The organism is Variovorax sp. JS1663 (assembly GCF_002157355.1).
Taxonomy (GTDB): Bacteria; Pseudomonadota; Gammaproteobacteria; order Burkholderiales; family Burkholderiaceae_C; genus Variovorax.
Window position 1 is genome coordinate 1 of sequence record NZ_LYMK01000048.1, and the last position, 52,612, is coordinate 52,612.

Annotated in this window: 53 protein-coding genes, 1 pseudogene and 2 riboswitches; of the genes and pseudogenes, 31 read left to right on the plus strand and 23 right to left on the minus strand. The window is 68.6% G+C overall.

The features are described 5' to 3' along the window. Positions 1-2,383 (minus strand): annotated as a pseudogene (locus tag A8M77_RS37305) (hypothetical protein); the annotation flags it as partial. 141 nt (positions 2,384-2,524) lie between these two features. Beyond that, positions 2,525-3,322: a hypothetical protein gene (locus A8M77_RS35620; protein WP_143694793.1), complete on the minus strand. Its 798-nt coding sequence runs from the start codon at positions 3,320-3,322 to the stop codon at positions 2,525-2,527. Positions 3,323-3,728: 406 nt separating this feature from the next. On the opposite strand from A8M77_RS35620, the gene A8M77_RS28675 reads away from it, so the two are divergent. Both A8M77_RS28675 and A8M77_RS28680 read left to right on the plus strand, forming a co-directional pair. Then, the gene (locus tag A8M77_RS28675; protein WP_202820670.1) at positions 3,729-4,361 is read left to right on the plus strand and encodes a helix-turn-helix transcriptional regulator; all 633 of its coding nucleotides are present in this window, start codon (positions 3,729-3,731) and stop codon (positions 4,359-4,361) included. A 75-nt stretch (positions 4,362-4,436) separates the two neighbouring features. After that, positions 4,437-5,789 (plus strand): esterase-like activity of phytase family protein, encoded by a 1,353-nt coding sequence (locus A8M77_RS28680; RefSeq protein WP_086924873.1) that lies wholly within the window; start codon positions 4,437-4,439, stop codon positions 5,787-5,789. 124 nt (positions 5,790-5,913) lie between these two features. Here A8M77_RS28680 and A8M77_RS28685 read toward each other — a convergent pair whose 3' ends face one another. Beyond that, positions 5,914-6,333, minus strand: coding sequence for an FKBP-type peptidyl-prolyl cis-trans isomerase (locus tag A8M77_RS28685; RefSeq protein WP_086924874.1), 420 nt, complete (start codon positions 6,331-6,333; stop codon positions 5,914-5,916). 104 nt (positions 6,334-6,437) lie between these two features. Here A8M77_RS28685 and eat point away from each other — a divergent pair, with 104 nt between their 5' ends. The 4 genes from eat to A8M77_RS28705 all read left to right on the plus strand — a co-directional run bounded on the left by eat (position 6,438) and on the right by A8M77_RS28705 (position 10,644). Beyond that, entirely contained in the window at positions 6,438-7,808 is a 1,371-nt protein-coding gene (gene eat / locus A8M77_RS28690) for an ethanolamine permease (protein WP_086924875.1), read from the plus strand. Positions 7,809-7,824: 16 nt separating this feature from the next. After that, a complete protein-coding gene (locus A8M77_RS28695) occupies positions 7,825-9,216 on the plus strand; it encodes an ethanolamine ammonia-lyase subunit EutB (RefSeq protein ID WP_086924876.1) in 1,392 nt (463 codons plus the stop codon). Further along, positions 9,213-9,995 (plus strand): ethanolamine ammonia-lyase subunit EutC, encoded by a 783-nt coding sequence (gene eutC, locus A8M77_RS28700; RefSeq protein ID WP_086924877.1) that lies wholly within the window; start codon positions 9,213-9,215, stop codon positions 9,993-9,995. Before A8M77_RS28695 ends, eutC begins: the two co-directional genes overlap by 4 nt. A gap of 67 nt (positions 9,996-10,062) precedes the next feature. Further along, positions 10,063-10,644, plus strand: coding sequence for a peroxidase-related enzyme (locus A8M77_RS28705; protein WP_086924878.1), 582 nt, complete (start codon positions 10,063-10,065; stop codon positions 10,642-10,644). On the opposite strand, the gene A8M77_RS28710 is transcribed toward A8M77_RS28705, so the two are convergent. Next, a complete protein-coding gene (locus A8M77_RS28710; RefSeq protein ID WP_086924879.1) occupies positions 10,580-12,394 on the minus strand; it encodes a phosphoethanolamine transferase in 1,815 nt (604 codons plus the stop codon). The two genes, A8M77_RS28705 and A8M77_RS28710, sit on opposite strands and share 65 nt — an antisense overlap. Positions 12,395-12,440: 46 nt before the next feature. Next, positions 12,441-13,148, minus strand: a complete 708-nt coding sequence (locus tag A8M77_RS28715; protein ID WP_086924880.1) for a phosphatase PAP2 family protein — start codon at positions 13,146-13,148, stop codon at positions 12,441-12,443. Between the two features lie 93 nt (positions 13,149-13,241). On the opposite strand from A8M77_RS28715, the gene A8M77_RS28720 reads away from it, so the two are divergent. Continuing rightward, the gene (locus tag A8M77_RS28720) at positions 13,242-13,919 is read left to right on the plus strand and encodes a response regulator (protein ID WP_086924881.1); all 678 of its coding nucleotides are present in this window, start codon (positions 13,242-13,244) and stop codon (positions 13,917-13,919) included. Next, entirely contained in the window at positions 13,916-15,304 is a 1,389-nt protein-coding gene (locus A8M77_RS28725; RefSeq protein WP_086924882.1) for a sensor histidine kinase, read from the plus strand. Before A8M77_RS28720 ends, A8M77_RS28725 begins: the two co-directional genes overlap by 4 nt. Positions 15,305-15,464: 160 nt before the next feature. On the opposite strand, the gene A8M77_RS28730 is transcribed toward A8M77_RS28725, so the two are convergent. The 3 genes from A8M77_RS28730 to A8M77_RS28740 all read right to left on the minus strand — a co-directional run bounded on the left by A8M77_RS28730 (position 15,465) and on the right by A8M77_RS28740 (position 17,580). Continuing rightward, positions 15,465-15,884, minus strand: coding sequence for an acyl-CoA thioesterase (locus A8M77_RS28730; RefSeq protein ID WP_086924883.1), 420 nt, complete (start codon positions 15,882-15,884; stop codon positions 15,465-15,467). Next, on the minus strand, positions 15,881-16,720 hold the full coding sequence (locus A8M77_RS28735) for a DMT family transporter (RefSeq protein WP_443272903.1): 840 nt from the start codon (positions 16,718-16,720) through the stop codon (positions 15,881-15,883). Before A8M77_RS28735 ends, A8M77_RS28730 begins: the two co-directional genes overlap by 4 nt. Positions 16,721-16,797: 77 nt before the next feature. Continuing rightward, positions 16,798-17,580 (minus strand): SDR family oxidoreductase, encoded by a 783-nt coding sequence (locus A8M77_RS28740; protein WP_086924884.1) that lies wholly within the window; start codon positions 17,578-17,580, stop codon positions 16,798-16,800. 120 nt (positions 17,581-17,700) lie between these two features. Between A8M77_RS28740 and A8M77_RS28745 the strand changes: the two genes are divergently transcribed. Then, positions 17,701-19,395 carry an electron transfer flavoprotein-ubiquinone oxidoreductase gene (locus A8M77_RS28745; RefSeq protein WP_086924885.1) on the plus strand — a complete coding sequence of 565 codons (1,695 nt, stop codon included), beginning with the start codon at positions 17,701-17,703 and terminating at the stop codon, positions 19,393-19,395. Between the two features lie 11 nt (positions 19,396-19,406). On the opposite strand, the gene A8M77_RS28750 is transcribed toward A8M77_RS28745, so the two are convergent. Then, the gene (locus A8M77_RS28750; protein WP_086924886.1) at positions 19,407-19,967 is read right to left on the minus strand and encodes a DUF3455 domain-containing protein; all 561 of its coding nucleotides are present in this window, start codon (positions 19,965-19,967) and stop codon (positions 19,407-19,409) included. A gap of 86 nt (positions 19,968-20,053) precedes the next feature. Between A8M77_RS28750 and denD the strand changes: the two genes are divergently transcribed. The 15 genes from denD (at position 20,054) to A8M77_RS28825 (ending at position 34,511) form a co-directional block, all read left to right on the plus strand. Further along, positions 20,054-21,070, plus strand: coding sequence for a D-erythronate dehydrogenase (gene denD, locus A8M77_RS28755; protein ID WP_086924887.1), 1,017 nt, complete (start codon positions 20,054-20,056; stop codon positions 21,068-21,070). A 37-nt stretch (positions 21,071-21,107) separates the two neighbouring features. Further along, positions 21,108-22,082, plus strand: a complete 975-nt coding sequence (locus tag A8M77_RS28760; RefSeq protein ID WP_086924888.1) for a TRAP transporter substrate-binding protein — start codon at positions 21,108-21,110, stop codon at positions 22,080-22,082. Positions 22,083-22,178: 96 nt separating this feature from the next. Further along, positions 22,179-22,691: a TRAP transporter small permease gene (locus tag A8M77_RS28765; protein WP_086924889.1), complete on the plus strand. Its 513-nt coding sequence runs from the start codon at positions 22,179-22,181 to the stop codon at positions 22,689-22,691. Continuing rightward, positions 22,688-23,980 (plus strand): TRAP transporter large permease, encoded by a 1,293-nt coding sequence (locus tag A8M77_RS28770; protein ID WP_086924890.1) that lies wholly within the window; start codon positions 22,688-22,690, stop codon positions 23,978-23,980. Before A8M77_RS28765 ends, A8M77_RS28770 begins: the two co-directional genes overlap by 4 nt. 121 nt (positions 23,981-24,101) lie before the next feature. Beyond that, positions 24,102-24,662, plus strand: coding sequence for a hypothetical protein (locus tag A8M77_RS28775; protein ID WP_086924891.1), 561 nt, complete (start codon positions 24,102-24,104; stop codon positions 24,660-24,662). 231 nt (positions 24,663-24,893) lie between these two features. Continuing rightward, positions 24,894-25,775 (plus strand): hypothetical protein, encoded by an 882-nt coding sequence (locus A8M77_RS28780; protein ID WP_143694794.1) that lies wholly within the window; start codon positions 24,894-24,896, stop codon positions 25,773-25,775. Between the two features lie 17 nt (positions 25,776-25,792). After that, a riboswitch (glycine riboswitch) is annotated at positions 25,793-25,894 on the plus strand. Between the two features lie 13 nt (positions 25,895-25,907). Further along, positions 25,908-26,019: riboswitch (glycine riboswitch) on the plus strand. A 34-nt stretch (positions 26,020-26,053) separates the two neighbouring features. Beyond that, the gene (gene gcvT / locus A8M77_RS28785) at positions 26,054-27,229 is read left to right on the plus strand and encodes a glycine cleavage system aminomethyltransferase GcvT (protein ID WP_086924920.1); all 1,176 of its coding nucleotides are present in this window, start codon (positions 26,054-26,056) and stop codon (positions 27,227-27,229) included. A gap of 32 nt (positions 27,230-27,261) precedes the next feature. Continuing rightward, positions 27,262-27,633 carry a glycine cleavage system protein GcvH gene (gcvH, locus tag A8M77_RS28790; RefSeq protein ID WP_086924893.1) on the plus strand — a complete coding sequence of 124 codons (372 nt, stop codon included), beginning with the start codon at positions 27,262-27,264 and terminating at the stop codon, positions 27,631-27,633. 12 nt (positions 27,634-27,645) lie between these two features. Further along, positions 27,646-30,549, plus strand: coding sequence for an aminomethyl-transferring glycine dehydrogenase (gene gcvP / locus A8M77_RS28795; protein ID WP_086924894.1), 2,904 nt, complete (start codon positions 27,646-27,648; stop codon positions 30,547-30,549). A 184-nt stretch (positions 30,550-30,733) separates the two neighbouring features. Next, on the plus strand, positions 30,734-31,156 hold the full coding sequence (locus A8M77_RS28800) for a YciI family protein (protein ID WP_086924895.1): 423 nt from the start codon (positions 30,734-30,736) through the stop codon (positions 31,154-31,156). Positions 31,157-31,184: 28 nt separating this feature from the next. Beyond that, positions 31,185-31,625, plus strand: coding sequence for a YciI family protein (locus A8M77_RS28805; protein ID WP_086924896.1), 441 nt, complete (start codon positions 31,185-31,187; stop codon positions 31,623-31,625). Positions 31,626-31,635: 10 nt separating this feature from the next. Next, entirely contained in the window at positions 31,636-32,055 is a 420-nt protein-coding gene (locus A8M77_RS28810; protein WP_086924897.1) for a DoxX family protein, read from the plus strand. Between the two features lie 45 nt (positions 32,056-32,100). Beyond that, positions 32,101-32,802, plus strand: coding sequence for a YciI family protein (locus tag A8M77_RS28815; protein WP_086924898.1), 702 nt, complete (start codon positions 32,101-32,103; stop codon positions 32,800-32,802). Then, positions 32,790-33,197, plus strand: a complete 408-nt coding sequence (locus A8M77_RS28820) for a YciI family protein (RefSeq protein ID WP_086924899.1) — start codon at positions 32,790-32,792, stop codon at positions 33,195-33,197. The genes A8M77_RS28815 and A8M77_RS28820 overlap by 13 nt, the downstream gene beginning before the upstream one ends. A 9-nt stretch (positions 33,198-33,206) precedes the next feature. Beyond that, complete coding sequence (locus A8M77_RS28825) at positions 33,207-34,511, plus strand: RNA polymerase sigma factor (RefSeq protein WP_086924900.1); 1,305 nt, start codon at positions 33,207-33,209, stop codon at positions 34,509-34,511. A gap of 6 nt (positions 34,512-34,517) precedes the next feature. On the opposite strand, the gene A8M77_RS28830 is transcribed toward A8M77_RS28825, so the two are convergent. Continuing rightward, positions 34,518-35,399, minus strand: a complete 882-nt coding sequence (locus tag A8M77_RS28830) for a DUF3014 domain-containing protein (RefSeq protein WP_086924901.1) — start codon at positions 35,397-35,399, stop codon at positions 34,518-34,520. 188 nt (positions 35,400-35,587) lie between these two features. Between A8M77_RS28830 and A8M77_RS28835 the strand changes: the two genes are divergently transcribed. Beyond that, a complete protein-coding gene (locus A8M77_RS28835) occupies positions 35,588-35,986 on the plus strand; it encodes a nuclear transport factor 2 family protein (RefSeq protein ID WP_086924902.1) in 399 nt (132 codons plus the stop codon). Between the two features lie 25 nt (positions 35,987-36,011). Here the strand turns inward: A8M77_RS28835 and A8M77_RS28840 are convergent, their stop codons facing one another. Next, positions 36,012-36,605 (minus strand): carboxymuconolactone decarboxylase family protein, encoded by a 594-nt coding sequence (locus A8M77_RS28840; RefSeq protein ID WP_086924903.1) that lies wholly within the window; start codon positions 36,603-36,605, stop codon positions 36,012-36,014. A gap of 36 nt (positions 36,606-36,641) precedes the next feature. Continuing rightward, positions 36,642-37,817, minus strand: a complete 1,176-nt coding sequence (locus A8M77_RS28845) for a YbfB/YjiJ family MFS transporter (protein ID WP_086924904.1) — start codon at positions 37,815-37,817, stop codon at positions 36,642-36,644. Between the two features lie 66 nt (positions 37,818-37,883). Between A8M77_RS28845 and A8M77_RS28850 the strand changes: the two genes are divergently transcribed. From A8M77_RS28850 to A8M77_RS28860, 4 genes are all read left to right on the plus strand, one after another. Then, positions 37,884-38,747, plus strand: a complete 864-nt coding sequence (locus A8M77_RS28850) for a LysR family transcriptional regulator (RefSeq protein ID WP_086924905.1) — start codon at positions 37,884-37,886, stop codon at positions 38,745-38,747. Positions 38,748-38,842: 95 nt separating this feature from the next. Beyond that, complete coding sequence (locus A8M77_RS28855; protein ID WP_086924906.1) at positions 38,843-40,060, plus strand: MFS transporter; 1,218 nt, start codon at positions 38,843-38,845, stop codon at positions 40,058-40,060. Then, the gene (locus A8M77_RS37310) at positions 40,057-40,188 is read left to right on the plus strand and encodes a hypothetical protein (protein ID WP_272947460.1); all 132 of its coding nucleotides are present in this window, start codon (positions 40,057-40,059) and stop codon (positions 40,186-40,188) included. The genes A8M77_RS28855 and A8M77_RS37310 overlap by 4 nt, the downstream gene beginning before the upstream one ends. 55 nt (positions 40,189-40,243) lie before the next feature. Beyond that, positions 40,244-41,152: a LysR substrate-binding domain-containing protein gene (locus A8M77_RS28860; RefSeq protein WP_086924907.1), complete on the plus strand. Its 909-nt coding sequence runs from the start codon at positions 40,244-40,246 to the stop codon at positions 41,150-41,152. Positions 41,153-41,238: 86 nt separating this feature from the next. Here A8M77_RS28860 and A8M77_RS28865 read toward each other — a convergent pair whose 3' ends face one another. From A8M77_RS28865 to A8M77_RS28915, 11 genes are all read right to left on the minus strand, one after another. Next, positions 41,239-41,949, minus strand: coding sequence for a DsbA family oxidoreductase (locus A8M77_RS28865; RefSeq protein ID WP_238137014.1), 711 nt, complete (start codon positions 41,947-41,949; stop codon positions 41,239-41,241). Between the two features lie 65 nt (positions 41,950-42,014). Continuing rightward, positions 42,015-42,779 (minus strand): alpha/beta fold hydrolase, encoded by a 765-nt coding sequence (locus tag A8M77_RS28870; RefSeq protein ID WP_086924908.1) that lies wholly within the window; start codon positions 42,777-42,779, stop codon positions 42,015-42,017. Next, complete coding sequence (locus tag A8M77_RS28875) at positions 42,776-43,216, minus strand: carboxymuconolactone decarboxylase family protein (RefSeq protein WP_086924909.1); 441 nt, start codon at positions 43,214-43,216, stop codon at positions 42,776-42,778. The genes A8M77_RS28870 and A8M77_RS28875 overlap by 4 nt, the downstream gene beginning before the upstream one ends. Continuing rightward, positions 43,213-44,418, minus strand: a complete 1,206-nt coding sequence (gene pcaB, locus A8M77_RS28880; protein ID WP_086924910.1) for a 3-carboxy-cis,cis-muconate cycloisomerase — start codon at positions 44,416-44,418, stop codon at positions 43,213-43,215. Before pcaB ends, A8M77_RS28875 begins: the two co-directional genes overlap by 4 nt. A 10-nt stretch (positions 44,419-44,428) precedes the next feature. After that, on the minus strand, positions 44,429-45,268 hold the full coding sequence (locus A8M77_RS28885) for a shikimate dehydrogenase family protein (protein ID WP_086924911.1): 840 nt from the start codon (positions 45,266-45,268) through the stop codon (positions 44,429-44,431). Then, a complete protein-coding gene (locus tag A8M77_RS28890; protein ID WP_086924912.1) occupies positions 45,265-46,305 on the minus strand; it encodes a Gfo/Idh/MocA family protein in 1,041 nt (346 codons plus the stop codon). The genes A8M77_RS28885 and A8M77_RS28890 overlap by 4 nt, the downstream gene beginning before the upstream one ends. Positions 46,306-46,321: 16 nt before the next feature. Further along, positions 46,322-47,347 (minus strand): TRAP transporter substrate-binding protein, encoded by a 1,026-nt coding sequence (locus tag A8M77_RS28895; protein ID WP_086924913.1) that lies wholly within the window; start codon positions 47,345-47,347, stop codon positions 46,322-46,324. A 44-nt stretch (positions 47,348-47,391) separates the two neighbouring features. Further along, positions 47,392-48,672 (minus strand): TRAP transporter large permease subunit, encoded by a 1,281-nt coding sequence (locus A8M77_RS28900; protein ID WP_086924922.1) that lies wholly within the window; start codon positions 48,670-48,672, stop codon positions 47,392-47,394. Position 48,673: 1 nt separating this feature from the next. Continuing rightward, positions 48,674-49,276 (minus strand): TRAP transporter small permease, encoded by a 603-nt coding sequence (locus A8M77_RS28905; RefSeq protein WP_086924914.1) that lies wholly within the window; start codon positions 49,274-49,276, stop codon positions 48,674-48,676. After that, complete coding sequence (locus A8M77_RS28910) at positions 49,273-50,151, minus strand: sugar phosphate isomerase/epimerase family protein (RefSeq protein WP_158101016.1); 879 nt, start codon at positions 50,149-50,151, stop codon at positions 49,273-49,275. Before A8M77_RS28910 ends, A8M77_RS28905 begins: the two co-directional genes overlap by 4 nt. A 22-nt stretch (positions 50,152-50,173) precedes the next feature. Next, positions 50,174-51,097 carry a shikimate dehydrogenase family protein gene (locus A8M77_RS28915; protein ID WP_086924916.1) on the minus strand — a complete coding sequence of 308 codons (924 nt, stop codon included), beginning with the start codon at positions 51,095-51,097 and terminating at the stop codon, positions 50,174-50,176. A 165-nt stretch (positions 51,098-51,262) separates the two neighbouring features. On the opposite strand from A8M77_RS28915, the gene A8M77_RS28920 reads away from it, so the two are divergent. Continuing rightward, positions 51,263-52,048 (plus strand): IclR family transcriptional regulator domain-containing protein, encoded by a 786-nt coding sequence (locus A8M77_RS28920; RefSeq protein WP_086924917.1) that lies wholly within the window; start codon positions 51,263-51,265, stop codon positions 52,046-52,048. Between the two features lie 157 nt (positions 52,049-52,205). Then, the coding region (locus A8M77_RS28925; protein ID WP_158101017.1) for an ESPR-type extended signal peptide-containing protein at positions 52,206-52,612 on the plus strand (407 nt) is incomplete at its 3' end.

A 52,612-nucleotide genomic window follows, 5' to 3' on the forward strand; every position in this document is an offset into this window, starting at 1 on the left:
CGAAGTCCTTGACGACGACGGTGCTGCCGGCACCGGTGATGGTGAGTTCCTTGGTCTGCGTGTTGAGGCTGTAGCGGATGGGCTGCGCGGCGCTGCTGTCGTCGTGCCAGATGGTGTAGGGCTGGGTGGTGCTGGCGCTGGTGACGAGTTCGCCCGCGCCAGTCAAGGAGCGGCCGGCAAGCTGGATGGTGCCCTGGTCGTCGGCATCGAGGATGATGTCTCGGCCGCTGTCGGGGGCGATGACGTAGGTGTCGGTGCCGGTGCCGCCTTCGAGGTAGTCGTTGCCCTTGCCGCCGTTGAGGGTGTCGTTGCCGGTGCCGCCGTAGAGGCGGTCTTCGCGCCGCCCGCCGACGAGATCGGTGTCACTGCCATCGCTGCCGAAGCGCACGTACCTCGTGCTCTCGGTGATGCTCGTGACCTGGTTGGTGTTGGCGCGCTGGATCTTCAGCCCGCTTTGCCGGTCCTCCCAGACGATGTCTTCGCCGTCGAACTGGGCCGCCTGCTGGCCATGGGCACCGAAGGCAGACCTGTCGTAGCTGGCATCGGCAGTGCCGAGATAGTTCTTGCGCTCCAGGAGCGCCGCGCGGTCGCTCAGCCACTGATCGCTGATGCGAAGCTGGCTCGGCGAAGCGCCGCTCGCCAGTGCCGCCTTGTCGGCCTGCCAGTCGGCGTAGACCGAACCCCATGCAGCGCCGACGATGGCTTCGAGCGCGTCCGGCACGCTGGACGTGAACGCGAAGGAGCTCAAGCCGTACAAGGCAGCGAATGCACCGAAGTCGGTGTGGGCCTTGGAGGCCAGGTCGCCGCCGCTCGCGGCCAGCGCCAGCGAGATCTCTCCCGCGGCAGCCTTCTTGTAGAGATCGCTCTGCCGAATTTGCTGCAGCACGCCGTAGAAGGTGTCGCGTCCGGTATAGCCGCCCTTGTCTTCCGTCAGATGCCAGCTGTTGCCCTCCGGAGAGCCCTTCAGGCGCGGCTGGCTGGTCGGTCCCAGCGCCAGATCGGCCAGCGCATTGACCACGTTCTCCAGCACGTCGCCTTCGGCCTTGCCCTGGCCACCACCGACCGCCGCGTCGCCATCGACCTCGACCAGATTGGAGGCACTGCGCAGGATGCCGTTGAGCGCGTTGACCGCTTGTTCACCGCTGCGCTGGTCGCTGGGCAGCATCTGCAGCAGCGTGTTCTGGACGTTGAGCGAATCCACGATCAGCACGAGGCTGTGGGTGTCGCCAAAATCGCTTCTTGCATAGCCGTCGACCAGCAGTTTGACGTTGGCGTACCTGAACGATTCGGTGATTGCAGCGCGGACCACGTCGCCGCGCAGCAGCGGCTGGTCTTCGATGAAGACTCTCACGTCCTTGCCGATGTGCCACTGCGAGTTCGACACGGCCGAGGGGCTGGTGTCGCCCACGACGTCGAACTGGTTGTCTGGCCTTGTGCCGAGGTAGGCCTTGCCGCCGTAGGTCAGAACGAGGCCTTTGAGCAGGCTGGCGGCGTCGGTGTGCGCGCTGGCCTTGAGCAGGGCCATCTGGTAGTCCAGGCTTTCCTGGGCGATCTGGCTGTCGAGCCATTGCACGGGGGTTTTGCCGTCGCCGCTGCCGACACGGGTGGCCAGGCGATCGACTTCGCCGCGGATGATGTCGATGCGGGTGATGGCAGCGATGACCCAATTGGCCTGCTGCCTGGTCTGGGCATCGACCGTCAGGCCGCTGTCGGGCGGGGGATTGGAAAGGGCTTTGAGCGCGGCCAGATCGCTGTTGGCCACCTCCTGGCCCGCTGCAAGCGCAGTCTTGGCACGCATGTAGATCTGTGCGAGCGCGTCATCCGCAAAGTCCGGGCTGCGGGTGGAGTCGGCGCTGAACTGTTGTACCAATGACTTCAGTCCGATGCTTTCGTCGAAGCCGCCCACGCCGGCGCCGTTGAAGGTGACGACCTGGCCGATGTCGGCCTGATCGGCCACGGGCGCATTGGGGCCATGCAGCAGGTTGAACACGGTGGCCAGATGTCCGCCGAGGCTGTAGCCGGTGACGGCGAAGGTCTGGCCGGGCGGAAGCAGGCCGCGGTCCTTGAGGCTCTGGTACCAGGACTCCATGTCGCGGATCTGGCCCCAGGCGTAGCCGGTGGCTGCGATCTCCAGGGCGTTGGTGGCCTGGTTGTCGCGGGCGGCATCGTCGATGAACTCGGTGCTGCGGAAGGACATGACGAGTTCGCCCGCCTTGGCTCCTGTTGCAGGATCGTCCTGGATGCATCTGAATAGCGTGCCGCTGAAGCCGGTGGAGGTGTTGGCTTGCTGGTCTACGGCTTCCCAGTGCTTCTCGAACTCGGTGGCTCGCTGCCTTGCAAAGACGCTGGCGTGCCCATTTCCTTCGACCAGAGCATCTGTCAACTTCGTTCCGACATAGGATGTCTCGCTCTTTTCCTCTTTGCGTAAAAATGCTTCTGCAGCCATCTGAAGCTCGGCGTACTTGAGGTAGTCAGCGATGGTCAGAGTAGTGTTGATCATTTTTCTCGGTTCCCTTCTTCTGGTTCAGTAAGTTGACGGCTTGAGAACTTTTTCGACAAACCTCAACGTTTGCCCTCTCTGGGCTACGAAGCCATGGCGCGACGCGAATGCCGGACAGGCAGTATCAGCGGCCATTAGCCAGGGGGCACGGCCGCCAACTCGACTTCCCTGCGCCCAGTCCATCATGTAGCCAATGCGCTCTGCGAGCACCTCGTTGGTTTGCAGATCAATGACCTTGAGCGAACTACCGGCGATCCAGTAGTCACGTTCTTCTCCTGTCGAGATATCGTCATACGTCAGACCATATCGAGGCATCAGACCGGTCGCTGGCGCCTTCTCGAGTACGAAGCGCTTGAAGCCCTTGAGATAGGCCTTGTTTGTTTGCCACGGCTCCTCCATCCGACCAGTGAAGCGATAGCGCTTGGCGTCTTTGGGGTCAATTGCTTCAACAAATAGGTACCCGTGGGGCGGTGAAGGAGAGTTTTTTGATGCTGTTGGATCAGCTTGATAGCTCCCTCTCAGGAGGCCCTCGATGTAGCCTTCAGCTGCGGAATCTTTCCCATATGGATCATCGAGAGCGAACTGATCTCCGCGATTGATTTCATCAGGCCGCAACTTGAGTAGATAGATTCCCTCAACGTTTTCCACAGTTTTGTGAATCTTCTCGCCGGCCGTCTTGCAGCGTTCAGCAAACATGGCCTGCGCCTTGACTTGCCGCTCGCTCAGGCGAGGTGTGCCAGAGCCATTGCTGCAGGCACTCACGAGCAGACTTAAGCCAAGCAGCGCTGCGGATAGCCGACGATAGGGAATGCGTGCTTTCATCAAGCTTGACTCCATTGGTTACGACGAAATTGGCACCGGAGAGCGCTACGGACGCGAAAGCGTGGTCCTGTCCGAGGGCAGTAGGCGTTGCTGACGTTGAACGTCTGGGCAACTCCATCGCTGCTACGCTTGCCGGCAGGCAGCATCTGCAGCAGGGTGTTCTGGACGTTGAGCGAATCCAGGCGACGCCAGCATTGGCAGTCAAAGCACCGCCGAAGGCGATGTACTGGAGCAGGTGATCATGATTTCCTCCCCTTTTGGGTTTGTTTTTTTAGTGCGCGCGATCATAGCCACGCTTCCGAAGACGCAACAGCAGGGGAAAGTTCAATCCGAGTTCAAAGCCTGGCTCTCGAATTAAACGCTTCTTACTTCTCAGACATTTCATCCAATGCTGGATACTCAACGCATGCCGACACGCAGGAAGAAGAAGCCCGACCGCCCCATGCTGGCGGAACTCCGGACCATCGCCCAGGGCCTGGCGAAGACCTTCGCTCCTTTCTGCGAGGTGGTGGTGCACGACCTGAGCCACCCGAAGAAGGCCATCTTCGCGATCGAGAACAACCTGAGCGGCCGCCAGGTGGGCCAGCCAGTGACCGAGCTGGGCCTGGCGCGCATCGGCGACCCGGACTACCCCGCCGTCGTCGCCAACTACGCCAACCAGTTCGCCGACGGCCGCAAGGTGAAGAGCACCTCGATCGGCATCAAGGACGAGAGCGGCGAATACGTGGCCGCGCTGTGCCTGAACATCGATCTCACGCTGTTCCAGGGGCTGCAGGCCGCGATCGCGCAGTTCGGCCGGATCGAGTCGAGCGAGATCACCGAGACGCTGGACGCCAGCCACGCCGAACGCATCTGCGGGCGCATCGACGCCTTCGCCGCGGCGCGTGCCACCAGTGCACGCACCCTCAAGCCGGCGGAGCGCAAGCAGCTCCTTCAGGAACTCCGGCAGGCCGGCTTCCTCGACATCCGCCGTGGCATGGAGATCGCGGCTGCGCACATGGGCGTGTCACGCGCGACCGTCTACAGCGACGCGAAATAGCGGTTGCCGGTGTCATGCCGGCGTCACCGGCGCTCGGCATCGTCGGGAGCTTTGTCAACAGCAACGCCCCGAAACATGAAGCGCCTCGCCTCCCTGTCCCTCCTCGCCATCGCCGCCGCACTGGCCTGCGGCCCCGCGTCGGCCCAGACCGCCTACCCCGCCACGCTGGCCGGCCATGCGCTGATGCCGGCCCAGAGCTTCATCCCGGCGCCCAAGGACGCGCCGGCTGACCTGCAGGTCAGCGGCAAGTTCACCACCGGCAAGCGCGTCGAGCAGATCGGCAGTGTCGAGGGCCAGTCGGGCGGCCGCGGCACCGGCGTCTCGCTGCCCTTCAAGGGCCAGCCGATCCAGGGCCAGTCGGGCATCAAGAAGATGGAGGACGGCAGCTTCTGGATCCTCACCGACAACGGCGCCGGCGCCAAGGCCAATTCGCCGGACTTCATGCTCTACCTGAACCACTACAAGGTGGACTTCAAGAGCGGCCGGTTCAACCGCCTGGGCACCGTGTTCCTGCACGATCCGGACAGGAAGGTGCCCTTCCGCATCGTCCACGAGGGCACGAAGCAGCGCTACCTCACGGGCTCCGACTTCGATCCCGAGAGCTTCCAGTTCGCCGGCGGCGCGTTGTGGATCGGCGAGGAGTTCGGCCCCTACCTGATCAAGGCCGACCTCAAGGGCAAGGTGCTGGCGTTATTCGAGACCCAGGTCGACGGCAAGGCCGTGCGCTCGCCCGACCACCCGGCCGTGACCACCCCGGGCGCGCCCGGCGGGCCGGTGGACTTCCAGGTCAAGCGCTCCAAGGGGTTCGAGGGCATGGCGGCCTCGAAGGACGGCAGCAAGCTCTACGCGCTGCTCGAAGGCCCTGTGTGGAATGCCGAGGCCAAGGACTACGAGCGCATCGACGGCAAGGAGGCGCTGCGCGTGCTGGAGTTCGACGTCGCCAGCGAGAAATGGACCGGCCGCCACTGGAAGTATCCGCTGGAGGCGAACGGCCATGCCATCGGCGACTTCAACATGATCGACGCCACCACCGGCCTGGTGATCGAGCGCGACAACGGCGAAGGCACGCCGGACAAGGCATGCCCCGAAGGCCAGAAGCGCGCCGACTGCTTCCACGACCTTGCGAAGTTCAAGCGCGTCTACAAGATCGAGATGAGCGACGCCAACGTGGGCCAGCCGGTGCGCAAGATCGGCTACATCGACCTGCTGCAGATCGCCGACCCGAACCGGCTCGCGCGCAAGCCCACGGTGGAAGGCGTGCTGGGCTTCCCCTTCTTCACCATCGAGAACGTGGACGTGGTGGATGCCACGCACATCGTGGTGGGCAACGACAACAACCTGCCCTTCTCCAGCAGCCGCGAGCCGAACAAGGCGGACGACAACGAGCTGGTGCTGCTGGAGGTGGGCGAGTTCCTGCGGGCGAAATAGGCACGCGGCGGCGCCGGCCCTCGGGCCGGCCGTCCGACAGCAGCTTCGTCAACGGCATCGAGCTCTTCGTCGACGGCGGCTCGGCCCAGATCTGACAAGCGGCGAGCCGGCCCCCCCCCCGGCTTCAGCGCTTGCCGATCGAGATCAGCTCGACCTCGAAGTTGAGCGTGGCATTGGGCGGAATCACCCCGCCCGCGCCGCGCGTGCCGTAGGCGATGGCCGGCGGGCAGGTCAGCTTGGCCTTGCCGCCGACCTTCATCTTCTGCACGCCCTCGGTCCAGCAGGGGATCACGCCGTTGAGCGGGAACTCGGTGGGCTCGTTGCGCTTGTAGGAGCTGTCGAATTCCTTGCCACTGTCGGGGAAGGTGCCGCGGTAGTGCACCTTCACCACGTCGGTGGCGGCGGGCGAGGCGCCGGTGCCTTCCTTGAGCGACTGGTAGATCAGCCCGCTGGGGGTGGTGACGGGCGCGCCCTGCGCCAGTGCGGCGGGCACCAGGCAGAAGGCAGCGAGGGCAGCGGCTGTAGAACGAAAGAAGGAACGCACGTGGGGGTCTCCCGGGTTGGTTGAAAACGGTCCATTATTGCGGTGCGTGCCACCATGGCATCGCTCTTGCTGAAGGACCATCCCTCGACCCAAGGAGTGCGCGCATGTCCACAGGCCTGAAGAAAGTGCTCGGCCCCGTCCAGCTCTGGGGCATCGCCGTCGGGCTGGTGATCTCGGGCGAGTACTTCGGCTGGAGCTACGGCTGGAACAGCGCCGGCACGCTGGGCTTCCTGGTCGCCACCGTGCTGGTCGCGGCCATGTACACCACCTTCATCTTCAGCTTCACCGAGCTGTCCACCGCCATTCCGCATGCCGGCGGCCCCTTCGCCTATGCGCGGCGTGCCTTCGGGCCCAACGGCGGCTTCATCGCCGGCTTCGCGACGTTGGTGGAGTTCGTGTTCGCGCCGCCGGCGATCGCGCTGGCCATCGGGGCGTACCTGAACGTGCAGTTCCCCGGCATCAATCCGAAGTGGTTCGCGCTCGGCGCCTACTTCGTCTTCATCGGGCTGAACTGGATCGGCGTCGGGATCGCCGCGGCCTTCGAGCTCTTCGTGACGGTGCTGGCGATCTTCGAGCTGCTGGTGTTCATGGGCGTGGTCGCGCCGGGCTGGTCGCTGGCGAACTTCGTCGCCAACGGCTGGTCGGGCAGCAGCCAGTTCAGCAGCGCGGCCATCCCGGGCATCTTCGCGTCCATCCCCTTCGCGATCTGGTTCTTCCTGGCCATCGAGGGCGCGGCCATGGCGGCGGAGGAGGCGCGCGATCCGCAGCGCACCATCCCGCTGGCCTACATCACGGGCATCCTCACGCTGGTGGTGCTGGCCTTCGGCGTGATGATCTTCGCCGGCGGCGTGGGCGACTGGCGCCAGCTCGCCAACATCAACGACCCGCTGCCCCAGGCGATGAAGGCGGTGGTGGGCAACGACAGCGGCTGGCTGCACATGCTGGTGTGGATCGGCCTGTTCGGGCTGATCGCCTCCTTCCACGGAATCATCATGGGCTATTCGCGCCAGATCTTCGCGCTGGCGCGCGCCGGCTACCTGCCGGCCACCTTCGCGGCGCTGAGCCCGCGCTTCGACACGCCGCACCGGGCGCTGGTGGCCGGCGGCGTGATCGGCATCGTCGCCATCTTCAGCGACGAGTGGGTGCAGTTCGGCGGGCAGACGCTCACCGCCAACATCGTCACCATGTCGGTGCTGGGCGCGATCACGATGTACCTCATCTCCATGGCGGCGCTCTTCAAGCTGCGCCGCAGCGAGCCCGGCCTGCCGCGGCCCTACCGGGCGCCCTTCTACCCGGTCTTCCCAGCCATCGCCTTCGGGCTCGGGCTGGTGTGCCTGGGCGCGATGGTCTGGTTCAACGGCAGGCTGACGCTGCTGTTCCTCGTGCTGATGGCCTTGGCCTACGGCTACTTCAGGCTCACGGCGGCACAGCGCGCTGCGGCGGTGCCCGACAAGATGCTGTCCACCCTGGGCTGAGCAGTTCCCCACCGCGATGCGCTACCGCACCACCCTCGATTCACAGGTCTTCGATTTCAAGGACCTGCGCCAGGTCATGGCCGTCGCCAGCCCCGCGCGCTCGGGCGACGAACTGGCCGGCATCGCCGCGGTCAGCGCGCAGCAGCGCATGGCGGCGCGTCATGTGCTGGCGCAGACGCCGCTCAAGCAGTTCCTGCAGGAGGCGCTGATTCCCTACGAGGAAGACGACATCACGCGCCTGATCATCGACGGCCACGATGCCGCCGCCTTCGCGCCCGTGGCCCACCTGACCGTGGGCGACTTCCGCAACTGGCTGCTGTCGGCGCAGGCGGATGCGGACACCCTGGCCGCCCTCGCGCCGGGCCTCACGCCCGAGATGGTCGCCGCCGCCTCCAAGCTGATGCGCAACCAGGACCTGGTCGCGGTCGCGCGCAAGTGCCGCGTGCTGACGCGCTTTCGCGACACCATCGGCCTGCCCGGCCATCTCGCGGTGCGGCTGCAGCCCAACCACCCGACCGACGATCCGCGCGGCATTGCGGCTTCCATGCTCGACGGACTGCTGATGGGCGCAGGCGATGCGGTGATCGGCATCAACCCCGTCTCCGACAGCCTGCAGCACCTGGGCGACCTGCTGCGCATGCTCGACGAGTTGATCCAGCGCTTCGAAGTGCCGACCCAGAGCTGCGTGCTGACCCACGTCACCCACACGCTGAAGCTGATCGGGTCCGGCGTGCCGGTGGACCTGGTGTTCCAGTCCATCGCCGGCACCGAAAAGGCCAACCGCTCCTTCGGCATCACACCCGAGCTGCTGGACGAGGCCCACGCGGCGGCGCAGTCGCTCGCGCGCGGCACGCTGGGCCGCAATGTCATGTACTTCGAGACCGGCCAGGGATCGGCCCTGTCGGCCGATGCGAACTTCGGTGTCGACCAGCAGACCTGCGAGGCCCGCGCCTATGCGCTGGCGCGGCGCTACCAGCCATTCCTGATCAACACCGTGGTCGGCTTCATCGGGCCGGAGTACCTCTACGACGGCAAGCAGATCATCCGCGCGGGACTGGAGGATCATTTCTGCGGCAAGCTCATGGGCCTGCCACTGGGTTGCGACGTCTGCTACACCAACCATGCCGAGGCCGACCAGGACGACATGGACACGCTGCTGGTGCTGCTGGGCACCGCCGGCATCAGCTTCATCATGGGCGTACCGGGCGCGGACGACGTGATGCTCAACTACCAGAGCACCTCCTTCCACGATGCCCTCTTCCTGCGCGAGACCCTGGGCCTGAAGCGCGCGCCCGAGTTCGAGGCCTGGCTGCAGCGCATGCGCATCACCGACGGCAGCGGCCGCCTGCTGCCGCCCGGCGCCAACCGGCTGCTGGCGGACATGCGTTCACTCAAGGCACTGGCATGAGCAGCGAAGACATCGTCACGCCGAGCCCCTGGGCCGAATGGCGCCAAGCGACGCCGGCGCGCCTGGCACTGGGACGCGCGGGCGCCGGTATGCCAACCGACGAGGTGCTGCGCTTCGGCTGGGCGCATGCGATGGCGAGGGATGCGGTTCATGCGGTCCTCGATGTGCAGGCGCTTGAAAACACACTGCGCCTCGCGGGCTGGGAGGTGCAGCAGGCACGCAGCCGCGCGCCCGACCGCGCCAGCTACCTGCGCCGCCCCGACCTCGGCCGCCGGCTCGATGACGAGGACGCCGCGCGGCTGCGCGCCGCTGCGAAGGGGCCTTGCGACCTGTGCCTCGTGATCGGCGACGGTCTGTCCGCCCTGGCAGCGGGCCGGCACCCCGTGCCCTTGCTGGCCGCGCTGCAGCCGCTGCTGCCCGATTCCCTGACGCTCGCGCCGATCGTGATCGCGACGCAGGCCCGCGTCGCTCTCGCCGACGAGATCGGCGAAGCGCTCGGCGCCCGGCTCGCCGTGATGCTGATCGGCGAGCGACCGGGTCTGAGCTCACCCGACAGCCTGGGCATCTACCTCACCCACGATCCGCGGCGCGGCCGCAACGACGCGGAGCGCAACTGCATCTCCAACGTGCGGCCCGAGGGTCTGCCCTGCGATGTTGCGGCCTTCCGGCTGGCCTGGTTCATCCGCGAATCGCTGCGCCGAGGCCTCACCGGCGTGGCGCTCAAGGACGAGAGCGCGCAGGCGGTCCTGGACGCAGGCGGCGCGACGGCCCGGTCCTAGGCGAGGGGCGCCCTGCGCGTTCCCTGCCTATCATGGGCAGCCGAAGAACACAGCCAACGGAGACAGCATGACCCCCGCACGCTACCCGCTCACCGAGCTCGACAACCTGCCCGAGGACATCCGCGCCAAGGTACTGGAAGTGCAGGAGAAATCCGGCTTCGTCCCCAACGTCTTCCTCGCCCTCGCCCGCCGGCCGGCCGAGTGGCGCGCCTTCTTCGCGTATCACGACGCGCTGATGCTGAAGGAGGAAGGCTCCCTCACCAAGGGCGATCGCGAGATGATCGTCACCGCCACCAGCGCAGTGAACCGCTGCCTCTATTGCGTGGTCGCACACGGCGCGCTGCTTCGCATCTACGAGAAGAAGCCGCTGGTGGCGGACCAGGTGGCGGTCAACTGGCGCAAGGCGGACATCACGCCGCGGCAGTACGCGATGCTGGAATTCGCGATGAAGGTCTGCGAGCGGTCGCACGAGATCGACGAGAGCGACTTCCCGCCGCTGCACGCGCACGGGTTCAGCGACGAGGACATCTGGGACATCGCGGCCATCACCGCCTTCTTCGGGCTGTCCAACCGGATGGCGAGCTTCAGCGGGATGCAGCCGAATGCAGAGTTCTATCTGCTGGGGCGAGTGCCCAGGGCGAAGAAGTAGATTCGCGGCAGGAGGCCAGCGCATCGAGGCGGCCCTTGTAGCTCGAGGTCTTCACATCCATCAGCCCCAGGACCGTGTGGTACAGGTTGTCGTGCGTCAGCGGCTTGTCCAGCCCCGCCTCCATGCATGCCTGCGACAGACCTGCACGCTCGCGCGTGTGCGGCCCGAACCACATCACCATCGGGATGTGCTTCTGCACCTCCGGCGCAAAGCCATAGGGCACGCCATGCAGGAACAACCCGTATTCGCCCAGCGACTCGCCATGATCGCTCAGGTAGAGCAAGGCCGGGTCGTAGCGCCCTGACTGCGCCTGCAGCCAATCGATGGCCTGGCCCAGGAAGCGGTCGGTGTAGGCGATCGAGTTGTCGAAGGCGTTGACCAGCTCCGCATGGCTGCACTCCGCCAGTGCGTTGGTCTTGCACTCGGGCAGGAAGCGCTTGGCATCCGGCGATGAGCGCTTGTAGTAGGCCGGGCCATGGCTGCCCATCTGGTGCATCACCAGCACCACGCCCCTGGCGCGACGCTCGGCCGGCAGCGCGGCCAGGCGCTGGTCCAGGCCCTTGAGCATCGCGTCGTCCAGGCATTCGTCGCCATCGCACAGCGCGCTCTTCATGGCCGGTTCGAGCTGGTCGGCGGCAAAGGCATGCGGGACGCGGTCGCACACGCCCTTGCAGCCGCCGGGTTGGTTGTCGAGCCAGAAGACGGCCAGGCCGGCGGCCTGCAGCACGTCCATCAGGTTCTCGTAGTCGTCCTTGCGGCCCTCGAAGGCCGTCTTGCCCAGGGGCGAGAACATGCAGGGCACCGAGGCCAGCGTGTTGGTGCCGCAGGAATGGACGTCATGCCAGGACAGCACCCGGCGCGCCGCCAGCGCCGGCGTGGTGCCGCGCGCATAGCCGTTGAGGCCGAAATGGTCGGCCCGCGCGGTCTCGCCCACCACCAACAGGAACAGCGGCGGCCGGGCCTGGGCGGCATAGCTGGCCCCGAGGACCGCGCCGCCGGCCACGGGGATCAGCTTCCTGCTGCGCGCGAACAGGGGCCTGAGGGCCACGGCACTCGCCGAGTAGATGCTGGCCAGGGGGTTGATCATGTAGCGCAGAGTCACGTTGTTGCGCATCAGCGGGGCGAGCTGCCGGTTCATCGCCAGCGCAGCACCGGCGGCCAGCGCGACTGCCGCCAGCAGCAGCAGCGCGTTGCGCCAAGCCTGCGACAGCAGGCCCATGGGCGGGATACGCATGCGCCACAGCACCCAGGCAGGCGCGGCCGTGACCAGCAGCACCCGCAGCAGCAGGCGCCAGCTCATCAGGTCTCGCGCTTCGTGCAGGTCGGTCTGCATCGCGTTGGCCAGCATGGTCGGGTCCATGACCGCGTGGTAGCTCAGCATGAAATGCTCCGCCACCGCCGCCACCACCACCACCGCCAGCCAGAGCGGCTTCATCCAGTGCGTCCACGCGCTGAGCGCCAGCAGCGCAACGGTGCCGCAGACGGTGAGCAGCGCCATCAGCGCGATCGAGGGCAGGTACACGCTGGGTGCGCCGCCGAGGCGGGCCAGCTCGTTCCAGAGGGGCCAGTTGGCGACCAGCGCCAGGTAGACGCTCAGCCAGACCACCACGCTGCGCGCCGAGCGAGGCTGCGTCAGCCAGGCATCGACGCGCCGCCACAAGGGAATGGCGGATTCCGCTGGCGCCAGCGGAGGGGAGACAAGGACAGCGGGCTCGTGAAAGGCGGAAGACCGGGCATTCGAGAAAGGCATCGCCCGAGTCTGGAAAACGGGACTGAAAACTCGCTGAATGGCCCGCTCAGCTTTCGTTCAGCTTGGGATGGAGCGCTGCGGCTGCCCGGCGAACTCGCGAGCGATGCATCAGCAGGTCGAGGAGCAGCCCGGCCATCCAGCACAGCCAGGCGGTCCACAGCGTATGGCTCACGTAGTGCGCGCCGCGCAGTTGTTGCCCCAGCCCGAGCACCAGCCCGGCCACCAAGGCGCAGGCCAGCCATGCGCCAGCCACCGAATGCGACCTGCGCCGAAGCACGAACCAGCCGCTCACGAAGGCGAAGCCCGCCGACGCATGGCCGGCCGGAAAGCAGCCGCCGGGGCCGCCGTCCCGCAGGCCCCAGGCCCAGTGCGACACGTGCTGCGCGACCCCGCCGAAGACCTTCAGGTCCCATGGACAGCTCGTCGCGCTCGCCTGCTTCACGAGCGACACGAGCAGCACGCTGGCCAGCACGCCGAGCGTCAGTTGAATGCGCTCGCGCACCGGCAGGCGCCGCAGGAAGCCGAAGGGCCAGCGGATCGCGAGCGCCAATGCGATCAGGAGCAGCCAGCTCAGCGCCCTTGCGCCCTCGTGCACGACATGCACGAGAAACCAGTTGTCCCGCCAGGGGAAGCCCATCGGCGTTCCCGCCAGGCGGGCCAGCGGAAGATCGAGGCCGCTCGCATCCCAGGCCAGGATCAGCAGGAGCGAAAGGAAGGTCCAGGTGACGGGACGGGCAATCGAGACACGGAACATGAAGCGTCGAAGGCTAGAGCCGTGGCATGAACGCAGCCTGAAGCGCCATCAAGGCGCACTAGACTCGGGTGCTTTGACGAGAGGACAGCCAAGGTGCGCATATTGCTGGTCGAGGACGATGCTGCGCTGGCCGGCGCCGTCTGCAGCTACCTCGAGGCCAAGGCCTTCGTGGTGGACGTGGCGCCGAGCCTGGCGCAGGCGCGCGCCGCGCTGGCGGCGGTGCAGTACGCGTCCGTGCTGCTCGACCTGCACCTGCCTGATGGCGACGGCCTCTCGCTGCTGCCGGACGTGCGTGCGCTGCGCGACCGGCCGATCGTGATCGTGCTGACCGCGCGCGACCAGGTCACCGACCGCATCCGCGGCCTGGACGCCGGCGCCGACGACTACCTGATCAAGCCCTACGACCCCGCCGAACTGCTGGCGCGCCTGCGCGCGGTCGAGCGCCGCCGCAGCAGCGCCAGCACGCCGGTGCTGCAGTTCGGCGCGCTCGAGATCGACCTGGCGCGCGACCTGGTGCGCAAGAACGGCCTGCCGGTCACGCTCACCCAGAAGGAATGGGCGCTGCTGCGGGTGATGGCCACGCGGCCCGAGCGCATCCACACGCGCGACAACCTGGCCGACGCGCTCTACGGCTTCGGCGACGAGGCCGACAGCAACACGCTGGAGGTGTTCATCAGCCGCCTGCGCCGCAAGCTCGGGCGCAACCACATCCAGACGCTGCGCGGCCTGGGCTACCGGCTCTCGTTCTCGCCCGAGGAAGAAGACGAATGAAGCTCGGTCTCCTGCCGCCGGCCGCGGCCGAGGCCGGTGCGCGAGAATCGCTGGCCGGCCGGCTGACGCGCACGCTGATCGTGTGGGTGGGCGGCGTCTGGCTGCTGTGCGTGCTGGGCGTGGTCTGGTACGTGGACCGCGAGATCAACCACAACTTCGACAACGAACTGGCGGAAGTCGCTCACCGCATGTTCGACACCGCGGTGCACGAGCTCGGCACGCTGCGCACCGAGCGCGCCCAGCGGGGAGAAGGCGCGGACCCGGCCCGGCCGCTGATCGCGCTGCCGCAGCTCTTCCCGACCGATGCGGTGCTGTACCAGGTGGTGGACCTGCACGAGCGCGTGCTGCTGCGCTCGTCCGAGGCGCCTGCCAACGCCTTCGACGTGCCGCTGGCCCCTGGCTTCGCCGACAGCGAGGCCTGGCGCATCTTCACCGTGCGCCATCCCACGCTCGACCTGTACTTCCAGGTGGCCGACCCGCTGGACGAGCGCCGCACGGCGCTCAACCGCACGCTGCTGGGCCTGATCATCCCGCTGATGGCGGTGCTGCCCCTGCTGGCGCTGGTGCTGCGCAACGTGGCGCGCACGGAGCTGCGCGGCCTGCAGTCGCTGGCTAGCGAGATCGCCCAGCGCAACGGCTCTGACCTGCGGCCAATCCTGCTCCTCGGCCTGCCGCGCGAGCTGCACTCGGTGGGCGAGGACGTCAACCGGCTGCTGCAGCGGCTGTCGCACGCGCTCGACGTCGAGCGGGCCCTGGCAGCCAACGCGGCCCATGAGCTGCGCTCCCCGCTCGCAGCCGCCCGGCTGCGGCTGCAGACCGCGCTGGAGCACGAGCTGCGGCGCAACGACGTCGAGGCCGCGCTGGATGCGCTGCACACGCTCGGCCACCGCGCCGAGAAGCTGCTGCAGCTGTCGCGGGCCGAGTCCGGCGCCTCGCTGACGCGCACCCGGGTCAACCTGGTGCAGCTGGCCGGCGCGGTGGCGGAGGAGTTCTGGAAGGGCACGAGCGCCAACGAGCGGCTGTCGCTGAAACTGCCCGAGAGCGAGTCGCCCGTGGCCGTGCTCGGCGACGTCGACGCCCTGGCCATCGCGCTGCGCAACCTGGTGGAGAACGCCCTGCGCTACGGCCGGGGGCGCGTGGTGATCGAAGTGATGTCGCCCGGCACCCTGGCGGTGCGCGACTTCGGGCCCGGAGTCGGGCAGGAACAGCTTCACACCCTGCAGCAGCGCCACGTGCGCCACAGCTCGGACAAGGCGGGCTACGGGCTGGGGCTGTCGATCGTGAACACCATCGTCGAGAAGCACGGGTCCCGGCTCGAGCTGTACTCGCCGCCCCCTGGGGCGGCCACCGGTTTCGAGGCGCGGATCGTGCTGAACGCGGCCTGAAGGCCTCGCCCAGGCCGCCGGCCTGCGCATCGAAGGTGGCCCAGCTGAGCCGGTCGATAACGGTGACCATGCTCTGTTTCACCGACACCGCCGATCTGGACCACGAAGCGGTGCTGCAGTGAAGCGGCCCGAGGGCGTCGGCGCCCTCCCACGCATCCGCTCAGCTCACGATAGCCCGCAGCCAGTCCGGCAGCGGCAGCGCCTTCTGCTTGACGACGTCCACCCAGATCGTGGTCGCCCCACCCGCCGCGCAGATCACGTCGGGCGCATCCGTGCGGGCCATGGTGGCCCAGCTCTCGAAGGTGGTGCGGCCGGGGTCGCTGACGTACATCCTGATCAGCACGTCGCCCGGGTACTCGAGCTGCCGGTAGAAGTTGCAGAAGGCGTTCACGATCACCATGCCCTCGCCCTCGGGCCTGGGTACGGTGCCGAGCGAATGGAACCAGTCGATGCGCGCCGTCTCCAGGAACCGGAAGTAACTGGCGTTGTTGAGATGGCCCATCGCGTCCATGTCGCCCCAGCGGATGGGGATGGTCATTTCGTAGACCCGCTTCTTGGCTTCGGGGATGTCGATTCTCATCGGTGTGCCTTGATGGATGCGAGGATGCCCAGGACGAAGAGCAGCGCCGCCGCGAGCTCGCTCGCGTGCGGCCAGCGCCCGTCCCAGAGGAAGGAATAGAGCAAGGCGAACAGGGTCTCGCTCACGATCAGCTGCCCGCACAGGCTGGCCGACAGGCGCTGGCTGGCGACACTCCAGAGCACCGTGGCCAGCCAGGAGGAGCCCAGGCCGCCGGCCAGCGCCAGCAGCACGAACAGCCCTCCATCCGGCTGCGCGCGCAGGGTGGCGAGGTCCGAGCCGGCCACCAGCCACAGCACCAGGGCGCCCAGGCCGGTGGCGATGCCCAGCCAGTTGGTCCAGTCGGCGGCATGCACCTCTGGATGCCGCTTCAGCCAGGCGGCATTGAGCAGGCCGAAGGCAGTCCAGCTCGCCATCGCGAGCACGGCCAGCGCCAGGCCCCATCCGAAATGCGGGCGCGCCGCGCCGCCGATGCCGTCCAGCGCGTCCTGGGGCCAGGCGGACCAGACCATCAGGCCGATGCCGGCGGCGGTCAGCACCAGCCCGGGCAGCAACGCGCCCAGGCGCAGGCCCGCGGGCCGGCCCAGCAGCATCATCCAGACCGGGATGGTGCCGATGATCAGGCTCGGCACCTCCGTGCCCGCCTGGACGATCGCGAAGGCCAGCAGCAGGTAGTAGCCGCTGAAGCCCAGCCCGCTCAGGCCCAGCACCGTGAGCGCCTGGCGCGCGTCGGGCCAGCGCCGCTCGGGCGGTCGCCATCCGAGCGCCAGGCCCGAGACCACGCCGAAGACGATGAAGCGCGCGGCCGTGATGTCCACCATGCCGAAATGGCCCACCATGCGCGGCGCCACGAACACCAGGCCCCAGAGCGCGCCCGCGGCCAGCCCCGCCGCGAGGCCGATGACGGCGCCCGGGCTCAGAGCGCGTACCCGTCGTCGGCCGCGATCACCGCGCCGTTGACGAAATGGCTCTGGCCGCTGGCCAGCAGCACGATCAGCCCGTCGAGGTCTTCCGGCCGGCCCAGGCGCTTGCGCGGCAGGCCGCCGACCAGCTTCTGTCCATCGTCGGAGCTCCAGTGCTCCTCGTTGATGTCGGTCGTGATGTAGCCGGGGCACAGCACGTTGACGTTGATGCCGAAGCGCCCCCATTCGAGCGCCATCGCCTTGGTCATCTGCACCACCGCGGCCTTGCTCATGCAATAGACGCCGATCTTGGGAATGACCTTCAGCGCCGCCGCCGAGGCGATGTTGATGATGCGCCCGCCGACGTAGGTGCCGGGCGCCGCGCCCCGGGCGCGGGCCAGCATGCGCTTGCCGACTTCCTGGGCGACGAAGAAGGCCGCCTTGACGTTGGCGTCGAAGATGAAGTCGTAGTCCTCGGGCTTGACCTCTTCCAGGCGCTGGGTGGTGCTGACGCCCGCGTGGTTGACCAGCACGTCGATCGGCCCGACCTCGGTCTCGGCGCGCGCCACCGCGGCCTTGATGCTGCCGATGTCGCCGGCGTCCAACTCCACTACGTGGGCATCGCCGCCCTCGCCCTCGATGCGCGCGCGCAATTCCTTGAGCCGGTCGGTATGGCGGCTGGCCAGCACCACCGCCGCGCCGGCGCGGGCCAGGGTCTTGGCGAACTGCGCGCCGAGCCCGCTGGATGCGCCGGTGACGAAGGCAACGCGGCCCGAAAGATCGATGCTGTATGACATGGAAACCGCCCCCGTGGCGTAGTAAGCGACATTCCGGACAGGCATAAGGCGCCGCATAAAATGGCCCGGCCCTATTGCGGCGCCTCGCCCTCCCAAAATCATTATCGACGAGACCCCCAGATGACCCACGACGAAATCCTCGCCCAGTACGGTCCCCGCGAAGCCATGGAATACGACGTGGTCGTGGTCGGGGCAGGGCCGGGTGGCCTGGCCACCGCCATCCACCTCAAGCAGCTGGCCGCCTCGCACGGCAAGGACATCTCGGTGGTGGTGCTCGAGAAGGGCTCGGAGCCCGGCGCCCACATCCTCTCCGGCGCCATCATGGACCCGCGCGCGCTGTACGAGTTGTTGCCCGACTGGGAAGAGCAAGGCGCCCCGCTCAACCAGCCGGTCACGCAGGACACCTTCCTGATCCTCAGCGAGACCAGTGCCTACCGCACCCCCAACTTCCTCCTGCCCAAGAACTTCCACAACGAGGGCAACTACATCGTCAGCCTGGGCAACGTGGTCAAGTGGCTCGCCCAGCAGGCCGAGGCCCTCGGCGTGGAGATCTTCGCCGGCTTCCCCGCCGCCGAGATCCTCTACACCGACGACGGCAAGGTGCGTGGCGTGGCGACCGGCAACATGGGCATCGGCAAGGACGGGCAGCCCACCGACAGCTTCCAGCTCGGCATGGAGCTGCACGCCAAGTACACCATCTTCGCCGAGGGATGCCGCGGCCACCTGGGCCGCCAGCTGATCGCGAAGTACAAGCTGGATGCCGGCAAGGATCCGCAGAGCTACGGCATCGGCATCAAGGAGCTGTGGGAAATCGACCCCGCCCGCCACGAGCCCGGCCTGGCCGTGCATACCGCCGGCTGGCCGCTGCCGCCCGACACCTATGGCGGCTCTTTCCTGTACCACGCCGAGAACAACCAGGTCATCGTCGGCTTCGTGGTGGGCCTGGACTACCAGAACCCGCACATGAGCCCCTTCGAGGAGTTCCAGCGCTTCAAGACCCACCCCAACATCCGCTGGTACTTCGAGGGCCAGGACAAGGGCCTGAAGCCGGCCAAGCGCATCTCCTACGGCGCGCGCGCCATCACCGCGGGCGGCCTGCTCTCGCTGCCCAAGACCGTCTTTCCCGGCGGCGCGCTGGTGGGCGACGACGCCGGCTACCTGAATGCGAGCCGCATCAAGGGCAGCCATGCCGCCATCAAGACCGGCATGCAGGCTGCCGAGGCGGCCTACGACGCCGTGATGGCCGGCCGCCAGCACGACGAGCTCGCGGCCTATCCGGCCGCCTTCCAGAAGAGCTGGCTGCACAAGGAGCTTCACCGCGCGCGCAACTTCAAGCAGTGGTTCAAGAAGGGCCTGACGGTGGGCACCCTGATGACCGGCATCGAGCAGTACGTGCTGCGCGGCCACATCCCCTGGACCATCCACCGGAACCAGCCCGACAACGAGCGGCTGAAGAAGGCCGCGGCCTGCAAGAAGATTGCCTACCCGAAGCCGGACGGCAAGCTCACCTTCGATCGCCTCTCCTCGGTGTTCATCAGCAACACCAACCACGAGGAAAACCAGCCGGCGCACCTGACGCTGAAGAACGCAGCCGTGCCCACGCAGATCAACCTGCCCGAGTACGCGGGGCCGGAGAGCCGCTACTGCCCGGCCGGCGTCTACGAGTTCGTCGATGGCGAAGGCGGCAAGCCGCGGCTGCAGATCAACGCGCAGAACTGCGTGCACTGCAAGACCTGCGACATCAAGGACCCGACGCAGAACATCGTGTGGGTCACGCCCGAGGGGGGCGGTGGGCCGAACTACGTGGGCATGTAAGGCCGAAGGGCCTAGCGCGCCACCAGGAACACGTAGTCGGCGCTGTAGCGCTCCATCGCGCGCTTGCCCTGATCGGCCTGCGTCGCACAGCCCTGGGCCGGCGCGATGCCGCCGACGGTGTTGATGCGCTGCACGCTCGTCACGCTGTCCATCCGTCCGGCGATGCCGGCCGACTTCGCGGACAGGAGCAGCCAGGGGATATCGGCCGGGCGCTTCGCGTCGGCGCGCCCCTTCACGGTCCCGACGGTGCGGCTGCCGTCGAGCGCGGTCCAGTGCGGCCCGGCGCCGTGCGTGCCCACCTTCTGGCCGCCCGCGCCGAAAAGATCGGCCTCCGGCGCCACGAACTGCCAGGCCCAGCCACCCTGCCCGGCGGCACGGCATTCGTAGATCTGCGTTCCGGTGGCCTGCCAGGTGAAGGCCACGCGCTCGCCCGCGGGTGCCTGGATGGCCGCCGGCAGCGCAGCCATCGCTGCACTGGGGCTGCCCGGTTCGGACATGGAAGAGCAAGCGCCAAGCGCGGCGGCGGCCAGCAGGGCTGCAGCGAGACGAGGCATGTCGGGTTGGGATCTCATTGCATCTCCGTGATCGAGCGCGGACGCCAGCATTCTGAACCGACCATTGCACCACGGCGATAGACTGCCCATCTCAAGGAGACACCATGCACATCGTCATCACCGGCGGCGCCGGCTTCCTCGGCGCGCGCCTCGCCCGCACCCTGCTTGCCAAGGACACCCTCTCGCTGGCCGGCGCAGCGCCACAACGGATCGACCGCATCACGCTGGTCGACCGCGCAGCGCCCCCTGCGGACCTGGCCGCCGAGACCCGCATCACCGCTGCAGTCGGCGATCTCAACGACCAGTTGGCCGATCCCGAAGCCACCTATTGGTCCAGAGCCGACGCCGTCTTCCACCTCGCCGCCGCCGTCAGCGGCGAATGCGAGGCCGACTTCGACCTCGGCATGCGCAGCAACTTCGGCGCGACGAACGCCCTGCTCGAACGCCTGCGCGGCCTCGGCACGAAGCCGGTGCTGGTGTTCTCCAGCTCGCTCGCGGTCTTCGGCCATTCGCCCGAGCAGCCGCTGCCCGAGCTCATCGGCGACGACACGCTGCCCACGCCCCAGTCCAGCTACGGCATCCAGAAGTTCATCGGCGAGCAGTTGGTGGCGGACTACACCCGCAAGGGCTTCATCCGCGGCCGCAGCGTGCGGCTGATGACGGTGAGCGTGCGCCCGGGCCGGCCCAACGGTGCGGCCTCGAGCTTCTTCAGCGGCATGATCCGCGAGCCGCTGGCCGGCGTGCGCGCGGCCTGCCCGGTGCCCGATGAGACGCTGGTGGCGCTGGCCTCCCCGGCACGCACCATCGAGGGCATCATCCGCGCGGCCGAAGCCAACGACACCGAATGGGGCCCGCGCACCGCGCTCAACCTGCCCTCGATCAGCCTCACCGTCGGCGAAATGGCGGCGGCGCTGGAGCGCGTGGCCGGCCCGGCCGCCACCGCCCTGCTCGACCGCACGCCCGACCCGGCGATCCAGCGCATCGTCAAGACCTGGCCGGGCCGCATCCAGGCCCGCCGTGCGGCCGGCCTGGGCCTTTCGCCCGATGCGAGCTTCGAGCAGGTGATCCGCGACTACGTCCGTGAAAATCCCGACGCTGTGAAGCTGCCGACCAATGCATAGTCATACGTTTGGAAAAACGTCCACAGGAGACTCCCTCATGAAGTTGAACCGACTGGCCGCCGGCCTGTCCCTCGGCCTCGGTCTGGCCTGCGCCGCCTACGCGCAGACCACCACCCTCAAGATCGGCTACGCGACCACCAAGGAGTCGCACTACGGCGTCGGCTCCACCGTGTTCTGCGACGAGATCGAGAAGGGCACCCAGGGGCGCTACAAGTGCCAGCACTTCCCCAACTCGGCCCTGGGCGGCGAGCGCGAGCAGATCGAGGCGGTTCAGCTGGGCACGCAGGACCTCGTCAACACCTCGACCGGCCCGGTCGGCAACTTCGTGCCCGAGGTCAAGATCGTCGACATCCCCTTCCTGTTCCGCGACTACGACCATGCGCGCAAGGTGATGGACGGCCCCATCGGCCAGGACATCCTGGCCAAGTTCCCGAGCAAGGGCATCATCGCCCTGGCCTGGACCGAGAACGGCTTCCGCCACATGACCAACAGCAAGCGCGACATCGTGAAGCCGTCGGACGCCGCGGGCCTGAAGATGCGGACCATGGAGAACAAGGTGCACATGGACGGCTACCGCACCTTCGGCATCCTGCCCACGCCGATGGCCTTCCCCGAGCTCTTCGGCGCGCTGCAGCAAGGCACGGTGGACGGGCAGGAGAACCCGATCCCCGTCATCCTGTCCTCGAAGTTCGCCCAGGTGCAGAAGCACCTGTCGCTGACCGGCCACGTCTACTCGCCCGCGCTGCTGCTGATGTCGCCCCGGGTCTGGAACAAGCTGTCGGACGCCGACAAGAAGGTGTTCGTCGAAGCGGCCCGCAAGGGCGGCGCGGCCCAGCGCAAGAAGGTCAATGACGACGAGAACAACGGCATCGCCCAGCTCGAGAAGGACGGCATGAAGGTCATCCGCACCGTCGACGGCGCCGCCTTCCGCGAGGCGCTGAAGCCGGCCTATGCGAACTACGCCAAGGAGTTCGGCGCCGACAACATCAAGAAGATCACCGACGTCCAGTAAGCGACAGGCGGCCGAATCGGCCCCTCCCGCCCGGTGAACCCAGCGTGGCACCGGGCGTTCTTGTTTCATAAAAGCCAAAACAACACCGCAACAGCCGTGAAGACCTTCGAACGCTATTTTCTTGCCGCCAACCGCTGGGTGCTGATCCTGCTTCTGGCCGCGATGTCGGTGATCATCTTCGTCAACGTGGGGATGCGCTACCTCACCAGCAACTCGCTCGAATGGGCCGAGGAGGTCTCGCGCCACATGATGATCTGGCTCACCTTCCTCGGCGCCGGGCCGGTGCTGCGCTACGGCGGCCACATCGCGGTCGAGAACCTGCAGGACGCGCTGCCGCCCAAGGGCGGCATCGCGATGCGCGCGGTGGTCGCGGCCCTGCTCTTCGCCTTCTTCGGCTTCATGGTCTGGTACGGCTGGCTCTACATGGAGCGCACCATGTTCCAGCTCACCGCGGTCACGCAGATTCCGTTCGCCTACATCTACAGCGCAATGCTCTTCGGCGGGGTGCTGCTGATCGTCCACTGGCTGCTGATCGTGCGCGGCTACGTGCTGCGGCGCGAGTTCGCCACTGACGCGCATTTCGATGCGGCCGCGAGCGCCTCGCTATGAACGCCAGCATCATCCTCATCGCTTCGGCCTGCCTGTTCCTCGCGATCGGCGTGCCTGTGGCCTTCGCGCTGGGGCTTGCCACGGCGGCCACCTTGATCCTGGCCGAGCAGTACCCGCTGATGGTGCTGCTGAAGGAGACCTTCACCGGCATCGACAGCTTCCCGCTGATGGCCGTGCCCTTCTTCATCCTGGCGGCCGAGCTGATGAGCGGCGGCTCGCTGACCGAGGTGCTGCTGCGCTTCGCTGGCCAGTTCGTCGGCCACCGGCGCGGCGGGCTGGGCTACACCAACGTGGTCTCGCTGACCTTCTTCTCGGGCATCTCGGGCTCGGCCCTGGCCGATGCGGCGGGGCCGGGCTCGATGCTCATCAAGATGATGGACAAGGCGGGCTACGACCGCTCCTATGCGGCCGCCCTCACCGCCTCGACCGCCATCGTGGGGCCGATCATCCCGCCCTCGATCATCATGATCATCTACGCGCTGCAGGACGACAACGTGTCGGTGGGCAGCCTGTTCGTGGCCGGCCTGCTGCCCGGCGTGCTGATCGCGGTCGCGATGTGCCTGGTGAACTTCCACGTCTCGAAGAAGCGCAACTACCGTGGCGACGGCGGCATGCCGCCCTGGCGCGAGGTCCTGCTGACCACCTGGAAGGCACTGCCCGCCATCCTGCTGCCGGTGGTGATCCTCGGCGGCATGCGTGCCGGCTGGTTCACGCCCACCGAGGCCTCGGTGGTGGCGGTGTTCTACGCGCTGGTGTGCGGCAAGTTCGTCTACCGCACGCTGGAGTGGAAGGCGCTGCCGGACATTCTGTCGCGCTCGGCGCTGCTGTCGGCCTCGGTGCTGATCATCATCGGCCTGTCGGCCTCCTTCGCCTGGATCCTCACGATCGAGGGCATCCCGCAGCAGATGGCCGAGTGGCTGGTCGGCATGAACCTGTCGCCGTGGATGTTCCTGATCATGGTGAACATCTTCCTGCTGCTCTTCGGCATCTTCATCGAGCCGCTGCCCGGCGTGATGGTGCTGGCGCCGATCCTGGCGCCGGTGGCGGTCAAGCTGGGCGTCGACCCGACGCACTTCGCGATGATCGTGATCTTCAACCTCACGCTCGGCATGATCACGCCGCCGGTGGGCGGGCTGCTGTTCGTCACCTGCAACGTCTCGAAGGTGCCGATGTCGCAGCTGGTGCGCGAGCTCGCGCCCTTCCTCTGGGCGCATGGCGCGGTGCTGGTGCTGCTGACCTTCGTGCCGGCGCTGAGCACCTGGCTCCCGCATCTGTGGGGCTTCAAGTAGGGCGAAGACCGGCCCGAATGCGATCCGTGCGAACTAGTTCACGCGCACGGACCCGGTTTCACTTCCATGTCATGCGCATGGCCGATGCTGCGGCGCTCGATCCCGACCGCCAACGCATCCCATGTTCCTCATCAAGACCGAGAAAGCACGCCAGGAGCTCCAGCCGGGCCGACGCACTCTGGGCCAGCGCGAGCGTGCCCTGCTGCTGATGGCCGACGGTCGGCGCTCGGTCACCGACTTCGGCGAGCTCTTCGGCAGCCGCGACGAGGCGGGCCGCGTGGCGCTGCACCTGGTGCAGGAAGGCTATCTGCTGGACTCGCAGATCCTGCGCACCGCCGCGCCAGCGCCGGCGGCCGTGCCGGCGCCGGTGGCGCCACCGCCGGAAGCGCACCCGGCGATGCCCCCGCCGTCCGTGTCGGCCGATGCCTTCGACGGCAAGCGATCACTGGCCACCACGCGCATGTTCCTGTTCGACCTCTGCGAGCGCATGTTCGTGCGCCGCGACCCGCTGCTGGCCGGCCAGTTCCGCGAGACGCTGCGCGAGGCGCGCGACCGTGGATCGATGCTGTCGGTGGCCGAGGCCATGGTGGGCGAGATCGAGAAGCTGGCCGGCGCGGAGCGCGCCGCCTCGATCCGGGAGCGCATCCTGCGCCTGCTGCCGGTCGAGGAGACCGTGCACTGAGCGAGCCAACAGGCCGTTACAGGCTCGCCGGCATACGGCGTGTTGGCCGACATGGGAAGCTATCCGTTGCAGGAATAGTCGTTATCGTTAGGATGGCGGCACGCGCCATGCGTGCCGGCGTTGCCGCTTCCGCTTGCCGGAACGTCGCCATCGGCAAGAAGCGCATGGGATGAACCCCGCCGCTTTTCTTTCTTCCCCTGCAAGGACATGACGAGCTACGGATTTGTTCATTTGGAATACGGTGATCGGCATCGCGACCGATCCCTGCAAGTACTGGAGGCACTGCGAAACCGGTTGGGGCAGAGCGGCGACCGCTTCTCGCTGGTGGTCGCAGACAACGCCGGGGCGGCCGGCGAGTTGCGCCGCCCGGCCTTCGACCAGGCCTGGGTGGTCCCCGGCGACAACAGCAACCGCGAATTTTCCGGCTGGGACAGCGGTGTCGAGGCCTTGCTCGCGCGCGGCGAGGCGCCCGAGGTCTGGGTCTTCTCGAACGACACCGTGGCCCTGAATCATGGCTGGAGCGAGCGCCGGCTGCAGCACTTCGGCGGCGAGATCCATAAGCTTGCCCTGCATTCCGGCCCCTGGCTGTTCGGCGAGATCAACGACTTCCCGCGCTCCACCATGACGCCGATGGGCCCGCTGCTCGAATGGGTGGCGACCTACTGCTTCGCGATGAACGACACCCTGCGCCGCAAGCTGGTCACGCTTTCGCCGGGCAATGCGCTGCTCGACTCGCTGGTGAACGAGCGCTACGAGGCCGGCCAGGGTCTGTTCCGCGACCACGTGGACGCGGCGTATGTCGATTTCGTGTCCGCCTGGCTGATCAGCGACGACGGCGAAGGCCAGGACAAGAAGCGCCGCTTCAAGTGGGATCACGAGTGGCACAAGGCCAGCCCCCTCGGCACTGACAACTTCGATGATCTGCGGATGAAGGCGCGCTGCTGCCTGTCGGAGAGCATGCTCAGCGTGCGCGCCCGGCAGCTGGGTGCCGACATCCGCTCGCCCTACGACGCACGCAATGCGCGCGAACACGTGCGGCGCTCCATGCAGTTCCTGTCGGACAAGCTGTGGGAGAAATTCCTGCTGCGCCGCATGCGGCTGGAGCGCTCCTGAGGCGGGTATCCCTTACACTCGGCCGGTCAGGAGAGAGCCTCGCAACGCGGGGCCGCCGAAGGCGCAGGTCCCCGAAGTCAAGGGCCCGAACGCTCAGGCAAAAGGACTGACGAGGCGCCCGCTGACCCCGGGCGTTTCCTTGCTGGAGAGAGGCGGCACTGCGTTCGCGCACGGGCCGTCCACCGAAGGAGCAAACCCCGATCGTGGGGCGAATCTCTCAGGTAAAGCGGACAGCAGGGGTGGCCCATGGCTTCACGGCCATGGATCCGGACTGCCCCATGGAGAGTGCCTTGGCCTCCGCTTCCGACGACGATCTGCAAAAGACCCCGCTTCACGCCCTGCACCTGGAACTGGGCGCCCGCATGGTGCCCTTCGCCGGCTATGCGATGCCGGTCCAGTACCCCGCCGGCCTGATGGCCGAGCACCGGCACACGCGCACGGCCGCCGGCCTCTTCGACATCTCGCACATGGGCCAGCTGCGCCTGTCCGGGCCCGACGCCGCCGCCGCCTTCGAGACCCTGATGCCCCAGGACGTGATCGGCCTGGCACCCGGCAAGCAGCGCTACGGCCTGCTGCTGGACGACGAGGGCGGCATCCTCGACGACCTGATGTTCTTCAACGAGGGCGGCGACTCGATCTTCGTGATCGTCAACGGCGCCTGCAAGGCGAGCGACATCGCCCACATCCAGGCCCGGATCGGCCAGCGCTGCCAGGTGCAGCCTTTGCCTGACCATGCCCTGCTGGCGCTGCAAGGGCCCCAGGCGGCTGCCGTGATGGCGCGGCTTTCGCCCGGCAGCGAGAAATACGTCTTCATGACCGGCGGTCCGCTGCAGATCGGCGGCATCGCCGCCTTCGCCACCCGCAGCGGCTACACGGGTGAAGACGGCTTCGAGATCTCCGTCGCCGCGCGGGACGCGGAAGCCCTCGCCCGCCTGCTGCTGGCGCAGCCCGAGGTCCAGCCCATCGGCCTGGGCGCCCGCAATTCGCTGCGGCTGGAAGCGGGCCTGTGCCTCTACGGCAACGACATCGACACCACCACCACGCCGGTCGAGGCGGCGCTGACCTGGTCGATCCAGAAGGTACGCCGCAGCGGCGGCGCGCGCGAAGGCGGCTTCCCGGGTGCGGCCAAGGTGCTGGCGCAGCTCACCGCGGCCGACGGCGCCGCCGGCCATCTCGACCACGACACCCTCAAACGCAAGCGCGTCGGCCTGGTGGCCCTGGAGCGCGTGCCGGTGCGCGACGGCACGCCCCTGCAATCCTTCGAAGGCCACGCCATCGGCCAGGTGACCAGCGGCCTGCTCGGCCCCACGGTGGACCGCCCGGTCGCGATGGGCTACGTGGCCCTGGCCTATGCCGAGCCCGGCACCCGCATCCAGGCCATCGTGCGCGGCAAGCCCGTGCCGATGGAAGTGAGCACCATGCCTTTCGTGCCCGCGCGCTATTTCCGAGGCTAGTTTTTTTCTTCTTCTCCCCAAGGAGCCATTCCATGACCATCAAGTACACCAAGGACCACGAGTGGGTCAAAGCCGAAGGCGACACCGCCACCGTCGGCATCACGCTGCATGCGCAGGACGCCCTGGGCGACGTGGTCTTCGTCGACCTGCCGCAGGTCGGCCAGGGCTACGCGCAGGGCGAGGTCGCCGGCGTGGTCGAGTCGGTCAAGGCCGCGGCCGACGTGTTCATGCCGGTTGCCGGCGAGATCACCGAGGTCAACGAGGCGCTGCGCGCCGACCCCTCGCTCGCCAACAGCGCGCCCGAGGGCGAGGGCTGGTTCTTCAAGATGAAGATCACCGACGCCTCGCAGCTCGACGCCCTGCTCGACAAGACCGACTACGACAAGTTCGCCGACGAAGCCTGAAGCCCTGATTCCATGCCGAAGTCCTCCCTGCCTTCCCTGCCCACCTTTGCCGAGCTCGAGAACGCCGGCGAATTCATCGCACGCCACATCGGCATCGAGGCCGAGGACGAAGCCCGCATGCTCGCGGCCGTCGGCTCGAAGACCCGCGCCGAGCTGATCGACGGCATCGTGCCGCCGGCAATCCGCCGCAGCCACCCGATGCAGCTGCCGGCGCCCACGACCGAAGCCGACGCGCTGGCCGAGCTGCGGGCCATCGCCGCGAAGAACAAGGTGGCGAGGAACTTCATCGGCCAGGGCTACTACGGCACCCACACGCCCGGCGTGATCCTGCGCAACGTGCTGGAGAACCCGGCCTGGTACACCGCCTACACGCCCTACCAGGCCGAGATCTCGCAGGGCCGCATGGAGGCGCTGGTCAACTTCCAGACCATGGTGTGCGACCTCACCGGCATGGCCATCGCCAATGCCTCCATGCTGGACGAGGCCACCGCCGCGGCCGAGGCGATGACGCTGGCGCGCCGCAGCGTCAAGAGCAAGAGCAACGTGTTCCTGGTCTCGGGCGACTGCCATCCGCAGACCATCGAGGTGATCAGGACCCGCGCCGCGCCGCTGGGGATCGAGGTCAAGGTCAGCACCGTCTCCGAGACCCTGCCGCACCTGATGGCCAGCGGCGGCTTCTTCGGCGTGCTGGCGCAGTACCCCTCCACCACCGGCCACGTGCATGACCTGCGCCCGCTGGCCGGCCACGCGCACCAGTGCGAGGCGGCCTTCTGCGTGGCTGCCGACCTGCTGGCGCTCACCCTGCTGGCACCGCCCGGCGAGTGGGACGCCGACATCGTCTGCGGCACCACCCAGCGCTTCGGCATGCCCCTGTGCAACGGCGGCCCGCACGCGGCCTACCTGGCCTGCCGCGACGAATTCAAGCGCTCGCTGCCCGGCCGGCTGGTCGGCGTCAGCGTCGACACGCAGGGCCGCCCGGCCTACCGGCTGGCGCTGCAGACGCGCGAGCAGCACATCCGGCGCGAGAAGGCCACCTCCAACATCTGCACCGCGCAGGTGCTGCCGGCGGTGGTCGCGAGCATGTACGCCGTCTACCACGGGCCGGAGGGGCTCGCGCGCATCGCCCAGCGCGTGGCCGCGCTCACCGCCATCCTCGCCGACGGCCTCCAGCAGATGGGCCGCGAGATCATCAACGGCACCGCCTTCGACACCCTCACCGTGCTGACCGGCGAGGACACGCCGAAGATCCTCGAGCATGCCCAGGCCGCCGGCGTCAACCTGCGCCAGGGCCTGCAGCAGCACCTGGGCATCTCGCTGGACGAGACCACCACGCGCGCCGACATCGAAACCCTGTGGGCGCTGTTCGTGCCGGCCGGCACGCCGATGCCTCGCTTCGAGGAGCTGTCGGGCACGGTCGGCTCGCGCATCCCGCTGGACCTGCGGCGCACCAGCGACTTCCTCACTCACCCGGTCTTCAACACGCACAAGAGCGAAACCGCGATGCTGCGCTACATCCGCAGCCTGTCGGACAAGGACCTCGCACTGGACCGCAGCATGATCCCGCTGGGCAGCTGCACCATGAAGCTCAACGCGACCAGCGAGATGATCCCCGTCACCTGGCCCGAGTTCGCGAACGTGCACCCCTTCGCGCCGGCCGAGCAGCTGCAGGGCTATGCCGAGCTGGACGCCCAGCTGCGCGCCTGGCTGTGCGAGGCCACCGGCTACGCCGGCATCAGCCTGCAGCCCAACGCCGGCTCGCAGGGCGAATACGCCGGCCTGCTGGCGATCAAGGCCTTCCACGAGGCGAAGGGCCAGGGCCACCGCAACGTCTGCCTGATCCCCTCCTCCGCCCACGGCACCAACCCGGCGAGCGCGCAGATGGTGGGCATGAAGGTGGTGGTGACGGCCTGCGACGCGCAGGGCAACGTCGACATGGACGATCTGCAGCGCGCCTGCGAGCAGCACCGCGACGACCTGGCCGCGGTGATGATCACCTACCCCAGCACCCACGGCGTGTTCGAGACGCGCGTGAAGGAGCTGTGCGAGATCGTGCATGCCCACGGCGGCCGGGTGTACGTGGACGGCGCCAACATGAATGCGCTGGTCGGCGTGGCCGCCCCGGGCGAGTTCGGCGGCGACGTGAGCCACCTCAACCTGCACAAGACCTTCTGCATCCCGCACGGCGGCGGCGGCCCCGGCGTGGGCCCGGTGTGCGTCGTCGAGGACCTGGTGCCCTACCTGCCCGGCCACGTGAGCGGCGGCATCCCCGGCGGCGGCGTGGGCGCGGTCTCCGCCGCCCCGCTGGGCAATGCCGCAGTGCTGCCGATCAGCTGGATGTATTGCCGCATGATGGGGGCATGGGGCCTGCAGGCCGCGACCGAGGTCGCCATCCTCAGCGCCAACTACATCAGCGCGCGGCTCAAGGAGCACTACCCGACGCTCTACGCCAGCCCCAACGGCCACGTGGCGCACGAGTGCATCCTGGACCTGCGTCCGCTCAAGGACACCAGCGGCGTCACGGCCGAGGACGTGGCCAAGCGCCTGATCGACTACGGCTTCCACGCGCCGACGCTGAGCTTCCCGGTGCCCGGCACGCTGATGGTCGAGCCCACCGAAAGCGAGCCCCTGGCCGAGCTGGACCGCTTCGTCGACGCCATGATCGCCATCCGCGGCGAGATCCGCCGCATCGAGGAAGGCATCTGGCCGCGCGAGGACAACCCGCTGAAGAACGCGCCCCACACGGCCGACAGCCTGCTGGCCACCGAATGGACGCGGCCCTACTCGCGCGAGCTCGGCGCCTTCCCCGTCGACGCGGTCAGGCTGGCCAAGTACTGGCCGCCGGTCGGACGCATCGACAACGTGTATGGCGACCGCAACCTGTTCTGCAGCTGCGTGCCGGTGAGCGACTACGCCTGAAAGGGCGGCCCGGCAAAGCCGGTTCCGCGGTGTTCCCGGCTCCAGCGAGGCCGCGCCACTCTCTTTTGGTATCAAATTTTTACAAGTCGGCCAGGTCGATCCTGTCGATCCGGCGCGCCCTGCTTCGACGTCCCTGTAGAGCCGCAACGGCGCGGCTCCCTCAAACCCAACACAGGAGTACGACATGCGATTCATGGTGCTTGTGAAAGCCAGCCCGGACAGCGAAGCCGGCGTGATGCCCACCGAACAGCTGCTCACCGAGATGGGCAAGTACAACGAGGAGCTGGTCAAGGCCGGCGTCATGCTGGCCGGCGAAGGGCTCCACCCCAGTTCCAAGGGCGCCCGGGTGCGCTTCGACGGCAAGAAGCGGACCGTGATCGACGGCCCCTTCAGCGAGACCAAGGAACTGGTCGCCGGCTACTGGCTGTGGCAGGTGCGCTCCCGCGAAGAGGCCATCGAATGGCTGAAGCGCGCGCCCTTCGACGGCGGCGCGGAAGTCGAGCTGCGCCAGGTCTTCGAGATGGAGGATTTCGGCGCGGAATTCACGCCCGAGCTGCGCGAGCAGGAAAAGCGCCTGCTGGCCGAGATCGAGTCCCGCAAGGCCTGACCGCCTCCAGCCCGACGGAGATACGACGATGAAATTCGTGGTCATTCGCAAGGCCGACCCGGACACCGAAGCCGGCGTCATGCCCACCGAGCAGCTGGTCACCGACATGCTCCGGTACAACGAGGAGATGATCAAGGCCGGCGTGATGCTGGACGGCATGGGCCTGCAGCCCAGCGTCAAGGGCGCGCGGGTCAGGTTCAACGGCGGCCGGCCGACGGTGATCGACGGCCCCTTCACCGAGGCCAAGGAGCTGGTGGCCGGCTTCAGCATCATCCAGGTGAAGTCCAGGGAAGAGGCGATCGAGTGGGTCAAGCGCTGGCCGCCGATCGACGGCGGGGGCAACGTCGAGATCGAGATCCGCCAGGTCTACGAGGCCGAGGACTTCGGTGCCGAGTTCACGCCCGAGATGCGCAAGCACGAACAGTGGCTGCGCGACGCAGCCGAGCAGCGTGCCGCGGGCAAGGATTGAGGAGCGCACGATGCATGCCACCGCCACCCTCCCCGCCGCGCCCGCGTCCCGCATCGGTGCCGCCCGCTGGACCGGCCGCGTGCTCAGCACGCTGGTCGTGCTCTTCCTGCTGTTCGACGGCCTGATCAAGGTGGTCGAGCTGGACGTCGTGCGCGAGACCATGGTGCAGCTCGGCTACCCGCCGAACCTCGGCTTCGGCCTGGGCGTGCTGACCCTCGCGATCGCCCTGCTCTATGCGCTGCCGCGCACCGCCCTGCTGGGCGCCGTTCTGCTGACCGGGCTGCTCGGCGGCGCCATCGCGACACATCTGCGCGTGGGCAGCCCGCTTTTCAGCCATCTGCTGTTCGGCGTCTACGTCGGGCTCATGGCCTGGGGCGGGCTCTGGCTGCGCGACGACAAGCTGCGCGCGCTGCTGCCGATCCGGCGCTGATCGCGCGATATCCTTGCGGCTCCCCCAGCACAAGGACCGCAGCGGATGAGATTCGTGATCCTGCACGGCGCCGGCCCGCATGGCGCGGCCGGGCTTCTTCCCACCCCCGGCACGCCGCCGCGCGCGGCCATCCATGAAAGCATCGCGCTGCAGCCCGCCGAGACCGGCGTGCGCATGGCGCGCGCAGGCGGCGAGATGCAGGTGGTCGATGCGCCCGTCACCGTTCCCCTCGCCGGCCTCAGCATCGTCGAGGCCGAATCCCGACAGACCGCGGCCGAATGGCTCGGCGAGGCGACCGTCCACGGCGGCGATGCCACCTTCGAGATCCGCGAGACCGGCTGCGCCGGTGGCCTGGCCGGCGTGGACCCGAACGGGACGGCCACCGGGCCGCGCTTTCTCGTCCTGGTCAAGGCCGATCCCGATACCGAGGCCGAGTCCCCCAGCGATCCCGATCGCCTCGCCGCCATGGCTCGGCGCAACGACGAGGCCGTGCAGTCCGGCATGCTGCTCGCCGCCGACGGGCTGCGTTCCACGGCGCGCGCCACGCGCGTGCGCGCGGGTGGCGGGCGCGCCATCCTGCTGGACGGCCCCTTCGCGGAAACCAAGGAACTGGTGGCCGGCTTCTGGCTGATCCAGGCCAGCTCGATGGACGAGGCCATGGACTGGGTGCGGCGCTATCCCTTCGCCCAGGACCTGCCGGAAGTCGAAATCCGGCCCGTCCAAGGAGCAACGACATGCGATTCATGATGCTGATGATCCCCAAGGGCTACGAGAGCGCCGCGCCCGGCACCATGCCCGATGCCAAGGCCGTCGAGGCCATGATGAAGTACAACCAGGCGCTCAAGGACGCGGGCGTGCTGATCACGCTCGACGGCCTGCGTCCGCCCTCGGAAGGCGTGCGCGTGAGCTTCGCCGGCGGCAAGCCCAAGGTCACGGACGGCCCCTTCGCCGAGGCCAAGGAAGTGCTGGGCGGCTACTGGATGATCGACGTGAAGTCGCAGGAAGAGGCCATTGCCTGGGCCTCGCGCTGCCCCGGCTCGGACAACGAGGTCATCGAGGTCCGCCGCGTGCAGGAGATGGAGGACTTCCCGCCCGACGTGCAGAAGGCCGCCGAAGGCTTCGACAAGCTGCAGAAACGCTGAGCGCGTTCGATGAGCGCGAGCGACATCCACCGCACCGTCAACGCCGTCTGGCGCATCGAGTCGGCCAAGATCATCGGCGCGCTCGCGCGCATGGTGCGCGACGTCGGTGTCGCCGAGGAACTGGCGCAGGATGCGCTGGTCGCCGCGCTCGAGCAATGGCCGGACCAGGGCGTGCCCGACAACCCGGCCGCCTGGCTGATGCAGGCCGCCAAGCACCGCGCGCTGGACCTGCTGCGCCGGCGCAAGCTGCATGCGAGCAAGGAGGAGGAGATCGGCTACGAGCTCGACACGCAGCACGCGATCACGCAGTCGGATTTCGCCGAGGCGGTCGACGCCGCGCTCGATGACGACGTGGGCGACGACCTGCTGCGCCTGGTCTTCACCGCCTGCCATCCGGTGCTCTCACCCGAGGCCCGGGTGGCGCTCACGCTGCGCCTGCTGGGCGGACTGACCACCGACGAGATCGCGCGCTCCTTCCTGGTGCCCGAGCCCACCATCGCCCAGCGCATCGTGCGCGCCAAGCGCACCCTGGCCGGGGCGCGCGTGCCCTTCGAGGCGCCGCGCGCCGCCGAGCTCGGGGCGCGCCTGGCCTCGGTGCTGGAGGTGATCTACCTGGTCTTCAACGAGGGCTACTCCGCCACCGCCGGTGACGACTGGATGCGCCCCGCGCTGTGCGAGGAAGCGCTGCGCCTGGGCCGCATCCTGGCCGGCCTGATGCCGAACGAGCCGGAGGTGCACGGCTTGGTCGCGCTGATGGAGATCCAGGCCTCGCGCTCGGCCGCGCGCGTGGATGCGCAGGGCGAGCCGGTGCTGCTGCTGGAACAGAACCGCGCGCGCTGGGACCCGATGCTGATCCGCCGCGGCCTGGCGGCGCTGGAACGCGCCGAATCGCTGGGCGGTGCGCTGGGCCCCTACGCGCTGCAGGCCGCCATCGCGGCATGCCATGCCCGTGCGCGTACCGCACAGGCGACGGACTGGACGCGCATCGCCGCACTGTACGAGGCGCTGGCGCAGCTCGCGCCCTCACCCATCGTGGAGCTCAACCGCGCGGTCGCGCTGTCGATGGCCTTCGGCCCGGCGGCGGGACTGGAACTGGTCGATGCGCTGCGCGACGAGCCGCAGCTCAAGGGCTATCACCTGCTGCCCAGCGTGCGCGGCGACCTGCTCGCGAAGCTGGGCCGCAAGGCGGAGGCCTGCGCGGAGTTCCAGCATGCGGCCTCGCTCACGCGCAATGCGCGCGAGCGCAAGCTGCTGCTGATGCGCGCGCTGGCCTGCTCGGGCAGTCCGATGCCGCCGGAGGCTGCGGCGACCTGACGGTTCTCAGGACTTCTTCTTCGCCAGCGCCCCGCCGGCGATCTGGCCGCGGAGTTCCCTGAGCTTCGCCTTGAGCCGCCGCTCGTTCACCAGGCCCACGCGCACCATCATCTTCTGGCCGGCCGACAGCGACTGCAGTTGCGGATCGACGAACTCGTAATGCACCCAGGGCCGCTCCGAGGGCACCTCGCCCTTGATCTCGACCAGCTTCACCTTCGGCGGCGCGGCCGGCTCGGGCGCCTGCAGCAGGTGGTCGATCACCGCCACCAGCCTGTCGTTGAAATGGCGGCCGGGGTAGCCCAGCTCCTCGTAGGCCTGCTGGAACAGCGGGTAGAGCTTCTGGTAGAGCGCCGCCGCCTTCTGCGGGTTCACCGATTCGGCGAACAGCACGAAGGGCGTGTAGCGCGCGCCGTTGTCCAGGCTGATGGCTTGCGCGTCGCCCTTGCCGCCGGCCTCGAAGCGCCCCGGCATGCGCTGCACGGGCCGCACGCGCACCGCCGCCTGCTCGCGCGGCAGGTTGTCCACCGTGGCGACGAAGCGGCGCACGAAGCCGTCGGTTTGCAGGAAGTTGCCGACCGCCTTCGCGCCGAGCAGTTCTGCCAGCGCCGCGCGCACCTGGGCATCGGCATCGTCGAGCTTGGGCAGTGCATCGGCGGTGGCGTCGACCGGGTTCTGCGGCTCCGTGGGTATGGCCACGGCCGGTGCAGGTGCGGGCGCCTCGGGCGCGGGCGCGCTGGCGGCCGGGGGTGCGTCGACGGCCGCCGGCTGCCGGTGCGTCCACCGCCACCAGACGGCGCCCGCGGCAAGCGCCAGCACCACCAGCACGACGATGATCCACAGCGAGGACTCGCGCGCCGGCCGGAAGTCGTCGAACTCGCGCTCGGGCATGGGGCATCTCTCCTTTCGTGTGCGCTCAACTCTCTCGACATTGGACGCCAAATCCGCCGGTGCGGAAGCCGCGGTGCTGGTAACGGCCTGTGACGGCGGCGATGCGGGCGAAGGCCGTCGAACCAGGCGTTGTAAATCGAAAGTGCGCGACTAGACTTTCAAGTCTCCGGTTTGCAAGGAGACTCATCATGGGTACACCGACCGACGTCGTCCAGCAGGCGTATGCCGCCTTCGGGCGCCGGGACATCGCGGGCATCCTCGCGTTGCTGAGCGATGACGTGGACTGGCGCTTCCAGGCGGGCGATGCCGCGGGCATTCCCTACGCCGGCAAGTTCACCGGCAAGCAGCAGGTGCAGGGCTGGTTCGGCATGCTGGCGGAGTCCGACGACATCCAGGCCTTCGAGCCGCGCGAGTTCCTCGAAGGCGCGGACCACGTGACCGTGCTCGGCTGGGAACGCGTCAAGCCTTTGCCCAAAGGCAGCGTGTTCGAGTCCGAGTGGGTGCACGTCTTCAACGTGAAGAACGGCAAGATCACGCGCTGGGTCGGCACGGCGGACACGGCCGCGAGGTTGGCCGCCGCGAAGTGAGGCCAGAGGGCGAGCGCCCTCGGACCTAGAGGGGGAAGGCGTCCAGGCCCTGCTGCCCTTCGGCAGGCTTGCCCGGCGTGTGCGCCACGTTCATCACCCAGCACACCATCGCGAAATAGCCCACCAGCGCGCTGAGATCGACCAGTTGCTGCCGGCCGAAGCGTGCCTCGGTGGCGGCGTAGGTGGGTTCGCTCACGCCGTTGTTCTGCAACAGCTCCTGCGCGAAGTCGAGCGCGAGCTGCTCGTCCTCGGCCAGCGGCGCGGCGCGGCGGCCCAGGCGCAGCGCCTCGATCGCGTCCGCGCTCACGCCCGCCTTGATGGCCGCCTGCGCATGCAGCAGCCACTCGAACTGGTTGCCCACGTGACGCGACACGACGCAGATCACCAACTCGCGCACGCGGGCGTCGAGCCCGCTGTCGAAGCGCAGGTACTCGCCCACGCTGCCGATGCGCTCCATCAGCGCCGGGCTCTGCAGCAGTGGCAGGAAGGGCCCGAAGACGCCCTTGCGCGGACCGTCGATCAGCGCCTGCGCGGCCTTGCGCTGGGCCTCGTTCATGCCGTCGGCCTGGGGCATCGGCAGGCGCTCGGCCCAGGGACGGGTATGGCCTTGTTCGATCATGCTGGATTTCCTTTCAACGAAGACAGACGCACGGGATCATCGCGCACGCCACAGCCAGGCGGCGCTGCCGGCCAGGGCCAGCGCACCGGCCACCAGGGCGATGAAGAGGCCGCCGAAGCCCTGCGACCGGCCGCTCAATGCCGAGGACAGCATCGGCCCCGCCATCTGGCCGATGGCGAAGGCCGCCGTCATGCGGCCCAGCGCACGGGTCGGGTCGCCGGCGCTGCGCGCCCTCGCCTCCTGCATGCCGGCCATGGTCGCGACCATGAAGGTGCCGCCCACCAGCAGCGCCGCCAGCAGCACGGTGAGCGCCGACAGGTGCACCACCGGCAGCAGGCAGCCCAGCGCCATCAGCGCATGGCTGCCGGCCAGCACCTGGCGCCTTTCCATCCGCGGGAAAAACAGGCTCGCCAGCAGCGTGGACACCGCGGCCGCCGCGCCGAACACCGGCCACGCGGCGCCGAACACGGCCGGGTCGTCCACCACCGCGCGGGCCAGCACCGGCAGGAAGGTGGCGGGCAGGATGTAGCCGAAGCCGAGCAGGCCGTAGCTGATCACCAGGCCCCAGGACACACCGCCCGGCGCCGCTGCGGCCGCAGCCGTGGCGCCAACGGGCGCATCGGGCATGCCGCGCGGCATCAGCACGGCCACCAGCACCAGCCCGACCAGCGCCAGCGCACCCAGCTGCAGCCACAGTGCTTCGGGTGCCGTGTTCGCCGCGCCGGCCTGCCAGCAGTACAGGCCGGCCAGCGCGATGCCCGTGCCGACACCGGCGTAGAGCAGGCCCGGGCCGGCGGCCCGGTCGTGGCGCGCCAGCCAGGCCAGGCACCACACGCTGGTGCTGACCAGGACCCAGGCGCTCGCCACCCCGGCGACGAAGCGCCACAGCAGCCAGGCCGCGAGCGAATCCGTCCAGCCCATGGCGGCGGTGGAGGCCGCGACCAGGCCCAGCGCCACCAGACCCGTGCGCTGCGGCGCGAACCCCAGGCGGGCGGTGCTGAGTGCGCCCAGCAGATAGCCAGCGTAGTTGGCGGCCGCCAGCCATCCGCCCGCGGCCACGTCCGCGCTGCCGGCGCGGATCATCAGCGGCAGCATCGGCGTGAAGGCGAAGCGCCCGATGCCCATCGCCACCGCGAGCGCCACCAGGCCCGCCACCCAGAGGGCAGTGAAGGAAGGCCGCGGCAGGCTGAGGGAAGGAGAAGGGTTCGACATGAGACGTCATTAGACGCAGAATGACGAAGCGGCACAAATGAATTATCGAGAACGAATATTCCCACTATGAGAACGATCGACCTGGACTCGCTCGAGATCTTCCGCACGGTGGTCAGCGAAGGCGGCGTGATCCGCGCCGCCGGCCGGCTCAACCGCGTGCAATCCAACGTCACGACCCGCATCCGCCAGCTCGAGGAGCGGCTGGGCCAGAAGCTCTTCCTGCGCCACGGCCGCTCGCTGGCGCTCGCACCGGCGGGACGCAAGCTGCTGCCCTACGCCGACCGCCTGCTGCGCCTGGCCGAGGAGGCCGAGAGCGAGCTGCGCAGCGAGCAGCCGCTCGGCACCTTCAGGCTGGGTTCGCTCGAGAGCACGGCAGGCAGCCGGCTGCCGCCCGTTTTCTCGCGCTTCCACAAGCTCTACCCGGGCGTGGTGGTGGAGCTGGTGAGCGGCACCACCGGCGCGCTCATCAAGCGCGTGGAGTCCTTCGACATCGAGGCTGCTTTCGTCTCGCAACCCTTCCCTGCCGCCGGCCTGGAGACGCTGCCGGTGTTCGAGGAAGAGTTGGTGCTGATCACCGCCCACAGCGTGGAATCGGTCTCGCGTCCCGGGGATCTGGCCGGCAGCACGCTGATCGCCTTCGCGCAAGGCTGCTCCTATCGCCGGCTGCTCGAGCAATGGCTGGGCAAGGGCGGCGTGGTGCCGGCGCGCTCGCTGGAGTTCTCCTCCTACCAGGCCATGATCGCCTGCGTGGCGGCAGGCACCGGCTTCGCGGTGGTCCCGCTGTCGGTGCTCAAGGCGCTGCGGGCCACGGCCGACGTGCGCCAGCACGCGCTGCCCGAGCGCATCCGCCGCAACCGCACGCACCTGGTGTGGCGCGGCGCGCCGTCGGTGGCGCTGATGCGGCTGATCGAGATGTTCGGCAAGGCCTGACATTCCTGGCGCGCATGGCTGGCGTGCAAAGACGTCAGCCCGCCCTGCCCCCGCTTCCCGTCCAATCGCACGCAGGACAACCGGGAAAGCAAACGATGGGTCAGGCAGGCGAACGCAAGGCGGTGCTGTGGGCGGTGATCTGCGGCGGGGCAATCATGGGCCTGGCGCTCGGCATCCGGCATGTGCAGGGCCTGTTCCTGCTGCCGATGACGCTGGACCGCGGCTGGTCGCGCGAGGCCTTTGCCTTCGCGATCGCGGTGCAGAACCTGGTGTGGGGCATCGCGCAGCCCTTCACCGGCATGGTGGCGGACCGTTTCGGCGCCGCCCGCGTGCTGGTCGCCGGCACGCTGCTGTACGCGGCCGGGCTGGTGCTGATGTCGCTGTCGCTCACGCCCCTGCACCTGGCGCTCAGCGCGGGCGTGCTGATCGGCATCGCGCTGGCCTGCACCGCCTTCGGCACGGTCTACGGCGCGATCAGCCGGTTGGTGGATCCGGCCCACCGCGGCTGGGCACTGGGCCTCACGGGCGCAATCGGCGGCATCGGCCAGTTCGTCCTGGTGCCGGCGGCCCAGGGCCTGCAGCAATGGCTGGGCTGGGTGCTCGCGCTGGCCGTGCTGGGCGGCGCAATCGCGGCGCTCGCGCCCTCGGCTGCCGCGCTGCGAGAGAAGCGGCCGGCCGAGCGACCGGCCGCCCCCGCCCAATCGATGGGCCAGGCCATTCGCGAAGCCTTCGGCCACCGCGGCTTCTGGCTGCTGAACGCCGGCTTCCTGGCCTGCGGCTTCCAGCTCGCCTTCATCGCCTCGCACCTGCCGGCCTACCTGCAGGGCAAGGGCCTGCGCCCTTCGGTGGCCGTGGCCGGCCTGGCGATCATCGCGCTGACCAACATCGCCGGCACCTACGCCTGCGGCCGGCTGGGCGACCTGTATCGCCGCAAGTACCTGCTCTCGGGCCTCTACCTGGCACGCTCGGCCGCGATGGCGCTGTTCGTGCTGCTGCCGATCAGCCCGCTCACGGTGTACCTTTTCTCCGCGGCCATGGGCCTGCTGTGGCTGGGCACCGTGCCGCTGACCAACGGGCTGATCTCGCAGGTCTTCGGCGTGCGCTACATCGCGACCCTGTTCGGCTTCGTCTTCTTCGGCCACCAGTTGGGCTCCTTTCTGGGCGTGTGGCTGGGCGGCTACGTGTTCGACCTGACGAAGTCCTATGAGCTGGTGTGGCTGGGTGCGATCGGGCTGGGCCTGCTGGCGGCCACGCTGCACTGGCCGATCGATGACCGGGAGATCGCCCGTGCCGGCCGGCTGGCGGTGGCATGAATGCACGCATGCTTCGCCGCGCCACGGCGTACGCACTGGGCGTTGGGTTGACCGGCGCCGTGCTGCTCGCCTACCTGCAGCCTTCGGGCGTCGCCGCGCTGATGCAACTGGCGGCCTTCTGCCGATGAGCGATCGTCCTGTGCTCCAATCGGCTGTCGCCATCCCCCGCCATTCGCCATGGGAATGTCCCTGCCGCTGGTGCGGCTCTCATCGCTCGACCTGCTCAAGGGCTTCGTCGCCGTGGGGCGCCGCATGAGCATCACCCAGGCCGCCGAGGACCTGAGCCTCACGCAGTCGGCGGTGAGCCGGCAGGTCCATGCGCTCGAAGAGCAGCTCGGCGTGCGCCTGCTGGTGCGCAAGCCGCGCGGCGTGCAGTTCACTCCCGAGGGCGAGCGCCTGTTCCGCAGCGCCGACGGCGCGCTCCAGCAGTTGCAGGACGTGCTCGGCGAGATCCGGCGCGGCGCCACGCGGCAGGCGGTGACGGTCACCGCCAGCATGGGCGTCGCGGGGCTGTGGCTGCTGCCGCGCCTGGGCAGGCTGCAGCAGGCGCACCCGGACATCGAGCTGCGCCTGGCCGCCAGCAACGCGGTGATCGACCTGCGCGATGGCGAGCACGACCTGGCCATCCGCTACTGCGCGCGCAGCGCGGCGCCGGCCGATGCGGTGCGGCTCTTCGGCGAGCGCTTGGTGCCGGTCGCGCATCCGACCCTCGGTATCCGCACGCTGGACGATCCCGCGGCGCTGCGCGGGGTGCATCTCCTGGAGTTCGACGACTCGCGCCCCTGGCTGCAATGGCGCAGCTGGCTGCGCGAGCGCGGCTGGCGCCAGGCCCGCCCGCGCGGCATGCTGCGCTTCAACCAGTACGACCAGGTCATTCATGCCGCCCTGGCGGCGCAGGGGATCGCCCTGGCCCGGCTGGAGCTGATCCTGCCGCTGGTGGAGAACGGGCAGCTCCTCATCGTGCAGGCGCCGCCCGGCAAGACTGAGAGCCCGAACGCCTACTGGCTGATCCAGGCGCAGGCCCATCCGCGCGACGAGGTGCAACGCGTGGCAGCGTGGATCCGGGCCGAAGCGGCCGCAGTGGATTGGTAGCGATGAGCCCCCGCCCGGCCGTTCCGAAAGGGGCTCGTACCGCAGCCGAAGGCGGAGGTACGTGCAACGGATGATTGCGGCGGCGCTCAGGCCAGCGCGGTCGTGGCCGGTGCCGCGCCGGCGATCTGCCGCAGCGCGCGCTCGAACACCTCCACCGGCTGGCCGCCGGAGATCAGGTGCTGGTTGTCGATGACGATCGCCGGCACCGAGTGGATGCCCGCGTGGGTGTAGAAGCGCTCGCGTGCCCGGGTCTCGGCCGCGAACTCGTTGCCGGCCAGGATGGCGCGGGCCCGCTGCGGGTCGAGCCCGGCCTCGCCGGCCAGCCGCACCAGGACTTCATGGTCGGAGGGGTTCTCGTTGTCGGTGTGGACCGCTTTCAGCATCGCCTTCTTCAGCGCGACCTGCTTGGCGGCATCTTCGAGCGCCGCCCAGTGGAGCAGGCGATGGGCGTCGAAAGTGTTGTAGAGGCGGGAACGGCCCGCCTCGCGAAACTCGAAGCCCACCGAAGCACCGCGGGCCCGGATGGCCTCGCGGTTGGCGGCCTGCTGTTCGCGCGTGCTGCCGTACTTCTGATTCAGGTGCTCATAGGCATCCTGGCCTTCGGGCGGCATGTCGGGGTTGAGCTCGAAAGGCTGGAAATGCAGCTCGGCCGTGATGTCGGGGGCGGTCCGTTTCAGCGCAGCCTCGAGGGCGCCGAGACCGACGGCGCACCAGGGGCAGGAGATGTCGGAGACGAAATCGATGCGGAGATGGGAGGGCATGAAGCGCAGATGGCGGCTGTGAAAAGCCGCCATCATGCAAGGCAATCCGGTCCCGCGCCGGGCGTGGCCTCATGGCCCTGCCGCCGGTGCAGTCTGCAGCGTCAGAGACTGCGCCAGAAATCGATCAGCAACTGCGTGAACTCCACCGGCCGCTCCACCGCACTGAGGTGCGCGGCATCGATGCGGGCCAGCTTCGCGCCGGGGATCGCCTCGGCCATGGCCTCGGACATGGCGGGCGGGGTCGCCTCGTCCTGGTTGCCGGCGACGACCAGGGTGGGCGTGCGGATCGCGCGGTTGCTCTCGCGGAAGTCGATCGCCGCCACCGCCTCGCAGCTGGCGATGTAGCCGGCCGCGTCGGTGCCGACTAGGGTGTCGTGCAGGCGGCGCGCCGTCTCGGCGCCCTCGGGCGTGCTGGCGTAGGCCGGCGTGAGCCAGCGCGCCACCGCGCCGGGCGCGATGGCCGCGATGCCCTGGGCCTGCACCGTCTCGACACGGGTGCGCCAGGGCGCGCGGTCGGGGTAATGGGCGGAGGAGTTCGCGATCACCACGCTGCGCAGCAGGCCGGGATGCTTCGGCGCCAGCGCCTGCGCCGTCATGCCGCCCATCGAGAGGCCGACGAAATGCACCGGCTCGCCATCGGTCTCGCGTGCGATGAACTCGGCGGCGTCGTCGGCCAGATCCTGAATGCTCATCGGCCCGGACACCAGCTCCGAGCCGCCATGGTTGCGGTGGTCGTAGCGCAGCACCGTGTGGGCGCGGGCCAGCACCTCGGCCACGCCGTCCCACATGTGCAGGTCGCAGCCCAGCGCATGGCTGAGCACGACGAACGGGCCTTCGCCCTCGCGCAGCACCTTCAGTCGCGTCATGGTTGAGCCTCCTTGTTGTCGAGTGTCTCGAGCAATCCCTTCTCGCGCAGGATGCCAGCCGCGATACCGAAGGCATGGTTGGCGACCGGCACGCCGCAGTAGATCGCGGCCATGAGGATCACTTCCTTGATCTCGTCGGGGGTGAGGCGCGATTCGGGCGGGCCGTCGAGCGCGGCGCGCACGTGCATCGCGAATTCCTCGTAGGCATGGATGCCCAGCATCATCGACAGCACCATGAAGCGGCGCGTCTTGTCGCCCAGGGCGGGCCGGCCCCAGATGTCGTTCCAGGCATGGCGGGTGATCAGCGCCTGGAACTCGCTGTTGAAGGCAGTGCGGTTGGCCAGGGACTTGTCGACCCAGGCATCGCCGAGGATGCGGCGGCGGTTGACGAGGCCGGCTTCGTAGTCGTCGGCCGGCGGGGTGGTGGAGGCAGTCATCGAGCGGTGTTTCCCAGTTGATCCTGCAGGTCCTGGACCTGCGCGTGGACGATGGTAGCGGCGTGCGTGGCAAGGGCCGGGTCGAACCATTCGTCGGCCGCCTCGCGCGGCAGCTCGGCCCGCAGGCGCTCGATGTTGGCGAGCATGCGTGCGGCATCGACCTGCAGGCCCGGCAAGGCGGTGGCCAGCGCACGCACGCTGCCGTGCGCGCTCATCAGCAACTGCGGCCACTCGGCCAGTTCGGCCTGCCAGGGGCCGAGGGCGCGCTCGTGCTCCTGCGGCATGGCGGCCAGCAGGGCCGCGACGCGCTGCGGCGCGCGGCCGGCGGCGGCCAGCGCCACCATCGAGGCGACCGGGTTGCGCTTGTGCGGCATGGCGGAGGAGCCGCCGCGGCCGGGCTCGCTGGGCTCGGCCACTTCCGCCACCTCGTACTGGCCCATGAGGGCGATGTCCTTGGCGATCTTGCCCAGGCTTCCGGCCATGAGGCCGAGCTCGCAGCCGAGCGCGATCCACTCGTCGCGCTGGGTGTGCCAGGTCTGGCCGGGATCGCCCAGGCCCAGCTCCTGCGCCATGCGCCGGCGCACCGCGGGGCCCTGCCCTTTCATCTGCGCGAGCGTGCCCACGGCGCCGCCGAGCTGCACCTTCAGCGCGTGGCGCGCGGCCTCGGCCAGGCGTGCACGGCTGCGCACCAGTGGCGCGGCCCAGCCGGCGCACTTCAGGCCGAAGCTGGTGACCGAGGCCGGCTGCATGAGCGTGCGCGCGAGCATGGGCGTGGCGGCGTGCCGCTTCGCATGCGCCAGCAGCGCGTGCGCGGCCTTGGCCAGGTCGGTTGCCACCAGCGCCACGGCCTCGCGCGTGACCAGGGACATCGCGCTGTCGATCACGTCCTGGCTGGTGCTGCCGAAATGCACGAAGGGCACGGCATCGGCATTGAAGAGCCCGACCGACTCCTTGAGGCTCTTGACCAGCGGGATCGCCACGCTGCCGGCGCGCCCGCTGTCGCGCACGATCTTGGCGACGTCGAACAGCTCGACCTTGCAGCTGCCGACGATGGAGCGCGCGGCCGATTCGGGGATCAGGCCCTCGGCCGCCTGCGCGCCCGCCAGCGCGGCCTCGAAGCGCAGCATGGCGGCGACGAAGTTGTGGTCGCTGAACGCGGCCAGGGTCTCGGAGGTGGAGAGGAAGCCCTCGAAGATGCTCATGGGTAAGGCGTCAGTAGGCGATCCGCGCCACCGCGCGCAGCTCGTCCGGCGTGGCGGTGCCGTAGCCGAAGAACTCCAGGTAGGCGGGGATCATTTCGAACAGCATGTCGGTGCCGACCTGCACGCCACAGCCCTTGTCGCGGGCCGCGCGCAGGAGCGGCGTGAATTCGGATTTCATCACGACCTCGCCGACGAAGGTCGAGGGCGCGATGCGGTCGATGTCGAAGGGTAGCGGATCGTCCTTGTTCATGCCGAGCGGGGTGGCATTGACCACCAGTTCGAAGCCGGCAGGATCACTGGAGCCGGTGCGCACCACGAGCTTCGGGTAGTGCGCCTTCAGCCGCCCGGCCAGCGCCTCGGCCGATTCGGCGCGCGCATCGAAGAGCGAGAGCTCCGCCACCCCGGCCGCCGCGAGCGACGCCGCGATGGCCGAGCCCACGCCGCCGCTGCCCGAGACCAGCACGCGCGCGCCGTCGAGCTTGCAGCCCTTGCGCTGCACGCCGCGCACGAAGCCGGCGCCGTCGAACTGGTCGCCGACCAGGCGGCCATCGGCCTCCTTGCGCACCGCGTTGCAGGCGCCGGCGATCTTCGCGGCCGGCGTGAGCTCGTCCACCAGCGACATGGTGGTGACCTTGTGCGGCATGGTCACCAGCGCGCCGCGGATGTTGCTCATGCGGAACAGCAGGGGAAAGAAGGCCTCGTAGTTCTCCGGCTTCACGCCCATGGGCACGACGACCGCGTCGATGTCGCGCGCCTCGAACCAGGGGTTGTAGATCATGGGCGCCTTGAAGCTCTCGGTCGGAAAGCCGATGTGGGCGATGAGGGTGGTCTTGCCTGAGATGTCGGTCATGATGTGATGGGGACCCGAAGGCCCGTTCGTGCCGCCTCGTCGATGGCGAGCGTCACCGCGAGCGTGCGGATGGCGTCGCGCACCGTGACACGGGGCGGCACTTCGCGCCGGACGACGGCGCAGAAATGATCGAGCTGGCGCACCAGCGGGTCGATCTCGCGGATCTCGACCTGGCTCTTCACCAGGGGGTTCCACCAGGAGGCCGCGCCGAGGTATTCGTAGACGCGCAGCGTGGGCACCTGCAGCGAGCCGCGGGTGCCGGCGATCACGTAGCAGTCCTGGTCGGGATGGTGGTCGAAGTCATGGTTCTCGCCCGAGCTCTGCTCCCAGCTGCGCGGGCTGGCGGCGGCATCGGAGAGCATGAAGGTGCCGAGGGCGCCGTTGGCGAAGCGCAGGGTGATCGCCACCGTGTCCTCCACCTCGAAGCCGCGGATGGCGTTGGAGCCCGTGGCCTGCACCTCGACGATGTCGCCCACCAGGGCGCGCAGGTTGTCGATCTCGTGCACCAGGTTGAGCAGGATGGGGCCGCCGCCCTTCTGCCGGCGCCAGGCAGCGTCGAAGTACTCGTCGGGCTTGTGGAAGGTGGCGCTGGCCGTCACCGCCACCAGCCGGCCGAGGCGGCCGCTGGCGATGGTCTCGCGCGCGGCCTCGAGGATGGCGCTGTGCCGGCGGTGATGGCCCACCAGCACCGGCACGCCGGCCGCCTCGACCGCATCGGCCAGCCGGATGGCCTCCTCCATCGTATCGGCCACCGGCTTTTCCAGCAGCACCGGCACGCCCGCCTCGATGCAGGCCAGCGCACCCGGCACGTGCAGCAGGTTGGGCGTGGCCAGCACCACCCCGTCGAGGCGCTGCGCCGCGAGCATCGCCTCGAGCGAGGGGTACAGCGGCACGCCGGCCTCGTCGGCCAGCATGGCTGCGCTGGGGTAGGGATCGGCGAAGGCGGCGAGTTCGCATTCGCCGCTCGCGAGCATGCGTTTCCAGTGCGCCCGGCCGATCAGGCCGGCACCGGCGATCGCGAGACGCAGCTTGGACATGACCGGCCCCGCGTGCCTACTTGCGGACCTTGGCCACTTCGGCCTGCAGTTCCTTGACGGTGGCCTCGCCCACCGTCGCCGAGTACTTGTCGATCACCGGCTTGACCTTGTCGCGCAGCTTGGCCAACTCGGCCGGCGGCAGCTCGGTGACGGTCATGCCCGCCTTCTTGAGCTGGTCGAGCGCGCCGTCGGCGGCGGCGCGCGAGACCTCGCGCTGGAACTTGGTCGCCTCGGCGGCCGAGTCCTCGATGATCTTCTTCTCCTCGGCGCTCATGCCGTCCCAGGTCTTCTTGCTGATGATCAGCGCCTGCGGGTTGTAGATGTGGCGCGTCTGCGTGATGTACTTCTGTACCTCGGCGAACTTGGACGAGGCGATCACCGTGTTCGGGTTCTCCTGGCCATCGACCGCTTTCTGGTCCAGCGCCGAATACAGCTCCGGGAAAGGCATCGGCGTGGCGTTGGCGCCGAGGGTGTTGAACAGGTCGATGTAGATCGGCGACTGGATCACGCGGATCTTGAGGCCCGCGATGTCCTCGGCCTTGGCCACCGCCCGCTTGCTGTTGGTGAGGTTGCGGAAGCCCAGGTCCCAGTAGCCCAGGCCGTGCAGATTCTTCTCGTCGAGCTTGGCGAGCAGCTTCTTGCCGAAGGCGCCATCGGTCACCGCATCGGCCTCCTGCGGGGTGTTGAACAGGAAGGGCAGATCGTAGGCCGCGAACTCCTTGACCTGCGAGCCCAGGATGCCGGCGTTGAGCACCGTCACCTCGACCGTGCCGCCTTGCAGCGCCGAGACGGTCTGCAGGTCGCCGCCCAGCGTGCCGCCGGGGAAGAGCTTGACGCTGATCTTCTTGCCGGACTTCTCGGAGACCAGGTCGGCGAACTTCTGCGCGCCCTGCGCCTGCGGGTGGCCGGTCTGGTTCTGGAAGGCGAACTTGAGCGTGCGCTCCTTGACCTGTGCGGCAGCGCCGCCGGCAAACGTCAGGGTGGCCACGGCAGCCAGGGCGACCAGCGAGGTACGGAAAACGGGACGGAAGAGTTGGTTCATGGTGAAAGTCTCCTTGGTTGAAATTTCGAATTGCGTGAACGTGCTCAGCCCGAGAGCAGCCGCGCCGGCCAGATGACGAGCTGCGGGAACAGGACCATCAGGAACATCATGGTGAACTCGGCAATGGCGAACGGCAGCACGCCGCGCGTGACCTCGTCCATCTTCATGCGCGCCACCCCCGCCACCACGTTGAGCACCGTGCCCACCGGCGGCGTGATGAGGCCGATCGAGTTGTTGATGATGAAGAGCACGCCGAAGTAGATCGGGTCGATGCCCGCGGCCTTGATCACCGGCATCAGCACCGGCGTGAGGATCAGGATGGTGGGCGTCATGTCCATGGCGGTGCCCACCGCCATCACCAGCACCATGATGACCAGCATCAGCAGCATCGGCTTGTCGATCAGCGGCTGCAGCAGCGCCACCAGCTTCGACGGCAGGTCGGCCACCGTGATCAGCCAGGCCGAGACCATCGCCGCCGCGACCAGGAACATCACGATCGCGCTGGTCTTGGCCGCCGAGACGAACATGCCGTAGAACTGCGAGGGCTTGAGCTCCCGGTAGACCACCGTGGCCACGAAGATCGCGTAGACCGCGGCGACGACCGCCGCCTCCGTGGGCGTGAAGATGCCGAAGCGCAAGCCCACCAGGATGATCAGCGGCAGCATCAGCGCCCAGGTCGATTCGCGCAGCGCCTTCCACATTTCGCCGGCCGACTTGCGCGGCGGCGGCAGCACCTTTTCCTTGCGCACCAGCCACCACCACGTGAACCACAGCGAGGCGCCGATCAGGATGCCGGGGAAGATGCCGGCCAGGAACAGCTTGGAGATCGACACATTGGCCGCCACGCCGAAGATCACGAAGCCGATCGAGGGCGGGATGATCGGACCGATCACGCCCGAGGCCGCGATCAGCCCGCCGGAGCGCGCCTTGTCGTGGCCGGCGGCCACCATCATGGGGATCAGCAGCGCGGAGAGCGCGGCCGCGTCGGCTACCGCCGAGCCCGACAGCGCCGACAGGATGCAGGCGGCCACGATGGCGACGTAGCCCAGCCCGCCGCGCACGTGGCCCACCACCGCCAGCGCCAGGTTGACGATGCGGCGAGACAGCCCGCCCTGGTTCATCGCCTCGCCGGCCAGCATGAAGAAGGGCACGGCCAGCAGCGGAAAACTGTCTGCGCCGTTGATCACGTTCTGCGCCAGGATCTGCGCGTCGAACAGGTCGAGGTGCCACATCAGCGCGACGCCGCACAGCAGCAGCGAATAGGCGATCGGTACGCCGATGGCCATGGCGCCCAGCAGGGCGCCCAGGAAGATGGCGATCGTCATCTCAGCGACCACCCGTGTTGTTGCCCGAGCGGCGGCGCTGCGCGGCCTCCTCGGCATCGCGGCGCGCCAGCTCCGCGTTGATCTTGTCGATGTCGCCCTGCTCCTCCGACTCGTGCACCATCACCAGCTCGGCATCGCTGAGCTGGCCGCTCACGGCGCGCCACAGGTCGTAGAGCAGGAACACGATGGCCGAGACGCCGAACACCACGCCGACGAAGTAGAAGATCGCAACCGAGGCGCCGGTGGTGGGCGCGCTCACGTCCCAGTTGATCAGCGTCTGCTGCCAGCTGCCCGTGAGCAGCAGGTACGAGGCGTAGAGCATCAGCAGGTGCGCGACCACCAGGCACAGCTTCTTGCCCCAGGTGGGCAGCTTGGCGATGAGCATGTCGGTGCCCAGGTGGCCGTGCTCGCGCACCGCGACGATGGCGCCGAGGAAGGTCATCCACACGAAGAGCCAGCGCGAGACCTCTTCCGACACCGTGATGCCGGAGTTGAAGCCGTAGCGCAGCACCACGTTGCCGAACACCATGATCACCATGATGGCCAGCATCAGGGCCATCAGCCCCTCCAGCCCCCTGCAGTACCACGAGAAGATTCTTGTCATTGCCTGTCTCCGGTTGAAGTTGTTCTGCTGAGCACCGCCTCGCTGATCCAGCGCGCGCTCTTCATGCCGCGCTGGCCGACCACCATCGGGTCGGAATTCACGTAGTCGTCGTTGAACACCTCGAAGGTGTAGTGGCCGCGGTAGCCCTTGTCCTCCAGCAGCTGCACCATGTCGCGCACGTCGTGCAGGCCTTCGCCGGGGAAGAGGCGCTGGTGGCGGGCGAGCTCGATCATGTCGGACTGGCGGTCGCTGTATTCGAAGAAGTAGTCGGCCAGCTGCACCAGGAAGATCTTCTCGATGGGGACCTCGGCCAGCTGGGCCAGCGTCTCGGGCGTGTCGTCGCCGTGCACCGACATGTGGAAGCTGTCGAGGTTCAGGCCCACGTTCTGGCGGTTGCAGCGCTTCACGATGTCCCAGGCCTGGTGCCAGCGGTTGACGTGCCGGCCCCAGGACAGCGCCTCGTAGCAGATGCGGATGCCCAGCGGCGTGGCGAGGGTCGCCAGGGTGCGCAGGTCCTCGGCCGCGCGCTCGGGATCATTGATGGCGAGGGGCGAGGTGGTGGAACACACGAGCAGCAGATCCGCGCCCACCAGCGCCATCTGGCGCAGTTGCTCACGGGCCATTTCCAGTCGGTGCGGACGCATCGCGTCGGGCGCGCATTCGAAGTCGCGCAGCGGCTGGAAGTCGGTCACCTTCAGGCCGCTGCCCTTCACCAGGTCTGCCGCCTTCTCCACTCCCGCCGGATGCGCGATCAGGTCGCGCGCCCACAGCTCCACGCCGGCGAAGCCCGCCGCCTTCATGCACTCGAGCTTGTGGCCGAGGTCGCCCCCCATGGTGACGGTGTTGAAGCCGAAGCGGTCGAGCGAGATGGCCATGGTGTGTGATTTGCGCGCCGGATCAGGCGACGCTGTCGGAGTGGTATCGCAGGGGGGCGTCGATCTCATCCGCCATCGCGGCGGGGTAGATCAGCTCGCGCAGGAACCGCGCGTCGTCGCGCACCGCGTGCGCCGCGGCCTGGTGGCCGAAAAAGTCCAGGTAGTACGGCATCTGCTGGATCAGCATCTCGAAGCCGGCCTGGGCATTGAGCCCGCGCGCGCGGGCGGCCCGCACCAGCGGCGTGGGCTGGTTGCGCAGCAGGATGTCGAACAGCGCCGCGTGCGGCTCCATGCGCGACACCTCCACCGGCAAAGGGTCGCCGTCCTTCAGGCCGAGCTGCGTGGCGTTGACGACCAGGTCGTAGCCGGCCGGGTCGCTGCCCTCGGCCGCGACCACGGTCGCGTCGAAGAAGGCATCGAGCTTGGCGGCGACGCCGGCCGCCTTGCCGGCCGAGATGTCGTGGAAGGCGATGTGCTCGGCGCCGTTGACCGTGCCGCCCTCGGCCAGCGCCACGCCCGCGGCCGCCGCGCTGACGCCGGCGCCCAGGATCAGCACGCGCTTGCCGCGGAAGGGAATGTTGTAGTGGTCCAGCGCGCCCAGCAGGCCTTCGCCGTCGAACAGGTCGCCTTCGAGTTCGCCGTTGGGGATGCGCTTGACCACGTTGACCGAGCCGGCCACGCGGCCGAAGAGGCCGGCGCCGTCGAGCAGGTCCACCGCAAGCGGCTTGTGCGGCGGCGCGATCACCATGCCGCGCACGTTGCGCGCAAGGAAGGCGGCCTTGACGAAGACGGCGAAGTCGCGCTTCGACACGTGCACCGGCGCCATCACGGCGTCGATGCCGTGGCGCTCGAAGACGGCATTGAACATGCGCGGCAACCGCACGTTGGTGACCGGATCGCCGGGGATCAGGTAGAGGTCGGTGCTGCCTGCGATTGAAGGAAACATGGTGCGGTGTCTCTCTCTGGCGGTTTGTTCGTCTATCGCGCAAAAGGCCGGGAGCGGGGCTTAATGTAGGCGGCCGGCTTGCGCAACCCAAGGGAAAGGTTCCAGAATAGCTCGCTGATCGTGCCATAGCGATCGATAATCGAACGAATCCAGGGTTTGTCCTCAATGACCAGCGATCTCTCCCCTGCCCCGCCCGGCCTGGACAAGCGCGACTGGATCGCCGGCCTGGAGCGCGGCGTGTCCATCATCGAAGCCTTCGACGACGCCCACCCCCGCATGACCGCGAGCGAGGCGGGCCAGCGCACCGGCATGACGCGCACCGCCGCCCGGCGCTACCTCCTGACGCTGCAGCACATGGGCTACGTGGCGGGGGACGGCAAGCTGTTCTGGCTGACGCCGCGCGTGCTGCGCCTGGGCCAGTCGTACCTGGAATCGGCGCGGCTGCCGCGCATCGTGCAGCCCTTCCTGCAGCGGGTGGCGGCCGGCACGCACGAGATCGCCTACCTGAGCGTGATGGACGGGGACGAGGTGGTCTACATCGCGCGCAACGGCCCCAATCGGAGCATGAGCACCGGCTACGTGCTCGGGGCGCGGGTGCCGGCGCAGGTGACGGCCTCGGGCATGCTGATGCTGGCCATGCGCAGCGACGAGGAGCGCGGCCACTGGCTGGCGACGCACGAGCTCACCGTCTTCACCTCACACACCATCTCGAGCAAGGAGCGCATGAAGCTGGAGCTGGCGCGCATCCGCGCGCAGGGCTGGGCGCTGTCGGAGCAGCAGCTGGATCTGAACTCGCGCGGCATCGCGGTGCCGCTGCGCGACCGGCATGGCGAGCTCGTGGGTGCACTCAACATCACCATGCCGATGGGCCATGAAAGCAGCGAGGACGCGGTCGCCCGCGTCCTCCCTGTGCTGCGCGAGACCGCGCAGGCGATGCGGAACATGATCTGAGTGGCGGGCTCGGAATCCAGCCGATCGATCTACGACAAAGAACGAGATTTGATCTGATCCAAACGCCCTCAGAATCGCGCCTCGCAACGGGAGCGAGGCAGCCACGACGCTGAAGCCATGCGCTTGGTCTCCCCGGATGCACAGGGAGATCAAGAACTTGAACAGGCACCTTCACCGTCTCGTCTTCAACGCCGCGCGCGGCATGCGCATGGTGGTCCACGAAGCCGCCATGAGCGCGGGCAAGGCCAGCGGGGCGACCTCGGTCGTGCTCGCGACGGCGCTGCTGGCCGCGGCACCCGGGGCCGCGCAGATCGTCGGAGCGCCCGGCGCCCCCCCGAACCTACGGCCCACGGTGCTGGTAACACCCAACGGTGTGCCGCTGGTGAACATCCAGACGCCCAGCGCCGCCGGCGTCTCGCGCAACCTCTACAACCAGTTCGACGTCCAGCCCAGGGGCGTCATCCTCAACAACTCGCGCACGAACGTGCAGTCGGGCATCGGCGGCTGGATAACCGCAAACCCCTATCTCGCGACAGGCCCGGCGCGTGTCATCGTCAACGTGTC

Coding starts and splice junctions, on each gene's coding strand:
- A8M77_RS28810 (WP_086924897.1), top strand. CDS start 31,636: ATGCATGCCACCGCCACCCTCCCCGCCGCGCCCGCGTCCCGCATCGGT.
- pcaB (WP_086924910.1), bottom strand. CDS start 44,418: ATGAGCATCTTCGAGGGCTTCCTCTCCACCTCCGAGACCCTGGCCGCG.
- A8M77_RS28750 (WP_086924886.1), bottom strand. CDS start 19,967: ATGAGATCCCAACCCGACATGCCTCGTCTCGCTGCAGCCCTGCTGGCC.
- A8M77_RS28745 (WP_086924885.1), top strand. CDS start 17,701: ATGACCCACGACGAAATCCTCGCCCAGTACGGTCCCCGCGAAGCCATG.
- A8M77_RS28840 (WP_086924903.1), bottom strand. CDS start 36,605: ATGATCGAACAAGGCCATACCCGTCCCTGGGCCGAGCGCCTGCCGATG.
- A8M77_RS28770 (WP_086924890.1), top strand. CDS start 22,688: ATGAACGCCAGCATCATCCTCATCGCTTCGGCCTGCCTGTTCCTCGCG.
- A8M77_RS28895 (WP_086924913.1), bottom strand. CDS start 47,347: ATGAACCAACTCTTCCGTCCCGTTTTCCGTACCTCGCTGGTCGCCCTG.
- A8M77_RS28875 (WP_086924909.1), bottom strand. CDS start 43,216: ATGACTGCCTCCACCACCCCGCCGGCCGACGACTACGAAGCCGGCCTC.
- A8M77_RS28865 (WP_238137014.1), bottom strand. CDS start 41,949: ATGATGGCGGCTTTTCACAGCCGCCATCTGCGCTTCATGCCCTCCCAT.
- A8M77_RS28735 (WP_443272903.1), bottom strand. CDS start 16,720: ATGGTGGGCCATTTCGGCATGGTGGACATCACGGCCGCGCGCTTCATC.
- A8M77_RS28695 (WP_086924876.1), top strand. CDS start 7,825: ATGCGCTACCGCACCACCCTCGATTCACAGGTCTTCGATTTCAAGGAC.
- A8M77_RS28760 (WP_086924888.1), top strand. CDS start 21,108: ATGAAGTTGAACCGACTGGCCGCCGGCCTGTCCCTCGGCCTCGGTCTG.
- gcvH (WP_086924893.1), top strand. CDS start 27,262: ATGACCATCAAGTACACCAAGGACCACGAGTGGGTCAAAGCCGAAGGC.
- A8M77_RS28870 (WP_086924908.1), bottom strand. CDS start 42,779: ATGACGCGACTGAAGGTGCTGCGCGAGGGCGAAGGCCCGTTCGTCGTG.
- A8M77_RS28825 (WP_086924900.1), top strand. CDS start 33,207: ATGAGCGCGAGCGACATCCACCGCACCGTCAACGCCGTCTGGCGCATC.
- A8M77_RS28800 (WP_086924895.1), top strand. CDS start 30,734: ATGCGATTCATGGTGCTTGTGAAAGCCAGCCCGGACAGCGAAGCCGGC.
- A8M77_RS28725 (WP_086924882.1), top strand. CDS start 13,916: ATGAAGCTCGGTCTCCTGCCGCCGGCCGCGGCCGAGGCCGGTGCGCGA.
- A8M77_RS28850 (WP_086924905.1), top strand. CDS start 37,884: ATGAGAACGATCGACCTGGACTCGCTCGAGATCTTCCGCACGGTGGTC.
- gcvT (WP_086924920.1), top strand. CDS start 26,054: ATGGAGAGTGCCTTGGCCTCCGCTTCCGACGACGATCTGCAAAAGACC.
- A8M77_RS28900 (WP_086924922.1), bottom strand. CDS start 48,672: ATGACGATCGCCATCTTCCTGGGCGCCCTGCTGGGCGCCATGGCCATC.
- A8M77_RS28910 (WP_158101016.1), bottom strand. CDS start 50,151: ATGGCCATCTCGCTCGACCGCTTCGGCTTCAACACCGTCACCATGGGG.
- A8M77_RS28830 (WP_086924901.1), bottom strand. CDS start 35,399: ATGCCCGAGCGCGAGTTCGACGACTTCCGGCCGGCGCGCGAGTCCTCG.
- denD (WP_086924887.1), top strand. CDS start 20,054: ATGCACATCGTCATCACCGGCGGCGCCGGCTTCCTCGGCGCGCGCCTC.
- A8M77_RS37310 (WP_272947460.1), top strand. CDS start 40,057: ATGAATGCACGCATGCTTCGCCGCGCCACGGCGTACGCACTGGGCGTT.
- A8M77_RS28680 (WP_086924873.1), top strand. CDS start 4,437: ATGAAGCGCCTCGCCTCCCTGTCCCTCCTCGCCATCGCCGCCGCACTG.
- A8M77_RS28675 (WP_202820670.1), top strand. CDS start 3,729: ATGCCGACACGCAGGAAGAAGAAGCCCGACCGCCCCATGCTGGCGGAA.
- A8M77_RS28705 (WP_086924878.1), top strand. CDS start 10,063: ATGACCCCCGCACGCTACCCGCTCACCGAGCTCGACAACCTGCCCGAG.
- A8M77_RS28860 (WP_086924907.1), top strand. CDS start 40,244: ATGTCCCTGCCGCTGGTGCGGCTCTCATCGCTCGACCTGCTCAAGGGC.
- A8M77_RS35620 (WP_143694793.1), bottom strand. CDS start 3,322: ATGAAAGCACGCATTCCCTATCGTCGGCTATCCGCAGCGCTGCTTGGC.
- A8M77_RS28845 (WP_086924904.1), bottom strand. CDS start 37,817: ATGTCGAACCCTTCTCCTTCCCTCAGCCTGCCGCGGCCTTCCTTCACT.
- A8M77_RS28920 (WP_086924917.1), top strand. CDS start 51,263: ATGACCAGCGATCTCTCCCCTGCCCCGCCCGGCCTGGACAAGCGCGAC.
- A8M77_RS28730 (WP_086924883.1), bottom strand. CDS start 15,884: ATGAGAATCGACATCCCCGAAGCCAAGAAGCGGGTCTACGAAATGACC.
- eutC (WP_086924877.1), top strand. CDS start 9,213: ATGAGCAGCGAAGACATCGTCACGCCGAGCCCCTGGGCCGAATGGCGC.
- A8M77_RS28885 (WP_086924911.1), bottom strand. CDS start 45,268: ATGACCGACATCTCAGGCAAGACCACCCTCATCGCCCACATCGGCTTT.
- A8M77_RS28775 (WP_086924891.1), top strand. CDS start 24,102: ATGTTCCTCATCAAGACCGAGAAAGCACGCCAGGAGCTCCAGCCGGGC.
- A8M77_RS28915 (WP_086924916.1), bottom strand. CDS start 51,097: ATGTTTCCTTCAATCGCAGGCAGCACCGACCTCTACCTGATCCCCGGC.
- eat (WP_086924875.1), top strand. CDS start 6,438: ATGTCCACAGGCCTGAAGAAAGTGCTCGGCCCCGTCCAGCTCTGGGGC.
- A8M77_RS28905 (WP_086924914.1), bottom strand. CDS start 49,276: ATGACAAGAATCTTCTCGTGGTACTGCAGGGGGCTGGAGGGGCTGATG.
- A8M77_RS28815 (WP_086924898.1), top strand. CDS start 32,101: ATGAGATTCGTGATCCTGCACGGCGCCGGCCCGCATGGCGCGGCCGGG.
- A8M77_RS28835 (WP_086924902.1), top strand. CDS start 35,588: ATGGGTACACCGACCGACGTCGTCCAGCAGGCGTATGCCGCCTTCGGG.
- A8M77_RS28820 (WP_086924899.1), top strand. CDS start 32,790: ATGCGATTCATGATGCTGATGATCCCCAAGGGCTACGAGAGCGCCGCG.
- A8M77_RS28740 (WP_086924884.1), bottom strand. CDS start 17,580: ATGTCATACAGCATCGATCTTTCGGGCCGCGTTGCCTTCGTCACCGGC.
- A8M77_RS28855 (WP_086924906.1), top strand. CDS start 38,843: ATGGGTCAGGCAGGCGAACGCAAGGCGGTGCTGTGGGCGGTGATCTGC.
- A8M77_RS28805 (WP_086924896.1), top strand. CDS start 31,185: ATGAAATTCGTGGTCATTCGCAAGGCCGACCCGGACACCGAAGCCGGC.
- A8M77_RS28715 (WP_086924880.1), bottom strand. CDS start 13,148: ATGTTCCGTGTCTCGATTGCCCGTCCCGTCACCTGGACCTTCCTTTCG.
- gcvP (WP_086924894.1), top strand. CDS start 27,646: ATGCCGAAGTCCTCCCTGCCTTCCCTGCCCACCTTTGCCGAGCTCGAG.
- A8M77_RS28890 (WP_086924912.1), bottom strand. CDS start 46,305: ATGTCCAAGCTGCGTCTCGCGATCGCCGGTGCCGGCCTGATCGGCCGG.
- A8M77_RS28710 (WP_086924879.1), bottom strand. CDS start 12,394: ATGCCTTTCTCGAATGCCCGGTCTTCCGCCTTTCACGAGCCCGCTGTC.